Here is a 57,671-nt window from a genome sequence, read left to right on the forward strand (position 1 = left end):
TATATCACTACATAAAAGTTAAAATTCAAACTAGTAACTTCAAGTGTACACATATAATTATATTATTATAGGTAATTTTAGTAAGACATAATCATATTTATAACACTTAAAATTAAGGCGTAGCCCGCCGTTTGTCTAATATGTTTAGTTTAAAAAGTATTTGATTTCTATTTTAAAAAAATGCCTTAAAATGACTTATTATTTTTTGCAGGCTGTGCCATAAGACATTATTAAAATAGCTGAAATATATATAAACTAGATAATAATTATCATGAAATGGAATAATTTCCTTGACAAATTTTATGAATTGCTTTAATATTATTACGTGATCAAAATATTACGAAATAAGGAAAAAATACACCATGATAAATGATGAAGATGTTAAAATTGTTGATGCTGCTATACATGAACTTATATATAAAATGATGAGCAGCAATTTTATGAACGAGTACTCAGATAAAACTAAAGGAATATCAATGGTTGATTTTAGGGTTTTAAGAGTAGTAACAGAAAATCCAGGAAAACAGATAAAAGACTTATTAAATATATTAAAAATACCTAATAGTACATTGACAAGTGTTATAAATCGTCTTGAAAAGCGCGGGATTTTGAAAAGAGTTATAAGTCCAGAAGATAGACGTTCTTTTAATCTTGAAATTACTGATTTAGGGAAAGATATTCAGGATGAACATATGAAATTTGACTATGCTGTTGCTAGAAAATATTTAGAAGCAACAGAAAGTGAAGAAGAAAAAAATTTTCTTATTAAGTTTCTTAAAAAACTAGCAGGTTCTATATAAATAAGAATAGAAGATTTGGTATGAATTCAAATATTTAATTTTAATATATTTGAATTTGTCCAAATTTTTTTAATAAAATATTACGAAGTTCGTAAATTACTATGTTCAAAAATTATTACAATCGGAGGTTTTGAAATGAGAGTAAAAGTATATCGATTTGAATCAACATTAGAAAACAGTGAGCATTATGATTATTTTGATGTTCCAGTAGTCTTTAAAGAAAAATGGACTGTAATGAATGTTCTTGATTATATACAGGAACATTGTGACAGCAGTCTTAGTTATTACAAACACAGTACTTGCGGCCATGGAATTTGTGGAAGATGCACACTTATGATTAATGGTAAGCCTGCTCTTGCATGTACACACATAGTAGAGGATAGTAAAGAAATTGTTCTTGAACCTTTAAAAGGAAAAAAATTAATAAAAGATTTAGTTACTAAATAGCTATTAATTCTTCTTTTTTAACTATTGAATTTTAGCAATATGCTCATATTAAGCGAAAGTTGAGTTAACTAAAAATAAAGTGGAGGGAAATAAAATGAGTAATTTAAAAAGTAGTGAAAATCCTGAAGTGAGATATGCAAAGCTTATGGCTGAACTATATTATTTTATGGCACATGAAATGGTTGAAAGAATGGGGAAAGATAGTGGAGGTGAAGCAATTTCATCTGCAATAAATAAATTTGGTGAAGCAAGGGTAAAGGCTATGAAGGCTGAAGCAAATGAAAGAGGATTGGATGAAGATGATATAACAACATATGCTGCTGTAAGGGATATGCCTTCAACAGGTTGGAAGTATTCAAATAATAACCATTTAGAAATTACTTATTGTCCTATGGGGGATATATGGTCACAGTATGGAAAAGCTGGTATGGAGGTAGGGCATTTATATTGTGCTATAGACAATATTTTATTTGAAAGTTTTGGTATGAAGTTAGAAAGACCTTATTGTATTGCAAAGGGTGATAAAGTTTGCAAGTTTAATTTAGAAAAGTTATAAGAGTAAGGAGATAATTAAGATGAAAATAGATAAGATAATTAATACGGATATATTAGTTGTTGGTGGCTCTGGAGCAGGATCAATGGCAGCTGTAACAGCTGCTGAAAAAGGAGCAAAAGTACTTCTTGCAGTAAAAGGAAAGCTTGGAAAAAGTGGTAATGCTATTATGGCAGGAGCAGGATTTTCTATGGATGGAGAAACTGCATATTACAAATATGGAGTCAGGGAAGCAGATCCTAAAAGTACAAAAGAAGACTTATTTAAACAAATTGTGAAACAGTCTTTTTACCTAAGTGATCAAAACATGGTTGAGCAGTTTGTTAATGATTGTGGTGAATGCTGCTGGAAACTCAAACAGTGGATTGAAAAAGCAGGACATAAGGTTGTATTCTTTGGAGAAGAAGGATATATAACATCAGGAAAAGCTGTCGCAGATGGATGCCGATATGGAGTTTTTGAGGTAGGTAGCATTGATGTTATACAAGATTTTATAGTTGCAGATGTTTTAATGGAAGAGGGAAGAGCTGTAGGCGCAATTGGAATAGATATATATTCAGGAGAGATTATTGAAATTAGATCAAAGTCAGTTATTTTGGCAACTGGAGGATATCAACCCTATTCCTTTAAGTGTACTGTTTCTGATATGACTGGTGATGGCATGGCTATGGCATATCGTGCAGGAGCAAAGCTTGCAGATATGGAATTTTTATTATATATACCAGCAGTTGCCCTATCACCATCAGTATATAAAGGTTCAATTTATCCTTTCTTACATTCCAGTATGCTTATGCCAATTGTTAAAAATGGTAAAGGAGAATCAATTTTAGATAATATACCTGAAACTTTACTTAAAACGGCTAAGGAAAGTGAAATGGGAAAACTTATATTTACGTATTATTATGGAGATCAAATTGCAAGAGGAAAAGGAACTCCAAATGGAGGAGTATATTTTGATTATTCTAATATACCTTTTGATATTTATGAAAAAGCATTAAAAAAATCTGAGTCATTAATGAGTATGTGGTATAGAAAAGGATTTTATCAAGGAAACAATCTGAATACTTTTGTTGAAAATATTAGAACTGGTATTCCATGGGAAGTAGGTATTGGCTGTGAATACAGCATGGGTGGCATTGAAGTAGATGAAAACATGTATACTGGAGTACCAGGACTTTATGCAGCTGGTGAAACTACAAGTGGTGTGTTTGGAGCTATGAGGGTTGCAGATGGACTCATTGAAATGCTGGTACAGGGGTATAGATCAGCATTGTCTGCTTGTGAATATATACAAAATGTAAATAATTCAATTATGAAAAATACAAATATTGATAGTATAATTAAAGACATACTTTTACCTCTTGAAAGAAAAGAAGGAATAAGCCCTATAAAAATACACAAAAATATAGAAAAAACAGCTGATGTTGGCTTTAATTTTAGAAGAAATGAAGAAGGACTTACAAAAGCTTTAGATGAAGTTTTGCAAATGCAAGAGTATGCTATTGAGGAAATAAGTACTAAAAGTAAAAATAGGGTTTATAACTATGAGTGGATAGAAGCAATACAGGTTAGAAACCTTTCAACTTGTGTAGAAGCAGGTGTAAGAGCTGCTCTTATGAGAAAAGAAAGTAGGGGTACCCACATACGTGATGATTATGAATTTGTAGATAATGATAACTGGCTTTTAAGAATTATGAGTTCAAAAGGTGAAGATGGAAAAATGAAAATGTCTACTAGAAAGCCTAAGGTTACAACAATGGAGCTTATAAAAGGTAAAAATAAGAATATTCCTGATTATATGCTTTCAATTTTAAATAAAAAAATTGATTAATAGAACAAAAAATTACCACAAAATAGGAATTGATTTTCTTCTTTGTGGTAATTTAAATTAATTATGTATTAAAGTTATTATTTGAAACATGAATTATTATACTTCTGTATATTTATTTAGCTCACTTTTACCTATACGAAGATCGCCAAATTGAGGAACTATTCTTTTAAAGTGTTCAGTATTATTATGATTTTTAATTGCTTCTTCATCTCTCCAGTCTTCTACGAAGGTAAGTATTAAAGGATTATTTATATCTTCAAATAGATGATAAGCTATGCAGCCATCTTCTTTTCTAGTTTTTTCTATTAATTCTTTTGTTATTTTTAAGAACTCATCTCTTTTTCCGTCCTTTAATGTGTTTTTAGATATTATTCTTATCATAATTTGTCACCATCTCTTTCAATAAAATTTAATTTAATGATACTATATATTTTGTTAATTTTAAACTTAATTTTAAAATTAACAATCAATGCACAAATGAGAAGAATATAAATTAGTTTTTTGATATTTTATTAAGTAATTTCATATTTACTATTTTATATCCATTTGTTGTTTTCTTGAGTATGTCTGATTTGCAAAAATCAGCAATAACATATAATAAATGACGATAACTTACTCCTAAATATTCACACACTTCAGAATGTTTTTCAACATATAATCCATTATTATTTGTTAGTAGAATGAAAGAAGCTAATCTGTTTTTTAGAGGATATGCTTGATTTTGCGTATAATTTGTTGTATTTTCAATAGCTTTTTTACTAAGAAAATAACAAAGATACTTTAAGAAAACTTTATCATCTAAAAGTAATTTGCTGCACTTTGATATATCAAAGCAAAAGCAAATACATTTGCATAAAGCTTGCACTCCATTGGTGCATTGTTGAGCTTTGATTAATTCCATTTCACCAATAAAACAGGGTGCTTTTAAAAAATTTATAAGAGATACTTTACCATTTCTATGAGTTAGATAAAGTTTAGCATTTCCTTTTACCATATAAAATAAATAAGAGGGTAAACAACCTTCTTTGCAAATGAAATCTCCATCATCAAATTCTACTAAGCTTAAAAAAGGAAGTATATTTAAAGAAAAATACTGTTGTATAGGATATTTTTTAAGATATGATACTAACAAGTTTTTATTATAATATTTCATTTGTTTATACCTCCATAAAAAACAGTATGATATTTCTCATATTATTGTATCGAAATTGATGGTATACTTCAATTAATTTTCTAGAAGAATTAGGAGGAATAATGAAATGAAACAAGAATTATATTGGAATAATGTTGCGTATAAAAAAGAATTTACAACACCATTTCATTTTGAAGCTTTTGAAAAAGTAGTCGGAAAGGATGCCTTCATTTTAGATGTTGGTTGTGGTTATGGTAGAACATTACAACAATTATATAAGCATGGATATGGTAATTTAGTAGGTATTGATTTTTCTGAAAAAATGATTGAACGTGGAAAAAATCAATATCCATATTTAGATTTAAGGGTTAAAAATAGAAAAGAAATTGAATTTGAGAATAACAGTTGTGATGCTGTTATATTATTTGCAGTTTTAACTTGTATTATTGATGATAAAGAACAATTGGATTTGATAAAAGAAATAAAGAGAGTTTTAAAGCCAAATGGGGTTATTTATATAAATGATTTTTTACTTAATTCAGATGAACGTAATTTGAAAAGATATAAAGAATTTGAAAACAAGTACCGAAAATATGGAGTATTTGAATTGTCAGAAGGAGCTGTTGTTAGGCATCATAATATTAAATGGATTAAAGAATTATGTGATTTTTTTGAGTATATAGCTTTAGAACAAGTTACATATACAACTATGAATGGAAATAGATCTAATGGATTTTATTTTTTAGGACGAAAATAGTAATTTTGAAAAGTTATTTTATTCTATCAATAGATATATTAAGACGATAATTTCCAAAGTCTAAAATTTTATTTAACAAGCACATAAGATTTTCTTCATTAGTTACATTTGCCTTTAGTAAATAACAGCCATCTCCACTAATTCTGTGACATTCAACTATTACTTTATTACTTTTAACAAATTGTATAAAAGCAGGATGGTTAGAGGTTTTCATAAAAACAGTTATATATGCAGTTAGACTTTTACCAGGCTTGGAGTTATTTGAAATTATAGTATACTTTTCAATAACTCCACTTTGTTCCATTTTCTTAATTCTATTTGCTACTGCTTGGCCTGTTAAATGAACTAATTCTCCAATTTCACGCCATTGAAGCCTAGAGTTTTCCTTTAATAAGTTTAAAATTTTTATATCTGTTTGATCAAGCATAATTATAAACTTCCTTTCATGGTGTAACTGAAAACATACAACTACTTTCTCCGAGTAAAAGCAATATGACATATAATTAATATATCATATAAAAGGAGGAAAAACTATGAAAATTCAGCTTATACGTCATGCAACCATAAAGTTAACTATAAATAATAAGGTGATTTTAGTTGACCCGGTGCTTAGTAAAAAAGGAACAATGGATTGTATTCCTAATGTTTCAAATAAAAATAAAAACCCTTTGATAGAATTACCAATTAGTATTAATGATATTGTAGAGATTGATGCAGTTCTTTTAACTCATATGCATAATGATCATTTTGATGAAACTGCAGCAAGGTTAATATCTAAAGACATACCTATATTTTGTCAAGCCGAAGATGAGATGAAGGTGAAAGAAAAAGGATTTCGATGTGTTAATGCAATTAAAAAAGTATGTTCTTGGAATAATATAACTTTTAACAGAGTAGGTGGACAACATGGTAAAGGTGAAACTGCAAAAGAAATGGGAACAGTTTCAGGATATGTTATTAAGAATAAAAATGAACCTTCTTTATATATAACAGGTGATTCAGTATGGTGTTCAGAGGTAGAACAAGCATTGGAAGCTTATGTACCTGAAATAATTATTAGTTTTGCAGGGGCTGCACAGCTGACAGAGGGAGGTATTCCTATTACTATGGACAAAGAAGATATATTTAATATTTGTAATAAGGCACCAAATTCCAAAGTAATTGTTGTTCATATGGAAGCTTGGAATCACTGCATGCTTACGAGAAAAAAACTAAGAAACTTTTTAAAGGATAAATTACTTTTAACACAGGTGAACATTCCAGAAAATGGAGATTGTATAGAGTATTAATTTGTTGTGAAAAGTTTTAAATTAAATGTACAGGTAGTAAATTTAAAAATTATTTACAGCCTGTATATAATTTTATGTAGAAAGATATTATTATATTTTTGGGAGGTAACTAAATTGTTTTGACATAGAACTTATTTTTTCTGTGAATGCAATTCCTTCTTTTGCCGTGTCAACCTGTAATTGTTTTTTATTATAAATTGTGATATAATTTTTTTAAGATGACTGGTCAAAATAAATAATAGGAGGAATTGCATGCCTAAAGTTGGAATGGAGCCTATAAGAAAAAGTCAAATAATTAATTCAACATTAGAGTGTATTTGTATGGTAGGAATAGAAAAGATGTCATTAGACATGGTGGCAAAAGAGGCTGATTGCTCAAAGGGTGTTATCAGCTACTATTTTAAAAGCAAGGACAATCTTATTCTTGAAGCTTTTAAATCATTTTTAAGTTACTATAATACAAAGATAAATAGTGAGGTTAGAGAGAATATGAAACCTTTTGAGATTCTTCAAATAGTTCAAAAGAATGCTCTGCCGGAGTACTACAATATTGATAAGGAAGCTGAACTTAAAATAAATGTGTCTGAAATTCGTGGAGTAGAAGCAATGAATATACCTCCAGCTAAAAAAGCTAAATTGTTTGTAAGCTTCTTTTCAAGAGCAATGCTAGATACAAATTTACAATCAGTTTTGCAAGAGGTATATAAAGATGATTATAAGGGTATTTTATCAATTATTTCTTATGGAAATGAGATTGGTATTTTTAAAGAAACAGATGCAAGCAAATCTGCTTATGCAGTAATGGCATTGTACATAGGAATAAGTATGCTTAGGGTAGTTGGTTTTAAACCAGAGGAAATTAATGATGATATTGATGTATTTTGGAGTGTTGTAAATAGTATGTTTGGTAAATAATAAAGGAGGATTATTATTTATGTGTAAATATCTTATTCATTATTTTTCAGGAACAGGAAATACTTATCATATGGTTAAGACAATAGAAAGCCAATTAATAAGTATGGGCCTTGAAGTGGATTTATTAAATATTGAAAGAGATAAGATTAGAAAATTAAGTGATTATGAATTTCACATATTTTGTTTTCCTGTTTATGGTTTTGGAACCCCTTCAATTATGTTAAAATATATTTTAAAGCTTAAGGTTTCCAGTGAATGTAAGACGGCTATTTTGTGCACATCTGCTGGAGCTGAAGGACAATCCTTAAGTCATGTGAAATATATATTAGATAAAAGAGGATTTAGAGTATTTCTTACTGATATGGTTATTTATACTTATAATTTTACTCAAATTTTAAGTCCTCAAACTAAAGAAACAGAAGAAAAGGTGTTTAAAGCTGCAGAGATTAGAATAATGGAAATAACAAAAAGAATAATTGATAATGAAGAAAGTTTTAAGAAACTAAACACTATAGAATTAGCAGTGAGCTGGGCTGTTTTTATTATGTTTATTAATTTAGGAAGAAGGATTTTGGGAAAAACATTTATAGCAGATGACACATGTATTGGCTGTGGAAGATGCGAAAAAGTTTGTCCAGCAAAAGTAATAAGTATGTATAATGGAAAACCTAAGTGGAGCAGCAATTGTGAAAGCTGTCAAAGATGCATAAACACATGTCCACAAAAATCAATTCAATTGTCTGTAATAAAGTTAAGTATGTTTCTAATTCTAGAATTGGTACCAATCTTGATAATAATGGATATAAATAAATATATGTATCATTTATCTATATTAGTAAACATAATTTTATACTTTGGAATGTTTGTAGTAGGTACTTTTATAGCAAATCTACTAATTTCTATAATGGAAAGGTCACGTATATTTAAAAAAATACTTAATATTAATTATACTAAAGGTTATAGAAGAAATACAGCAAAAGGGTTTAATATTAAGTAATATTTTAGTATAAATAATTTAAAAATATAAGGGGATGTTTTTATGGTTGAAGAAAATATAAAAAAAATATTAAACAATTTTATGATTGACTATTATGGAGTTGCAGATATAAGTGAATATGAAAGTGAAATTGTTAAATATGGTGGAGAGTTTGTAGCTGGTTATCCAAGAGCTATTTCAATGGGAATTGTGTTTCCCTCTACTATTGTTGATCACTTAAATGAGTCTAATAATATTGTAAAAATAGAATATAATCATTGTTATGAAGTTATAAATAACAGGTTGGATAATGTAGCTTCAATAATAAGCTCATATATAAATAAGGAAGGATACAGAGCACTTCCAATATCTGCAGCAGAAAGAGTAAATAGTGATTATATAAACGCAGCATTTTCACATAAGCTTGCAGCAAGGTTAGCTGGACATGGATGGATAGGCAAAAATTGCCTGTTAATAACGCCTGATCATGGACCAAGGGTAAGATGGATAACTGTATTGACGGATGCACCTTTAAATGCTTCAGGAGAAAAAATGGAACAAAGATGTGGAAGCTGTATGGCTTGTGTAGAAATATGTCCCACTAAGTCACTGTGTGGTATAAATTACAAAGAAGGCGAAGAACGAGAAGAGAGATTTGATGTAAAAAAATGTGATAGATATTTTAATGAAATGAAAAATAATGAAGAAGTTCCTGTATGTGGTATGTGCTTGTATGTATGTCCCTATGGCAGAAAAAAGATTCATTCATAAAATGTTAAAAAAATATACATAAACAATCAACAAAAATTACACAAAGATGTAACAATTGAGATATATAATAATTATTATACTAGATGGACAAAACATAATAAAATTTAATATAATAAGTCCCCCTTATTATAAATAAATTTTGTTTAAGTAAGCACTGGTGAATAACACTGGTGCTCATTTAATTTTAGCGTAAAAATTAATCAGTCACCATTTCTACTTTCTTAGTACAAGTATCATATTAATACTAAATTATTCAACATTATTTTTGTTATAATCAGGTAATTATTTTAGAAAAATGATATAATCGCAGATAAAGATGTGAAAATATTGTGAAAAATGAAGAATTTCTAAAAAAGTATAGTATTATATATATTAAATATCATTAAATAGAGGATAAGATATTATTTATAATACAAGAATACAAAAGTTATGAGGAGTGATTAGCATGAAAATATTATATTATGATTGTTTTTGTGGAATAAGCGGCGATATGAATTTAGCAGCATTATTAGATTTAGGTGTTTCTAAAGAATATTTGATAGAGGAACTTTTAAAGCTTAATTTAGATTCAGAGTATGAAATAAAAATTAAGAAGGATGTAAAACTAGGAATAACGGGAACTAGGGTAGATGTCATAATGAATTCACAATCAATTAATAAAGTAGAAGATTTACATGAACATAATGATGATCATCATGTTCATAATCATATTCATCAAAGTAGTGAACACCATGCACATGAACATTGTAATCATGTGAATATTAGTGCTAATACTCACGACCATCATCACAGAAACTTAAAAGATATAGAGGACATAATAAATTCAAGTGATTTAAAAGATAATGTTAAGAAATTAAGCTTACATATGTTTATGAAGGTAGCAGAAGCAGAGGCTAAGGTTCATGGAAAAACTTTATACGAAGTGCATTTTCATGAAGTAGGAGCTATTGATTCTATTATAGATATAGTAGGAGCAGCTATTTGTTTAGATTATTTACAAGTTGATAAAATTATTGCATCTCCAGTTCAATTAGGAGGCGGTTTTGTTAAATGTGCTCATGGTATTATACCAATACCAGCACCAGCAACTGTTGAAATACTAAAAGATATACCAATTAATATTGGAAGAGTTCCATTTGAAACAACTACACCTACAGGAGCAGCTATACTGGCAGCTAATGTTGAAGAGTTTACTGAAAAAATAGGTTTTTCAATAAAAAAAGTAGCATACGGAATTGGTCATAGAGATTTAGAAATTCCAAATGTTTTAAGAGTTTATTTGGGAGAAAAGGAGAGCTTTCAAAAATAGATATGTTAGCTTCCTTTATAAAAATGAAATGAAAGGTGAGAAAGCATACATGATAAATAATGATAAGTATAAAGAACTAATAAAATATCTTAAAGGGCTAGGAAAAGTAGTTTTAGCATTTTCAGGTGGGGTGGATAGCACATTTTTGCTTAAAGTATCTAAAGAAGCATTAGGTGACAATGTAAAAGCAGTGACAATTTTATCTCCATATATTCCAAAATGGGAAATAGAAGAAGCAAAGGAACTGGTTAAAGAATTAGGTGTTAAGCATGAGATTATAGAAGCTCCAATCATTGATTCTATTAGATATAATCCAGAAGATAGATGCTATCTTTGTAAAACAGCAGTATTTAGTATGATATTAAATGCAGCTAAAGAACAAGGATATGATTATGTAATTGATGGAACAAATTTTGATGATATAAGTGATTATAGACCAGGTCTTAGAGCATTAAAGGAATTAGAAGTAAAAAGTCCACTTTTAGAATGTAAATTGACCAAAGCAGAAATAAGAGCTTTTTCTAAAGAATTAAAGCTTAACACTTGGGATAAGCCTCCATATGCATGTCTTTTAACAAGAATACCTTATGGTAATGAATTAAAAGAAGAAGATTTTGTAAAAATTGAAAATGCAGAAAAGTATATGATGAGCATAGGATTTAGAGCTATTAGAGTGAGATGTCACGGAGATTTAGCAAGAATTGAAGTAAGTAGAAATGATAGAAGTAAATTATTTGATGAAGAACTTTTAGATACTATTGCAAATAAAATAAAAGAATTTGGATTTAAATATGTAACATTGGATTTGCAAGGTTATAGAGTAGGAAGCTTTAATGAAACTATTGGAAAATAAACTTGTAGTAAAATAGTAAATTTCAAAAATGGGCAATTAAATGTAATTTAGTTGTCCATTCTTTTGTTGTTTTAAGGGTTAACTATTGTATATTAGGCAGGTAGGTTATTAAAGTTAGTTGATTTAAAAAAGAGGTGTACTATTTAGTAAATGTGTATTATACTTATATTTATACATAAAATTGCATAAATAAGGGGGCTAACTTTAGTGAAAACACAAAAAATTAAATCAAATTTATTACTTTTACTTACAGCTTGCATATGGGGGTTTGCATTTGTTGCTCAAAGAGTTGGAGGAAAATATATAGGAGCTTTTACTTTTAATGGTATAAGATTTGCACTTGGAAGTATATCTTTAATTCCACTTATTCTTTTTTATAATAATCAGGGTGAGAAACATGAACATGCTAAGGAGTTTAAAAATGCATTTTTACCAGGAATTGCTGCAGGAATTTTTATATTTTTAGGATCATCATTTCAACAAATTGGAATAATGCATACTACAGCAGGAAAAGCTGCTTTTATAACTGGTTTATATATTGTGGTTGTACCTATTTTTGGTATATTTTTAAAACAATATATTAGTATTAATACCTGGATTGGTGCTTTAATTGCTGTTGTGGGATTATATTTTTTATGTATAACAGATGAATTTTCAATAGCGTATGGTGATTTTCTAGAGCTTATATGTGCTTTTTTCTTTGCAGTTCAGATACTTTTGATAGATAATTTTGCTAAAAAAGTTGATAACTTAAAATTAGCATTCCTTCAATTTGCTACATGTTCAATACTTAGTTTAATATGTGCTTTATTTGTAGAAAAAATAGCTATAAGTTCAATTATTATGGCCATTGTACCTATTTTATATGGAGGTATTCTTTCATCTGGGGTTGCATATACGCTTCAAATTGTAGCTCAAAAAAATGCTGAACCATCCGAGGCGGCTATTATAATGAGTATGGAATCAGTATTTGGAAGTATAGGTGGTTTTCTAATTTTAAATGAAAACCTTGGAACCAGAGGAATCTTGGGATGTGTGCTTATGTTTACAGGTATGCTTTTAGCGCAAGTTCATATTGGGAAAATTAGCAATTTTATTTCTAATTTTACAAACAAAAAGTTTAAAAATAAAAATAGTATGTCATAAGTTCATATGAAAATATCCTATAGAGTGGGTTTTCTATTTACATACTCTATAGGATATTTTTGTTTATTTTAGAATATATTCGATAAAATTAATAAATTTCATAAATATCTATTGTAATTTTAATAATTTGGAAGTTATATATCTAACTTTATAACTAATACTAAAATATAAAGAATGCTTTATAAGTTTAAGTAAAAACTTTAATATTCATAGGAGGACAAAATAACATGACACATAATAAGTCTAGTCATTATTGGAAAAATAAATTAATTCATTTTATTTTTTTTGGAAGCATTTATCTAAATGTAGAAATAATAACAAGAGCTTTTGATGGGTCATTAGTAGGTTATAATGGAATATCAAAATGGAGTTTGTGTGGATGGACTTCCTTGTGGATGTCTTTAGTAGGAGGGTTTTGTGCAGTAATTGTAGGTTCTTTAAATGATAAACCTAGATATTATAATTTAAAAATGTGGCAGCAGGTAATTATTGGAGGTTCATTGATAACTGCAGTTGAACTTCTTACAGGAATATTTTTTAATTTATATTTACATTTAAATCTATGGGATTATTCATCAAATAAGTTTAATTTTCTGGGACAACTGTGTTTACATAATTGTATAGCATGGTATCTATTAAGTGTAGTAATCATATGGCTTGATGATGCGTTGTCACATTATTACTATGATGATGAAAAGCCAGGTAGTTTATTTAGCTATTTTGTAAGATTATTCAAGTTACAATAAATAATTAAGGTACTTTTCCATTTGATTTATGGACAAAATGTGATATAATGTGATGTATCATGCAAGAAACTCGTATATATTCGGAAATATGGTCCGAAGGTTTCTACCTGCTACCGTTAATTAGCAGACTACGAGGTATTGATTTTAGTTTTTAGGTATAATTATATCTATTTATCTGAAATAAAACACCTCAATGCAAATTGAGGTGTTTTTTGTAATGCTGAAAATTATAGTTTGCTAGGTTATATGTATGATAAATATTTTTTAAAGTACAGACAAAAACGTATGGGAAAATTAATCTCTAAGTCTGCAAGGTTAAACAAAAATGTATGAGGTGATAATATAGTGGAAATATTGTGCAAAAGAATTTTAGAAGAAGGACGTGCGTTGTCCTCAACTGTGTTAAAGGTAGATTCTTTTTTGAATCATCAAGTAGATCCAAAGTTAATGTATGAAATAGGAACTGATTTTAAAAACTATTTTAAAGACCGAGGCATTACTAAAATATTTACTATTGAAAGTTCAGGAATAGCTCCAACAGTTATGACAGCAATGCAAATGGATTTACCAATGATAATATTAAAGAAACAAAGAGGAAAAAATTTAGATGGAGATGTTTATCAAACTACTGTGCATTCTTTTACTAAAGGCAGCGATTATGAATTAACATTATCTAAAAAATATATTACAAAGGAAGATAATATATTAATTATTGATGACTTTCTAGCCAATGGAGAAGCAGCACTTGGAGCAGCTCATTTAATTGAGGAAGCAGGAGCAAAAGTTGAAGGAATAGGAATTGTAATTGAAAAATCTTTTCAACCTGGACATGATATGATAATGAGTAAAGGATATGATTTGTTTTCATTAGCTCGTATTTCTAAGTTAGAGGAAGGTTTAATTGAATTTGTAAGATAATTAATAATTAATATAGGATTGAAAACATAAATTATTAAAAAGTGGACATAGGTAGAAATGCCTATGTTTATTTTTGTAAAAAAATAATGTTATACAATAAGTAAGAAAAAAGTAAATATTCTAAAAAAACATACTATTTATGTAGAATTATATTTAATTGTATGTTAAATTAGTATTATATTACAGTAGTTTATATATTAAATAAAAATACAAACTTATTTTGGAATAATTATCAAATGTTTGCGGAAAGGCGGTGAAAACTGGTTTAGGCATATAATTAGAAAATGTAATATTGGGATAACTAAATATTATTATATGCTTTAGTTAGTAAAATTTTATTTTATATAAAGTGTTGTTAACTTGTTAACCAGATAAATGTATGAATATAATTGTAACAGGACCAAAGGGTAAAATGGGAAAACTTATTATAAAAATAGCTAATGAAATGAATGAGCTTAATATTGTAGGAGCGTTAGCACCAAAAGGAAGAGATTATATTGGAAAGGATGTCGGGGTTGTTTCTGCCATAGGGATTGAAGTAGGAGCAGTTGTGGTAGATAATCTTGAAAGTATCATAAATAAAACTGATGTGATAATTGATTATACTACACCAGAATGTTCTATGAGTATAATGGAAAAAGCACTTGAATATAAAAAAGCAGTGGTTTGCGGTACTACTGGATTTTCTAAAGAACAATATAATAGAATTGTAGAAATTTCAAAGAGCATTCCCGTGGTTTTTGCAGCCAATACATCTATGGTTGTAAATCTTATGTATAAGCTTTTAAAAATTTCAACAGAAACTATAGGTAACATGTCTGATATAGAAATAGTAGAAATGCACGATAGGTATAAAAAAGATGCTCCTAGTGGAACTTCTAAAGAAATGGGAGAAATTATAGCAGAAGCACTAGGTAAAAATTTAAGTGATATAGCTGTATTTGGAAGAGAAGGAGAAGGTGCTAGAAAAGAAGGCACGATAGGTTATCATTCTTTAAGAGCAGGAGATATATCCAGTAGTCATACAGTCATGTTTGGACTAATGGGAGAAAGATTGGAAATTACTCATCATGCGCATAATTGGGAGTGCTTCGCCAATGGTGCCTGTAAGGCTGCGTTATTTTTAAAAGAAAAGGCACCAGGGTTTTATACAGTTAAAGATGTATTAGGGTTATAGTGATTTTTATGAAGTTCAAAAATAATGGGATTAGTATTTAATATAAAATACTAATCCCTATTTTTATAAATACATAAAATGAATTGAGAAATATCTAAGTTTACAAATATGAGTTTAAGAAGGTTTTATTTACATAAAATTTCCTTATTTGCAAACAATATTATAGAAGTATATTTGGCATTACTTAATAAATAAAATTTTGTAAAATAAATAATTAAATAAGGTGTATATTGCTTATAACCTTATTTTAAATATGTACGATACAAAATCAATGTGATAAAATAAAGTTAAATTAAATGATGAATTCATTATTTCATAGCAAATACATTATAAAAAGGAGCAGTTCAATGAAAAAGGTAATTATAATATTTACTGGTGGAACAATATCCATGAAAAAAGATGAAAGTAATGCAGCAGTGCCATCTATGAGTGGTGGAGATATACTTGATTTAACTCCAGGTATAGAAAAAATTGCAAAAATAGATTTTTTAGATTTTGGCATGGTTCCAGGGCCTCACATGACTCCAGAAAAAATGCTAGAGTTATCTAAAATAATAAGAAAAAAAGTTGAAATTGAAGGTTATGATGGAGTAGTAATTACTCATGGTACAGATTCATTAGAGGAAACTGCATATCTTGTAGATTTGACTTATAATGGCTCAAAGCCTGTAGTATTTGTTGGTTCAATGAAAAATAGTTCTGAATTTGGATGGGATGGTCCTTCTAATTTAATGGATGCAGTAAATACTGTGATATCTGAAGATGCAGTTAATAAGGATGTAATGGTAGTTATGAATAAAGAAATACATTCTGCTTCTCAAGTAACTAAAACTAGCACATACTCATTAGATACTTTTAAAAGTATGGATTTTGGACCTATTGGAATTGTTGATAACAATAAGGCTAATTTTTATTACAGCTATAATAAAAAACAGTATATTCCTGCGGATAAAGTTGATGGAAATGTAGCACTTATAAAATGTGGTTGTGGTATGGATGATAGTATTTTAAGATTTTGTGTGGATTCTGGAAGTCATGGAATAGTAATAGAAGGTATGGGAAGAGGAAATATTCCTCCTAAAATGGTACCAGGTGTAGAATATGCTTTAAGCAAGAAAATACCTGTGGTTCTAGTTTCAAGATGTCTTAAGGGAAAAGTTTCAGCGGATTATGGATATGAAGGTGCAGGAAGAGAACTTACTGAGATAGGAGTAATACTTGGAGACAATTTACCTGGTCAGAAGGCTAGAATTAAGCTTATAACAGCATTAGGGGTTACAAGAGATTTAAATAAAATAAAAGAAATATTTGAGAAGAAGTTTTACTAAAAACATTTTTTTAGGAGGTGTGTTTATGGATATTACTGACTATAAAATAATTGAAATACTTCTTGAAGACGGAAGAATATCTATGAAGGAGCTGGCACAAAAGGTATCCTTAAGTGCACCAGCAGTAGCAGAAAGAATGAAAAGGCTTGAAGATGCAAATATTATATCTGGTTACAAGGCTATTATAAACTATGAGAAATTGGGAAAAAATATTAATGTACTTATAAATTTAGATATGAAAGTGCAAAATACTAAAAAGTTTATGGAATTTATAAGTACTGAAGATTCAATAGTAGAATGTCATCACGTTACTGGACCTTATTGCAAAATTCTTCGAGCAAGGTTAGGAAGTATTGAAGATTTGGAAAGATTAATTGAGAAAATACAGAGATTTGGAAATACAGAGACATTTATAATGCTTTCTTCGGTGGTGAAAGATAAAGTTGAAATTGATTTGGAAGATGATTAAGTATAGGAATAGAGGATATTAAAACTATATAGTAAAATTTTTTAAATAAAAGATGAATTAATCAGGAGGAAAATTATGAATAATTATAATCTTCAACGTGAAGAAATAGAGAGAGTTTATGGAAAAATTAGCCCTTTTGAACTTAAAGACAGATTAATAAGTTTAGCTGAAGAATGCAAAGAAAGTAGTGCACATTCACTATTAGATGCAGGTAGAGGAAATCCAAATTGGATTGCAGCAACACCAAGAGAAGCCTTCTTTACATTTGGCCAGTTTGCTGTGGAAGAAAGTAGAAGGGTATGGAGTGAGAATGATTTGGGCGGCATGCCACAAAAATCAGGAATTGCAGCTAGATTTTTAGAATTTTTAAATAAAAATGAAAATGCACCAGGAGTTCAGCTTTTAAGAAAAATGATTAACTATGGTGTAACAGTAAAAGGTTTTGATGCTGACGAGTGGATATATGAGTTAACAGATGGTATTATTGGAGACAACTATCCACAGCCAGATAGAATGCTTAAGCATGTAGAAGGTATAGTTCATGATTATTTAATTCAAGAACTATGTTATAACGAGCCTTTGGAAAGAAAATTTGATTTATTTGCAGTAGAAGGAGCTACTGCAGGAATGTGCTATATTTTTGACAGTTTAATTGCAAATAATATATTATCAAAGGGAGATAAAATAGCACTTATGGCTCCAATTTTTACTCCTTATTTAGAAATTCCACATTTACCAAGATATAATTTTGAAGTAGTTGAGCTTTTAGCTGAAGAAGTAGGTGACAATGGAACACATACAGGTCAATATTCTCATTCAGAACTTGAAAAACTTTGTGATCCAAGTATAAAAGCTTTATTTATAGTTAATCCAAGTAATCCTCTTTCTGTAGCAATGAAGCCTGAAATAGTAAAGGATTTGAAGAAAATTGTGGAAAATCATAATCCTGATCTTATGATTATTTCAGATGATGTATATGGTACTTTTGTGGATGATTTTCATTCATTAATGGCAGATTTGCCTTACAATACCCTTGGTGTATACTCATTTTCAAAATATTTTGGAGTAACAGGTTGGAGACTTGGAACTATTGCGTTATATGAAAATAATGTATTTGATAAGTTGCTTAGAGAACTTGATGAAGATAAAAAGGAGAGAGCAAGAATACGTTATTCTGGAATTTCAACTAATCCTGAAACAATTCCTTTTATTGATAGAATTGTGGCAGACAGTAGACAGGTAGCACTTAACCATACTGCAGGATTATCTACTCCTCAGCAGGTGCAAATGGCATTTTTCTCATTGTTTGCTTTAGTAGATAAGGAAAATAGATATAAAAAATTAACTAAAGATATTTGCCATCGTCGTCAGAAACTGTTGTTTAAAGGCTTAGGTTTAAAACTTACAAATGATCCATTTGATGCTGCGTATTATACTCAATTTGATTTATTAGAATGGGCTAAATATAATTATAGTGAAGAATTTGCTAATTATTTAAAAAATAATTATAGACCAATAGATGTTCTATTAAAACTTGCAGAAGAATCTTCAATTGTACTTTTAAGTGGCAGTGGCTTCCACGGACCTGAATGGTCTATAAGAATATCTCTTGCAAATTTAAGTGATGAATGTTATTCAAAAATTGGAGAAGTTATTCGCAAAATATTAGAAAATTATGCAGAGAATTGGAAACAAATAAAGGCTTAAAAATGAAATAAAGCATTCAATAAAATGAAAAAAAATAATATTCCGAAAATATATTTTTGTATTGACAATAAAAAATATGAATGTTAGAATGAAAAAAATTAAGAAAACAAAATAGTTTGAAAAATAAATTTTTAAAAAATATTAAAAAATGTATTGACAGAAATTAAAATCTAAGGTATACTCATATACAACATTAAAAACTGTGATAGGGATCAAGTAAATATGGTTAATATTTTAAAGAGAGTGAACATTTTGGTGGAAGTTCATAAATGTTACATATTGAAACTCACCCTGGAGTTGCAGGCTGAAATAGCAGTAAGCTGTGCCGGTGGAAGCCGTTATATAATTGAGTAATAAATTTGGGTGGTAACGCGACAGATCTTCGCCCCATAGCGGAGGTCTGTTTTTTTTATACAAATTATTTGGACTATATAAAATAATATAAAAGCTTAGATAGGGATCAAGTAAATATGACTAGTGTTTTACAGAGAGTGGAAGTAGGTGAAAATCCACAAATGCTGCATATTGAAACTCACCCTGGAGCTGCAGGCTGAAATAATAGTAAGCTGTGCCGGTTATGCCGTTATAAAATCAAGTGAAAAATTTGGGTGGTACCGCGAACAGACTTCTCGCCCCATGGTGGATGGCTGTTTTTTTTATACCTAAAATTAATTAGATATAAATTTCCAACTTATCATTGGAAACTTATTATATATCCTTTGTAAAATAATGTAAAATATGTAATTGAAAGGAGGAAAAATAATGTCAAAATTTCAAGGCAAATCACAATCAGTAAATTTTAAGGGGGTTAATTCAATGGTATCAGAATGGAATAGAAATAGTTCAGTAAATGATTCAGAAGTTTTAGTTTCTCAAAATAATAGTGCATACTATGAATACTTAAGAGAAATGAAAAATGGAGACTTCAATGACACTTGTGATTATGCAGCATCTTTTATGACATTTTAAAAGTTAAAATAATTATATTAAAAAGGAGGTTAAATCAATGTCTGAAGAATGGAATAAAAATAGTTCAGTAGATAATACAGAAGTTTTAGTTTCTCAAAATGGTGGGGCATATTATGAATATTTGAGAGACATGAAAAATGGAGATTTCAATGATACTTGTGATTATTCAACATCTTTTATGACATTTTAAAAGTTAAGAAAAATTGTATTAACAAAAGTATATTAAATAAAAAAACTCATGAATAAATTAGGGGGAAACGGAAATGGCAAAAATGTATTACGATAAGGACGCAAATTTAGAATTATTAGCAGGAAAAAAGGTAGCAATTATAGGTTACGGAAGTCAGGGACACGCTCATGCGCTTAATTTAAAAGACAGTGGAGTGGATGTTTGTGTAGGATTATATAAAGGCAGCAAATCTTGGGGCATTGCAGAAGAAGCAGGACTTAAAGTAATGGAAGCTTCAGAAGCAGCAAAAATAGCTGATTTTATAATGATATTAATACCTGATGAAAAACAAGCAGCACTTTACAAAGAAAGTATAGCACCAAATCTTACAGAAGGAAAAACTTTAATGTTTGCTCATGGTTTTAACATCCATTATGGACAAATAAAACCACCTGCTGATGTGGATGTATTGATGGTTGCTCCAAAGGGGCCGGGACATACTGTAAGAAGTCAGTATAAAGAAGGAAAAGGAGTACCTTGCTTAATTGCAATGCACCAGGATTATAGTGGAAAGGCAAAGGAATATGCTTTAGCTTACGCAAAGGGAATTGGTGGTTCTAGAGCAGGAGTTCTGGAAACTACATTCCAAGAAGAAACAGAAACAGATCTTTTCGGAGAACAAGCAGTACTATGTGGTGGAGTTTGCGAACTTATAAAAGCTGGATTCCAAACTTTAGTAGAAGCTGGTTATCAACCTGAAAGCGCATATTTTGAATGTTGTCATGAACTTAAATTGATTGTAGATCTTATAAATCAAGGTGGATTAGGATATATGAGATATTCAATAAGTGATACAGCTGAATATGGAGATTATGTAAGTGGAAAGAGAGTCATTACAGAAGAAAGTAAAGAAGGAATGAAGGGAATTTTGAAGGATATTCAAGATGGAGTTTTTGCTAGAAACTGGCTTCTTGAAAATCAAATAAATCGTCCAAATTTTAATGCTGTTAGAAGACAAGAAAAAGAACAGCAAATAGAAACTGTTGGTGAAGAACTTAGAAAAATGATGACTTGGAATAAAAAGTAGTAAATTTAGCACTATAGGGAGGTCTTTTTATGGATAAGAAAATATATATATTTGATACAACTTTGAGGGATGGGGAACAAACACCAGGAGTTAGTTTAAATCTTCAAGAGAAGTTAGAGATAGCAAAGCAGCTTGAAAAATTAGGTGTAGATGTCATTGAAGCAGGGTTCCCCCTTGCTTCAAAAGGAGATTTTGAAGCAGTTAAAGCAATTGCTAAGAATGTAAAGGGACCTGTTATTGTAGGCCTAGCTAGAACATCAAAGAAAGATATAGATCGTGCTTGGGAAGCTCTTAAATATGCTGAAAAACCTAGAATACACACATTTATAGCTACTTCAGATCTTCATATGGAGCATAAATTAAAAATGAAACCAGATGAAGTATTAAATACAGCTGTAGAAATGGTTAAGTATGCCAAAGCATTGTGCCCAAGTGTAGAATTTTCACCAGAGGATGGAACAAGAACAAGACCTGAATTTTTATACAAGGTATTAGAAGCTGTAATAGATGCTGGAGCCGATATACTTAATATACCTGATACTGTAGGATATTCAACACCAAATGAATATGGTGCATTTATTAAAGGAATTAAAGAAAATGTTCCTAATATTGAAAAAGCAATTATAAGTGTTCACTGTCATAATGATTTAGGTTTAGCTGTGGCAAATTCTTTGGCAGCTATTGAAAATGGAGCAACACAGATAGAATGTGCAGTAAATGGCTTAGGAGAAAGAGCTGGTAATGCAGCACTAGAAGAAATTGTGATGGCTATCAAAACACGATCAGATAATTTTAATTGTTATACGGATATAGTTACAGAACAAATAAATAAAACTAGTAATTTAGTAAGTCATATGACAGGTGTAGAAGTTCAACATAACAAGGCTATTGTGGGAGCTAATGCTTTTGCTCATGAATCAGGTATACATCAACATGGAGTATTAAATTGCAGGGAAACTTATGAAATAATGACTCCAGAATCCGTAGGCTTAAAGAAAAACTCTATAGTGCTTGGTAAACATTCAGGAAGACATGCTTTTGAAGAAAGATTGAAAGAATTGGGATATGCTAATTTAAGTAGTGATAAAATAAATGAAGCTTTTATAAAGTTTAAGGATTTAGCAGATAAGAAAAAATCTGTTTCAGATGAGGATATTGAAGCTTTAGTTATACAGGAAGCTTTTCAAATTCCAGAACTATTTAAGCTTGAGTATTTTCAAATTTCAAGTGGAAACAGTACTTTAGCTACATCTACAGTGAAGCTTGGTTTTGAAGATAAAAAGCTTGAAGAAGCTTCATTAGGTGATGGACCAGTGGATGCAACCTTTAAAGCTATTGAAAAAGCTATTGGAATTGATGTGATATTAAAGAATTATTTCTTAAAGGCCATTGGTAGTGGAAAGGATGCATTAGGAGAAGTGACTTTGAAGATTGAAAAAGATAATAGAATCTATTCTGGTAAAGGAATTAGCACAGATGTTATTGAATCCAGTGCAAAGGCTTTTATAAATGCTATTAATAAAATGCATTACGAAATGAATTATGATGCCAATGAAGTTAAGCAAGTACAATAAAAATGAACATATTTATATGAAAACTATAAATCATTTAGGATAACTTTCATTAACTATAATTTGTTAATAAAAATGGATTTTTACACCTATAAATAGGTTAAAGAATACAATAAAATAAGTTTTGTAATATTATTTAAAATACAAATGTTAACTTAAACACATAGATAGGGGGCAAATAATATGGCGATGACTATGACACAGAAAATTTTAGCTACTCATGCAGGACTTGAAAGTGTAAAACCTGGACAATTGATAAAGGTAAAATTGGATTTGGTATTAGGTAATGATATAACCACTCCTGTGGCTATTAAGGAATTTGACAAAATAGGAGTAAAAAAGGTGTTTGACAAGAAAAAAATAGCTATTGTTCCAGATCATTTTACACCTAATAAGGATATAAAATCTGCTGAGCAGTGTAAGTGTACAAGGGAATTTGCGTGTAAAATGGAAATTGAAAATTATTTTGAAGTTGGACAAATGGGAATAGAACATGCACTTATTCCTGAAAAAGGATTAGCTATTTGTGGAGATGTAATAATTGGTGCAGATTCTCATACTTGTACTTATGGTGCTTTAGGCGCATTTTCTACAGGTATTGGAAGTACTGATATGGGAGCAGGTATGGCTACAGGAGAAGCTTGGTTCAAGGTTCCAGAAGCTATAAAGTTTGTATTAAAGGGAAAGATGGCACTTTGGGTAAGTGGAAAAGATGTTATTCTTCATATTATAGGAATGATAGGAGTAGATGGTGCCCTTTATAAATCTATGGAGTTTACAGGAGAAGGTTTAAAAAATTTATCTATGGATGATCGTTTTACTATGGCTAACATGGCTATTGAAGCAGGTGCTAAAAATGGAATTTTTGAAGTAGATGATAAAACAATAGAATATGTAAAAGAACATTCAAATAGAGAATATACTGTTTACACTGCAGATGAAGATGCAGAGTACAGCAGAGTTATAGAAATAGATTTATCATCTATAAGACCTACAGTTGCATTCCCACATTTACCTGAAAATACAAGAACTATTGATGAAGTCGGAGAGGTTTTTATAGATCAAGTAGTTATAGGCTCCTGTACTAATGGAAGAATAGAAGATTTAAGAGCAGCAGCTAAGGTCTTTAAAGGAAACAAAGTTAATAAGAAAGTAAGAGCAATTATATTCCCTGCAACTCAGAAGATTTATCTTGAAGCTTTAAGAGAAGGACTTTTAGAAATATTTATAGAAGCTGGAGCAGTGGTTAGTACGCCTACTTGTGGACCTTGCCTTGGAGGGCATATGGGGATTTTAGCCAAAGGAGAAAGAGCTATTGCAACTACTAATAGAAATTTTGTAGGAAGAATGGGACATCCAGAAAGTGAAGTATATTTAGCAAGTCCAGCGGTAGCAGCAGCCTCAGCAATTACAGGGAAAATTTCATCTCCAGAGGAGGTAGCAAAATAATGATTAAGGGTAAAGCAATTAAATATGGAAATAATGTGGATACAGATGTTATTATACCAGCAAGATATTTAAGCACAAGTGATCCAAAAGAACTAGCAGCTCACTGTATGGAAGATTTAGATAAGGATTTTAGAAACAAAATATCAAATGGAGCTATTATGATAGCAGGAAAGAATTTTGGATGTGGCTCTTCAAGAGAACATGCACCTATTGCCATTAAAGCATCAGGTATAGGATGTATTATAGCAGAAACTTTTGCAAGAATATTTTTTAGAAATTCAATAAACATAGGACTTCCTATAATGGAATGTACTGAAGCAGCAAAAGATATTGAAGAAAATGATGAAGTAACTATAGATGTTTCTACAGGAATAATAAATAATATTACTAAGAATAAGACTTATACTGCAGTTCCTTTTCCAGAATTTATGCAGAAGATTATAGATGCAGATGGACTTATAAATTATATTAAGCAAGAGGTGAATGAATAATGAAAATAGCAGTAATGCCAGGAGACGGAATAGGTAAAGAGATAATTAAACAAGGAATAAAGGTAATAAAGGCAATTTCAAATAAATCTAAATGTGATTTTGAAATTAAAGAAGTGTTAATAGGTGGAGCTGCTATAGATGAAACAGGATCTCCACTGCCAGATGAAACCATAGAAATTTGTAAAAATAGTGATGCAGTGCTATTAGGCGCTGTAGGTGGACCTAAATGGGATAAACTTCCAGCAAGTTTAAGACCTGAAGCAGGTCTTTTGGGTATAAGAAAGTCTTTAGGAGTGTTTGCTAATTTAAGACCAGCTATTTTATTTCCTCAGCTTAAATCTGCTTCAAATTTAAAAGAAGAAGTATTAGGCAATGGTTTAAATATTATGATTGTTAGAGAACTAATCGGTGGTGCTTATTTTGGAGAAAAAAAGAGAGTAGATATAAAAGAAGGACAAAGAGCTTCAGACACTATTGTTTATTCTACTCCTGAAATAGAGAGAATTGTAAAAATGGCCTTTCAGGTTGCAAGAAAAAGAAACAAAAAGCTTACATTAATAGATAAAGCAAATGTACTTGAAAGTTCAAGGCTTTGGAGAGAAGTTACAAACAAGATATCAGAACAGAATAAAGATGTAGAGTTAAATTACATGTATGTTGACAATGCAGCTATGCAGCTTATTCGTGATCCTAAGCAGTTTGATACTATTGTCACTGAAAATATGTTTGGGGACATTTTAAGTGATGAGGCATCTATGCTTACTGGTTCTTTAGGAATGCTTCCTTCTGCAAGTTTGGGAGAAGGGAAAGTTGGTATGTATGAACCTATTCATGGATCAGCTCCAGATATTGCAGGATATGATAAAGCTAATCCTATTGGAACTATTATGAGTATTGCAATGATGTTTAGATACAGCTTTAATATGGAAGAAGCAGCAAGAGATGTAGAAAATGCAGTTTCAAGGGTTTTAGATAAAGAATATCGTACATCAGATATTATGGAACAAGGGAAGATATCAGTGGGAACAGAAAAAATGGGAGATCTTATAACACAAGAAATTCAATAGAGCGGGTAGATAATGGGATAAATGAAAAGGGGGCTTTTCATAATATATAATTTGGGGAATTCCTATTATACCTTAAATATATAAAATAAGGGGGCAAACTAATGAAAGCTGCAGAAGCTATTATTCAATGTTTAATAAAAGAAAATATAAAAACTGTATTTGGATATCCAGGTGCTACAGTAGTAGCTTTATATGAAGCTTTAAGAGAATCTGAAATTGAACATATATTAGTTAGACACGAACAAGCGGCAGGTCATAGTGCCAGTGGATTTGCAAGGGCTACAGGAACTATAGGGGTTTGCATTGTAACTTCTGGTCCTGGTGCTACTAATGTTATAACTTCAGTTGCTACAGCTTATATGGATTCTATACCAATGGTTATTATTACGGGGCAAGTTAAATCCAATTTAATTGGAAAAGATGTTTTTCAGGAAGCCGACATTACTGGGGCAGTGGAATCTTTCACAAAACATAATTATTTAGTAAAAAATGCTGAGGATATTCCACGTATTATAAAGGAAGCTTTTTATATAGCAGGAACGGGAAGACCAGGGCCTGTATTAATTGATATACCATCAGATATTCAAGAACAGGATATAGATTTTGAATATCCAGAAGAAGTGAACATTAGAGGTTACAAACCTACAGTTATTGGGCATAAGGGTCAAATAAAAAGAGCTTTAGATAAGATTAAAAGTAGTAAAAAACCTCTCATCTGTACTGGGGGCGGTATTGGATGTGCTAAAGCAGAAAAAGAATTAATGGAATTTGTTAAAAAATCTAAGATTCCAATTGTACATACTTTAATGGGGAAGGATTGTGTTCAGGGAGATAATACTTATTATGTAGGACTTATTGGATCTCATGGATTTGGTTATGCAAATAAGGCAGTATCTCAGGCTGATGTCTTAATACTTATTGGTACTAGAATTGCAGATAGAGCCACAGCAGGATCTAAATATTTTGGCAAAGATGCTGAAATTATTCACATTGACATTGATCCAGCAGAGATAGGGAAAAATTTAGGAACTAACATCCCTGTGGTTGGAGATTGTAAAAATATATTGGTGGAATTAATCAAAGGGATAGAACCTTTAAAAACAGAAGAGTGGATTGATGAAATAAAAAACTGGCAAAAAGAAGTGAAAATACAATATTGGGAAGATAAGGTTGATCCTAAATGCTGCTTAAAGATTTTATCAGAAACTATAGAAGATGATGCTATTATTACAGCAGATGTAGGTCAAAATCAAATTTGGTGTGCCAGAAACTTTAGTGTAAAAGGTGAAAGAAGGTTTTTAACTTCTGGAGGGCTTGGGACTATGGGGTATTCTCTTCCAGCAGCAGTAGGTGCAAAAATGGCTCAGCCTGATAGAAGAGTAGTTGCTGTTATGGGAGATGGATCATTCCAAATGAGTTTATTTGAGCTTGGTACTGCGGCTCAAAATAATGTAAATTTAATAATAATATTGTTTAACAATTCGGGGCTTGGAATGGTTAGAGAAATACAAAATAGAATTTATGAAGGAAATTATGGAGTTACATTAAATTCTAATCCAGACTTTATAAAAATAGCTGAAGCTTATGGTTTTTCAGGAAAAAAAGTTAATTCTAATGAAGCCTTTGAAAAAGCTCTTAAAGAGGCTATGGAATCTACTAAAACTTTCATTATAGAATGTGAAGTTGATCCACGAGAAAGTACTTTTTAAAGGGGGCGATTATTATAAAGAAGTATGTATTATCAGTACTTGTAGAAAATCATTCAGGAGTTTTAAGCAAAATTTCAGGGTTATTCAGTAGAAGAGGCTATAATATTCACAGTTTAACTGTAGGAGTTACAGAAGATCCTGAAATATCACGTATGACTATAGTTATTATAGGCGATGAATATATGCTAGAACAGATTAACAAGCAATTAAATAAACTTGTGGAAGTTATAAAAGTAGTAGAATTAGACACAAATAAATCTGTTTACAGAGAACTTGCATTAGTAAAAGTAACGGCTGATATGAATACTAAATCTTCTATTACGGAAACAGTTAATATATTTAGGGCTAATATTGTAGATTTGAATAATAAAAGTATGACTATTGAAATAACTGGAGATGAAGAGAAAATATCAGCTTTTATTAATCTTATGAAACCTTATGGTATTAAAGAAACTGTGAGAACAGGTGTAACTGCTCTTGAAAGAGGATTTAAGTCCATAGATATAGAAGGGATTGAGAGTAAATTTGCATAAAAGCAAATTTACTCTCAATCCTTTTAATTTTTGAAAAAACTGTTAACAAAATTGTAACTAATCTGATATTAAACTGACACAAAAAAATGCAAAAATGTGTACATACCTATAAGATAAAGATAATTAATTTGTTTTTTATAGACTTAAGAAAAGTATGTAGTACAAATAGTTTAATTGAGGAGGTAATGAATTTTGAATAAAAAATTTAAAATTACTAAGGAAAACTTAGCTATATCGATTATATTAATTTTTTCAGCAGTATTGAATTTGGCTAATATAGGTATAGAAGGTTATGCTAATACTTATTATGCTGCTGGTGTAAAAAGCATGATGATGAATTTAAAAAATTTTTTCTTTGTATCTTTTGATCCATCTGGTTTTGTAACTATAGACAAACCACCTTTAGGTTTTTGGATACAGACCATATTTGCAAAAATATTTGGATTTAGTGGATGGAGCATAATTTTACCTCAGGCACTTGCTGGAGTAATTTCAGTTTGGCTTATGTATTATTTAGTTAAAAGAACTTTTGGGAGTATACCAGCATTGATTGCAGCACTATGTTTGACAGTAACACCTATATTTGTAGCTGCAAGTAGAAATAATACTATAGACAACTTATTAGTTTTAGCTTTATTAGCTGCTTGTTTAGCTATTTCAAAAGCAGCTGAAGAAGGTAAATTTGGCTATCTGATTTTGAGTTTAGTATTTGTAGGTATAGGTTTTAATATTAAAATGGTAGAAGCTTACATGGTAGCACCAGCTCTATATATAACATATCTTCTTTCATCTAAATTATCTTTAAAGAAGAGAATACAGCATCTTATTTTAGGTAGTATAGTACTTTTGGCAGTATCATTTTCATGGGCCTTGGCAGTGGACTTAACACCTACAGTAAATAGACCTTTTGTAGGCAGCAGTACTAATAATTCAGTTATGGAACTTATAATTGGACATAATGGTTTAGAGAGAATTGGACTAGGAAAAAGTTTAAAAATAGGAGTTTTTGATAATTCAAAGAATAAAAATACAGCAGATAAAACATCCAGTGAATCAAAGAAATTACCAGAAAATTTTTCAAGAATGGAAGATAATAATAAACCTAATGATAATTCTAACTTGAAAAATAAAAAAATGCCAACAAATAATATGAATTTTGGTGGTATGGGAAATGGTTCAAAAGCTGGTATTGCGAGATTGTTTTCATATAATAATATATCCGATCAAATATCCTGGTTATTACCATTTGCTTTGATAGGTTTTTTGGCAGCAGCTATAAAAGAAAATTTAAAAGTACCTTTTGATAATAAAACAAAATTATCATTAATATTGTGGATAACATGGTTAATCCCTGAGTTTATATATTTTAGTTTCACAAAAGGATCTTTCCACACGTACTATTTAACTACCATGGCACCATCAATTGCTGCTTTAACTGGAATTGGACTTTGGTCTATGTGGGAATTGTATAAAGAGCACAGTAAAGCAGCATGTATTTTACCAATTTCACTTATAATAAACGGTTTTGTTCAAATAAAATTATTAAGTTATAATTATAAAGTAACAAGCTATAAGACAATAATTATAGTAGTAGGAGTTTTATGTATTTTAAGTTCATTAATTTTAGCAGTACTTCAAATAATTAAAAATAGGAATTTGATATTGAATAAAGTATTAGTTGCTATAGCTTTTATAGGTATTTTAGTAGCACCAACAGTTTGGTCCTTTACACCAATGTTCTACAAGATGAATGGAAGCAGTCCTTCAGCAGGATTAGAACTTTCACGTAATAAGCAGGTTGGAAACTTTAGTTCAAATACTAATTCAAAGCTGATAGAATTCTTAGAAAATAATAAAAGCAATGAAAAGTATTTGGTGGCAGTACCTAGTGCTATGAATTATGCTTCAGATATAATACTGAAAACTGGAGAACCTGTAATGACAATAGGTGGATTTAGTGGATCAGATAAAATAATTACTTTGGATCAATTTAAAAAATCAGTTAAAAATGGAGAAATAAGATATGTTATTGTAAATGGAACTATTGGTAGAATTGGTGCATCAAAGAATGGTTCCAATAGTGATATAATGAATTGGGTTAAAGAAAATGGAGAACTTGTTCCAAATACTCAATGGCAAAATAATGTTTCTTCAAAAAATCAAAAAAGTAATGGTAAATCCAATATGAATGGACAAAGAAACTCAATTGAATTATATGATTTGAGTAAAAAATAGAAAAAAAGGATAAAAGAATGTTATTTATCACATTCTTTTATCCTTTTCTAACTTATCCATTAAGTTAATTTCAAATGGTAAATAATATTTGAGAGTAAATAAATACAAACTTGTAATATTTCCCTTATTTAATAGCAAAGACAGAATGTTTTGTTGCAAATTATGTTATAATAAATAATAAAAAATTACAAATTAAAAAAATAATGCTTGAAGACTTATTTTGCTAGGAGGGTATTTTTGAAAAAAATTTTTAAAGAAAATAAAGAGTTAATAGTTATTTTTACAGAGACAGGATTTACAGTGGACTATGAAATATCTGATAAGAAAAAGTTATCTGAAGATAATCAAAAAAATCAAGAATATTGGTATGGAAAATTTATAGAAGATAAATATAAGGCACTATGGAACCTTGGATTTAGTAAGAAAGATGATTGGATGTCACAAACAATAAGTTTTTTATATTTTATAGCCAGTAAATTAACAACGAAACTTTCGAGACAGTCAGATATAGAGTTTACAAGGGAAGATGTAGAGCTGAATTTAGAAATTGAAGAATTTGAGCAAATCAAGAATAGAGTACCTTTTGCAATAGGTATGGAAATTGTAAATGAGAAATGGATTTCTAATACATGGAAAAAAATTTCTGATGTATATAAAAGAGAAATATCTAACTATAAAGGAACTGTTAAGGATTTTCTAGTAGAAAGAAATACCAATATTAATGTAGTTGGAAGAGTATTTTTTCACTTAGTTGAAAATAAAGAAGAAGATTATCCATTTGCATTTTTGGCTACATATTCCACAGAAAATAAAGATGCAGGTTTACATAAGGCAAAACACATGCCATTAAAAAATGCTCTTTTAGAATATAAAGATGATGAGGGAAAGCTTCTTCAATTAATGTCGACTATAAGTAAAGCATCAGATAAAAGTAATTTTATATCAGAGCTTATGGAAAGTGGAGAATTATTTTCACCATTAAAGTTAAAAAAAGATGAAGCCTATACTATTTTGAAGGAGATACCCATTTATGAAGAATCAGGAATAATGTGCAGAATTCCAAATTGGTGGAGAAAGAAGAGCAATTCTTTAAGACTTTCAGTATCTATTGGAGAAAAAGAACCTTCAAAGGTTGGAATGGATGCATTATTATCTTTTGAACCAGAAATATTCTTTGGAGAAGAAAAAATTTCTAAAGAAGAATTAAAGAAGCTTCTTTTGGAATCAGAAGGGTTAGCTTTAATTAAAGGAAAATGGGTAGAAATTGATAGGAATAAGTTAAAGGAGGTAATGGACGCATATGAAAAAGCTAATCGTTTATCTAAAAATGATGGATTAACAATAGCAGAAGCAATGCGTATGGAGTTAAATGCAGGAGAAAAATTGGGGATCAATGAATCTGTTGTGGATTTAGAAGTGTCAAATGGAGCTTGGCTTAAAAAAGTAAGGGAAACTATGGGTAATCCACAAATTATAAAAGAAAGCAAACCTATTGGAAGCTTTAGGGCTAATTTAAGACCATATCAACAAACAGGTTTTTCATGGCTTTCTTATATGCAAAAGCTTGGTTTTGGAGCCTGTCTTGCAGATGATATGGGATTAGGTAAAACTGTTCAAATTATTGCTTTTCTTGAAAAGATTAGAACAGAGCAAGGGGGAAAAGCACTTCTTGTAATTCCAGCTTCATTAATTGGAAACTGGAGGAAAGAAATAGAAAAATTTGCGCCTAAAATGACAATATCTATACTTCATGGAAAAGAAGCTGTTATAAATATAGAAGAAAAAGAAAGTACATTTTTATATATTACTACATATGGCATGGCAGTTCGCCTGGAAAGTATAAAAGATATTCGTTGGGATATATTAATTCTTGATGAAGCACAGGCAATTAAAAATCCAGGAACAAAGCAGACTAAAGTAATTAAACAAATTAAAGCCAAAACTAAGATAGCTATGACTGGTACACCTATTGAAAATAAACTTTCAGATCTTTGGTCTTTATTTGATTTTTTAGATGCAGGACTTCTTGGAAATGCCAAGGAATTTACAAATTTCACAAAGAGAATAAGAGAAAACAATAGTGATTATGCAAAACTTAGAAATATAGTAAGTCCATTTATATTAAGAAGATTAAAGACAGATAAAAGCGTTATATCAGACCTTCCAGAGAAGATTGAAATAAAAGAGTATGCTTCTTTAAGTAAGAAACAGATTGTTTTATATAATAAACTGGTAAAAGAACTTGAAACTAAATTAGAAAGTTCAGATGGAATAGAAAGAAAAGGTCTTGTTCTTGGAAATATAATTAAATTCAAACAAATATGTAATCATCCAGATCAATATCTTGGACTTGAAGAATATAAATGTGATTATAGTGGAAAATTTCAACAGCTTAAAAATATTTGTGAAAATATATATGAAAAAAGAGAAAGGGTTCTTGTTTTTACACAGTTTAAAGAAATGACAGAGCCTATATCTGAGTTTTTAGAAAAGATATTTAATAGAAAAGGACTAGTCCTTCATGGAGGAACCTCTGTTAAAAAAAGAAGTGAAATGGTTGATATTTTTAATGGTGAAGAATATATTCCATATATGGTACTTTCGCTTAAAGCAGGTGGTGTTGGATTAAATCTTACAGCTGCAAATCATGTCATTCACTTTGATAGATGGTGGAATCCAGCAGTTGAGAATCAAGCAACAGATAGAGTCTTCCGTATAGGCCAGACCAAAAATGTAATGGTACATAAATTTGTTACAACAGGAACAATTGAAGAAAAAATAGATTTAATGATAGAAGAAAAACAGAAATTAGCTGGAGACATAATAGCTTCATCAGGCGAAAATTGGATTACAGAACTTGATAATAAGGAACTTATGGAATTGTTTAAGTTAGGTGGTGAAAAGTAAATGGGGTACTATGGATTTTATGAGTATGTTTCAGTTGCTGAAAAAAAGGAAAAATCTAAAAAAAGTCTTGAAAAACTTAAAAAGAAAAATCCTGATATTTCACCAATTATTATTGAAGGAAGAACTATTGCAAGTAAATGGTGGGGTAAAGCTTGGAATAAAAATTTAGAAAGCTATGCTGATTTTAGTAATAGAATAGGAAGAGGCAGATCTTATGTAAAAAATGGAGCAGTATTAGATTTGAAAATTAAAGAGGGAAAGGTAGAAGCATTAGTTCAAGGCAGCAGTTCTAAGCCGTATAATGTTGTAATTTCAATTGATAAACTAGACAAAACTAAGTGGAAAATGGTTACAGAAATTTGCAACCATAAAATTGATACTATGGAAACACTTCTTGTAGGAAAATTTCCTAAGGAATTTGATGAAATGTTCAGTGCTTCAAAAAATGGACTGTTTCCAAGTCCAAAAGAAATTCATTTTCAGTGCAGTTGTCCTGATTCAGCAAGAATGTGTAAGCATATAGCAGCAGTATTATATGGAGTTGGTGCAAGGTTAGATGAAGACCCAATTTTATTTTTTAAACTTCGTGATATTGATTTTCAAGAATTGCTCAAAAAATCAATGGAAGAAAAAATGCAAAGTATGCTTAAGAATGCAAATAAGAAGAGTAAGCGTATTATTGATGATAGGGATGTTTTTGATTTGTTTGGAGTATAATTAGGAAATTTAATCAATGATTTGAAATGTTACTTACTTATCAGTATGGGGCTGTCGCATTAAGAATAAATACTACAATATGTTGTGCTAATTTTAAATTTGCAAATCAACATATTGTATCTAAATTACTTAGTGCGATAGCCCCTACTTTTTGTTAATAAAACTATCATTAACCCTAGTGGATAAAAAGGACTAAGTTTTGAGCGATAGAAACAAAAATAATTTAATAGAATATATTGACAAATAGAGACTACAAGTGTAGTATGAAATTATAAAATAAAGACTACGTTTGTAGTACGTAAAGGAGGGAAAAACGTTGAAGAAAATGCCTAAAATATCAGATTCAGAATGGGAGGTGATGAAGGTTTTATGGAAGAAGTCTCCAATTACCTCCAGTGAAATAATTGAAACTTTAAAAGAGTATATTTCATGGAGTCCTAAGACTATTCATACTCTTATTAGCAGATTGGTAAATAAAGATGCCATTGAAGTAAAAAAAACTGAACCTTTCTATTTATATTCTCCTAAGATATCTGAAGATGAATGTAAGAGAGTGGAAACGAAGTCTTTTATTAAAAAAGTTTATGATGGTTCAATACACTTATTGATTTCTAATTTCTTAAAGGATGAAAAATTGTCAGGAGAAGAGATAGAAGAATTAAAAAAAATATTAGATGGAAAAAATAAATAGAAGGAGGTGATTTTATATGGAACTTTCTTCTATATTTAAAATGGTGGTTTTATCATCAGCTACAGCTAGCGTAATTGCAATTGTAATTTTAATTGTAAAAAAATTATTTAAAACAAAACTTAATGTTACATGGCAGTATTACATCTGGTTTTTACTTATTATAAGATTGATTGTACCTAGTGGATTTGAAACTCCACTAAGTAAACTTAATATGGTTAAAGTAACTGAAAGAGTTGAAATATCTCAAAGCTTATCAAAAAATAATAATAATCAGGAATCTAATACTCAAAATAGCAACAAAGTTTCAAAAGTTAAAGTGGAAGCCAAAAGTGATTTAAAAAAAACAAAGGATAAAGATTTTAAATACTACTTTAATATAGCAAGTATGCTATGGATCATAGGAGTTGGTTTATCATCAGCTGTCATATTTTTAATAAATGTATTACTTTTTATAAAGGTAAATAGACAACCTATTTGTAAAGACCCAAATACAATGAAAGTATTTGAAAAATGTAAATCTATTATGAAAATTTCTAAATTTATACCAATTATTTATGATAGATATGCAGGTACACCAGCACTTTTTGGATTAATTAAACCTAAAGTTTTAATTAGCCCAGATTTAATAAATAAACTTTCTTTTGAAGAAAAAAAATTTATTTTTCTACATGAACTTTCACATTTTAAAAGAAAAGATGTATTTACAAGTTGGATAATGATATTTTGTGGTGTAGTTAATTGGTTTAACCCTATAATATGGTTTTCTTTTCATAAAATGTGGGAAGATTGTGAGTTAGCTTGTGATGCTTATGTACTATCTCATTTAGAAAATGAAGAACAAAAACAATATGGAAAAACAATTATAAGTTTAGCAAGCTTTGTTTCTCGTAATAAATGGATTCCTGGAACTACAGGAATAATAAATAGTGAGTCAAATATAAAGAGGAGGATAATTATGATAAAAAATTTTAAAAGAACATCATATAAATGGACAGCAATACCAATTTTCATTTTGGTAGCTTTGGGTATAATTGGCTTAACCAATTCACCTACTAAGGCTACCACATTGAAAAGTGAAGGGAATTTATTGCAAACTAAAGAAAGTAAAGAGAATTATGTTAATATAGTTAAAAAATTTTTGCCTAAAAATTCAAATATAGTAACTACAGAAACTACAAAAGAAGCTGATAATGTTTTTATAAAGGATTTGGATAATGATGGTAAAGATGAGATTGTAAGTGCCTACAAATTAGCTGGAGAAGGTGAGAAAATAAATATACTAGTTCTGAAAAAAGTTGGAGTAAATTGGACCAAGGCTTTAGATGAATCTGGAGAAGGTTTCAAACTAGATTCAATCTTGACGGAAGACATAGATGGAGATGGACAAAATGAGATATTTTTAAACAGAAGAATTGGGGGAACTGTAGCACAACTTTCAGTATATAGATGGAATAACAATCTATTAAATAAAATTTCAAATGAAGATATATATTATTCTAAGTTAGATATACTAAGTATTCCAGGAAAAAAGTTAAAAGCAATAGCTATATGGATGCATGATACTGGAGAAGCTTATAGGATAGATGTTTTAAAATGGGATGGAAAAACTTTTGTTCCAGCGCAAGAGCTTTATGATAATTATTTCAAACAATCAGTTGTACCTTACTATGAACAAAAGGTAAAAGAAATGCCTAAAGCAGGATTTTATTGGTACTATTTAGCAGATGCCCAAATAAAGGCCAAGGATAAAAAAGCTGCACTACAATCAATAGAGAAAGGATTAAGTTTAGATAAAGGATATCCTTCAACAAAAGAATTCAATAAACTTAAAGAAAAAGTTGTCCAATAGTAGTATAATAAATGTAGATTAATGAAATTAATATAATTTGATGGGATTTTACCGATAATTTACAGTAAAATTCCATCTAAATTGATTTTTAATTTGTAGGAGGATTTACAGTAATAAATGGTAGAAAGTATAGACAATAAGGAAAAAAGGACTAAAAAGCCAAAATTAAAGGTAAATAAAAAGAAAATGGCAAGATCTTTGTGTATACTTGCTATATTAATTTGTATTATACGTATATCATGGATACATTTTTGGGTTAATAAGTATGATAAACTTATATATCCAGGGGTTAAAGTAGAAGGCATAAAGTTAAGTGGAAAGACTAATGAAGAAGCTGTAGCTGCATTAAAACGTAACTATGTAAATGAAATATTTAAAAAAAATATAGTGATTAAAATTGAAGATAAAGTATATACAATAAACTATTCAAAGTTAAACATAAATTACAATATAGAGGATACTGTAAAAGATGCCTTTAAGTATGGAAAAGACAAGGGTAATACTAATGATAAATATAAGATTATAAGAAGTGCTAAGGAAAAGCAGTTTAGTTTAAAATATAGTTATGATAAAAATGAAATTGAAGATACTGTATCTAAAATTCAACAACAATTTGATAAAAAACCAGTAGATGCCAAGATAACTAAGAATAAAAATGATGAATTTAAAATTACACCAGAAAAAGATGGACAAGAACTCGACAAAGATAAACTCATTAAGGATATTGATGCAGGAATCAGCAACAAGGCTATTAAGGATGTAGTAGTTAATGCTTCACTTAAAAAAGTAGAACCTTCTGCAAAAAAATCAGATTTACAAAAAATTGATACTAAAATATCTAGCTTTAATACTAATTTTACTACTTCTTCAGATAGCAGGATTAATAATATTAATGTAGCTGCAAAAGCGTTAGATGGTATTACTATAATGCCAAAGAGTAAGTTTAGTTTTAATAATATAGTGGGAGAAAGAACAGAAAAAAAAGGATATAAAGCTGCAACAATCATTGTAGGTGATAAATTAGAGTCAGGTCTAGGTGGAGGAGTGTGCCAAGTATCAAGTACCCTTCATAATGCGGTGGTAAGAGCTGGCATAACACCAATAGAAAGAGATCACCATAATATACCTGTTAGTTATGTAGGCCTTGGAATGGATGCAACTGTGGATTATGGTAATATAGATTATAAGTTTAAAAACACACTAGATTATCCCATATATATAGAGTGTGTAGTGAAGGACAAGGATATAACATTTAATATTTTTTCTAATTCTGAATTAACTAAAAAAACCTATGATCTTATAAATAATATTAAAACCATAAGCAAGGGTGGAAAAACAATATGTACAGCGAAAGCTTATAAAGTCACTTACATAGATGGAAAAGAGGTTTCCAAACAGGAAATAAATAGTGATGATTATGTAAAATAAAATTCTATAATAATGAAATAGGGACTTTAAAAGAATTTTTTGTGGAAATTTTATCTTTTAAAAGTCCCTTGTTATATATCTATTATTAAAGCTTGATAATTATTTATTAAAATCCCATTAACCTTTTTACATTAGTACAATTTTCCTTAGAAGTAAGTAATTCTAAAAGCTTAAAGGCTACATTAAAAGCAGTGGAAGGGTTATAGGAAGTTATTATGTTTTTATCTATAACAATTGGCTTATCAGGAATGACATTTACTCCAAATTCAGATAATTGCTTTTGTCTTTTACCTAAATTATAGGTTGTGGCATTTCTACCATTTAAAACTCCACTTTTTCCAATAGGTAGTGCAGCAACACAAATGGAAGCTATTATTTTACCTGCTTTGTCAAATTCTCTTATTAAATTTAGAAAATCTTCACTAAAAGCATCTTCATAAAAGCCAGCTTCTTCAAATCCACCTGGAATAGCAAGAGCATCAAACTCTTCTACATTTACTTCACTTAATAGTATTTCAGGAATCACTGTGAAATTCCAGGTGCATTTTAATATTTCTCTCATTCCTGCAGTTACCAAAGTTGCAGTGCCATCACCTTCAAGTTTATTCCATCCAAGCACATCCGTAAAAACGCTAGCTTCTACTGCTTCAAATCCGTTGGCTAAAAGTAATAATATTTTTTTCATAATACAACATCTCCTTAATAACTTACTATATTATGTGAAGATCATGATCTAACATGCTTAGAGTATAACATTGAAATTCATCATCAGTAAAATTGAAATAATTGAAGTAAATAATCTAAATATATGATACTATAGTGTTGTAAAGTTATACTATATATGATAAGGAATGAGGATAGATGGAAATAAGACAATTACAAACATTTTTAACTATTGCTGAATTAGGTGGATTTACAAAGGCTGCTGAATATTTGGGATATGCTCAATCCACTATAACAGCTCATATTCAAATGTTGGAAAATGAATTGGGTATAGTAGTATTTGATCGTCTTGGAAAGAAAATTGTTTTAACTGATGCGGGTAAAAGATTGATACCCAAAGTAAGACAAATGTTAGAAATTTATAAAGATATTAAAAATATGTCAAAAAATAATAATTATATATCTGGGGATTTGGTTATAGGAGCAGGGGAATCCTTATCCATATATAGATTAGGGGAAATTTTAAAGGAATATAGGAGAACTTTTCCTAAAGTAAATATTATTTTAAAAAATTCAATTTGCAGTGATTTAAGGAAAAGGCTGCACAATGGTGAGCTAGATATTATTTTTACTATTGAACAGCAGATTTCAGATGAGTATTTAGTTATTAGAAATTTAAAAGATGAGAAGATGATGTTTATTTCAGCACCAGAGGTAGATTTGAATTTTTTATATTCCAATGCTAAAAACAATAGGGCAAAAGAGCCTATTATATTCAGTGAAAAGGGATGCAGTTTTAGGATATTTTTTGAGAATTATTTAAGGCAAAACAAAATTAAATATGCAAACCCATTAGAATTTTCAAGTATAGAAGCTACAAAGAAGTGTGTCATGAATGGTCTTGGAATATCATTTTTGCCATTTTATGCTGTTGAAAGTGAAATTGAGAATGGAAACCTTAAAGGATTTGAATTCCCGAGGTCCTATAATGATTTCCATACTCAACTTGCTTATCATAAAGATAAAAAAATATCCCAACCAATGAGTAAACTAATAGAAATTACATTGAAGCACTGTTGCAATTGGTAATTTTTTATCCAGCCCATCTACACAGAATTATTCCATTGAAATCACTAATGTAGTTTTCATTTCCCATAATTAAAATAACTCTAGGCTGCTCTATTTTAAATTTATGGGTATGAAGCAAATGAGCACAAATATCATAGTTGTAAGTTGTACAATCTATTGATATACTTTTGTAATTTATGCTTTTGGCATATTTGATACAGTGATATAATAGGGAATCTAAAGCATCTTTATAGTTAACATCAGAACTTATGCAAAGAAGGGTTATCTCTAAACAATCAGTGATATATTCTCTTATACTTTTATGATGGCATAAAGCAAAACCTTTAATTTGATCATTTTGCTTTAATACAAAAGCAGTTCCAAAATTATTATATTTTATTAAGTAAAGCTGGGAAGATAAATCCAAACCATTGGATATTTTATTGGAAAGAGCTTTTATATCTTCTTTTAACTTTAAATAAGTTTCTTCATTAGAAACGTCTATGTTTGTTATTTCATGTTTAGGGCAGTAAGAAGGGTTAGAACTATCATTAAGTTGTTTTTTCATGTTCAAAGAAAGCTTAAGAGGTTTAAATCCCATATTCATATATAATCCTACATTATAACTGGATTCTGGCATGGTGTAAAGGCCAATGTTTTCAACTTTTGCATCTTCTTTTAAAAATTTTATTGTATAATTAAGCAGTTCTTTACCAATACCCTGTCCGCCATATAAAGGATCAACTCCAAAGCTGCCAAACCATCCAAAGTTACCCCAGGTGTGTATGAAGTTATAGCCTACAACTTTGTCATTAAGCTCATATACAATGCTAGCATTATTACTTTTTTCTATATAAGCTTTAATTCCTTCAGCTCTTCTTGGAGCACTGGCTTTGAAACATATTTTATCTATTCTTTGTATTTCAGGAATATGATCAAAATTCATCTTTTTTATCATAGAATATACTCCTTTTATTAATTTATAAAACATTTAAATCTTTCATCATATTTAGTAGGTAAAAATTCAATTACTTCATAATGAGCAATTTTTTGTGAGTAAAAAGCGTCTTCTTTAATAATTTCATTTACTTCAGTGAGACTTTCAGCATTACATAGTATAACACCACCTGTTCGTGGATTTTGTCTTCCAGAACATATAAATTTTTTTAGAGAATAATATTTTTCTAAATAATTTATGTGAGAATTTAATGCTTTTTCAACTTCTTCAATAGGTTTTATATATTTTAAAAGTAAAATGTACATAAATTTAGTACCTCCCTTGATGTTGATTTTACCAATTTTCATAATGCACTATTTCTTCAAGTTTTTTTCTTGGGCGGGGTTTTGGTTCTTCGTCTGCATATCCAACAGTAAGAATACTAATTACATATTTATCAGAAGGTATATTTAGTATTGGTCTAATGTCCTCTTGAGTAAACCAAGCTACCCAGCAAGTACCTAAATTCAAATTGCTAGCTTGAAGTGCAATGTGTTCTATGGCAATAGAAGTATCCCTAATTATTTGTTTAACTTCTTCTTCAGTGCTATTTTCATCTAAATGCATATGTGTGCTTTCTTTTATTCTACAATTTATATCTGCAACGCATACAATAAAAACAGGAGCAGACATCATCCATTTTTGGTTATGGGACGCTTCAGCTAATTTTTTTCTCATAGATTCAGATTTTACTACAATGAAATGCCAAGGTTGAGTGTTACTGCCAGAAGGTGCAAGTCTTGCACTTTCAAGTAATTCAATAATTTTTTCATTTTCGACAGGTTTATCTAGATATTTTCTTATGCTTCTGCGAATTTTTATTTCATTAATCATTGTTACACCTCTCTATTTAAGAAATTTAATAGTTTTTATAAAATTATAGTTGGGTTTTATTCTCTACAAATACTCATATCATTTTCATAATGTGGTACAATTAAAGTGTAAAATATAATTAAATATAATACAATAGGAAAAAATGAATATTGTACTAGTACAATATGTAGAGGAATGTATAGATGATTAAATATAATGAAATTGTAAATTACATAATAAATGAAGTTGAAAATAAGAATTTTAAATACAAACAAAAGCTTCCTACAGTGAGAATATTATCCCAAAAATTTAATTGCAGTAAAGCAACAGTAGTTAGAGCTTATGATGAACTGGAAAAAGAACACATAGTATATTCAATACCACAAAGTGGATATTATTTAGTCGAAAATAATGATGAATTAGATAAAAATTTGCATACTGACATAATAAACTTTTCTTCAGCAGCTCCAGATAAAGGAATATTGCCTTATGAGGAATTTCAACATTGTTTAAACAAAGCAATAGATATGTATAAGCAAACTCTTTTTGATTACTCAGATTCCAAAGGTCTTCCCAATTTAATAAGTGTGCTTAAAGAGGAATTTCAAGAATATCAAGTATTTTCTAATGAAGAAAACATTTTTATAACTTCTGGTTCTCAACAAGCAATAAATATTTTATTTAACATGCCTTTTCCTAATGGAAAAAATAATGTACTTGTAGAACAACCTACCTATAATGGTGCATTAAAATCATTAGAATTTAGCAATGATCGTGTTATTGGTATTCAGAGGAATTTTAAAGGTATAAATTTAGATGAACTTGAAAGAAGGTTTGCAAATTGTAATATAAAATGCTTTTATACTATACCAAGATTTCATAATCCATTAGGAACAAGCTATTCTGCTGAAGAAAAAAAGCAAATTTTGAAGTTGGCAGAAAAATATGATGTATACATAATAGAAGATGATTACCTTGCTGATTTGGAAATTAAGAGCAATTCTTATCCTATGTACTATAATGATATTTCCTCAAGAGTAATATATTTAAAAAGTTTTTCGAAAATATTACTACCAGGACTTAGAATTGCAGCAGTGGTGCTGCCTAAAATTTTAACAAATGTGTTTAAAGAATATAAGAAGTGGGCAGATTTAAGTACTTCAGTATTATCTCAAGGAGCCTTGGAAATTTATATAAAAAGTGGTATGTTTAAAGCACATGTTAAAAAAATTAGAAAAACTTATTTTGAAAGAATGAATTTATTAAAAAGAGAATTAACACAGGCAAATATGCATTATTTAAAATGTCATGTTCCTGATACTGGTTTTTTTGCTTGTATTGAATTAATAGAGAAGGTAAATGTGAGTAATATTATTAAAGAGCTTAGATACAGTAATAATATATATTTAGAAGATGTAGAAAAAAATTATTTAAAGGACTATTTCAATGATAACATTCTAAAAATAAGTATAGCAAGAGCTAATATAGAAAATATAAAATGTGGAATTCCGATTATTTTAGATAAAATATCTAAAATAAAAGAAGAAAAAAGTTTTTATAACGATGTTTTTAATATTTAAAATTTAATTTGAGATAAAGTGTAAATTTGCTGTAAATCTTGTTGGATTTATATATAAGAATAAGGGTGTCACCAATGATAGTGAATGGATAAATTTTTTGCAGCATAGTCTGCAGTATAAGTGAGTAGGGGGATAAATATAATGATTTATGAAATTATAAAAAAAGAAAACCATAAAACCAGTGAATGGTCAGGAGGAACAACAACTCAGCTTTTAATTTACCCAAAGGAAGCTGTATATAGTGAGAGAAATTTTAAATGGCGTTTGAGTTCTGCAAAGGTTCAAATAGAAGAATCTACATTTACACATTTACAAGGAATATCTAGAATAATAATGATTTTAAAAGGAGAACTTGTTCTTAATCATGAAGATCATCATAATACTGTGTTAAAAAAATTTGATCAGGACAGTTTTAGCGGAGATTGGAATACCAAGAGCTATGGAAAAGTAACAGATTTCAATTTAATGATGGCTGAGGGCTGTAGTGGAAAAGTGGAAGCTATTGAGATTAGTAGAGAGGAAGTTAAAGAAATAATACTAGAAAAATTACAAAGTAAAGATTATTGTATGCTAACAGAAGTATTTTATTGTGTACGTGGACAAGTAGAAATTAATGAAAATAGTGGGAAAAGTTTTAATTTAAGTGAAGGTGATTTATTGGCAGTAACAAAAAACAATGAAGAATTACAGAATATACTTAAATTTACTAGTATAGGTGAAAAGAATAGCGAAATAGTTAGAACTATAGTGTATTACTAAAATTCAAACTTCCGCTGTACTTTGCAACGCATAATTTTTTATTTATAAAATACTAAATTAGGTTTTTTGAGGAATGTTTTTATTGAAATGTAATATAAATTATACTAAGGCAAAAATGAAATAAGGTGTGATAAAAGTGAATAATATCAAATTACCATGATTTATAGTAAAGCAAATAATTAAAATGGATATGTAAATATGATTTGGAAAGGTATGTTTAGCAAGGTAATGAAGGAGAGACTTATAAAATATGTCAAAAATGATTTTGTATATAGTCTCAAATCTTGGGCCATCTGAAATAACTAATCAACTATATAATATATTGAAAAATATTAATAGAAGAGAATTTAGACCTAAAATTATTACTTTATTGAAAGAACCTAAAGATAGTATATATGAAGATTTTGAAAGGCTAAAAATTGATATTTATTCTTTAGGTTTATCAAGAACAAAATTGTGGTTAAAAGGGAAAAGGATTTTGACTGTAACTTGTGAAGAGCTGCAGCCAGATATTATACACACCATAGGATATGATGCTGATATAGTTGCTGTAAAGTATTTAAGCAGATTCAAGCATTGCAGTACAATTTGGAATTTTCCATATGAAGAGTATAATACAATATTGGGTAAAATAATAGGGAAAATTAAAGATAAGAGATATGCTAAATATATATTTAAAACAAGTTGTCCTATTGTATCATCATATAGTTTGGGAAGGAAATTAAAAGAACGCTATGATGTTAATGCTTATACAATACCAAATGGAGTAGATGAGATATACTTTTCACCAGTAGATAAATCAGAAATAGCAAGACGTAGAAAAAAATTGGGATTAGATATTACAAAGAGAATTTTTATTTCAATTACATCAATGAGTAAAATTAAAGATCCTCTTACAACAATTAATGCATTTAAAAGAGCAAATATTTCAAGTTTTGCTACTCTTGTTTTACTTGGAAATGGTCCGCTTTTAAAAAGGTGTAGAAAGTATAATAGTGAGAGTATCGTAATAAAAGGCAAAGTTGAAAATTTAAGAGAATTTTTAAAGTGTGCAGATGTTTTTGTATCTTCATCTAAATCTGAAGAAGTATCAATATCTGTTTTAGAAGCATTAAATTGTGGGCTTCCAGTAATTTTATCAGATACTAAATGTCATAGAGAAATATTAAACAAAGATAATATGATTGGTAATAAATTTAGTATTGGCAGCATAAGTGAATTAAAAGAGTGTTTTAAATATTACGCAAGGTGTAGTTTGGAATATGAATCTAAGAAAGCTAGAATAGCTGGAGAAACTTTTTATGGTTCAAAAATCATGTGCGGCATTTATGAAAGAATGTATACACAAATAATATCATAAGGAATCATATGAAGACTAATAAAAAAATAAGTGTTGAATTAAGATAAATTAATTCAACACTTATTTTTTTATATAACATATTTCAAAACGCATATATAATGACTAAAGCTTCCAAGTAATACAAATATATGAAATATTTCATGAAATCCTAATAACTTTAAGTTTAATTTTGGCCATTTAGCAGCATATATAATACCACCAACAGTATAGAATATACCACCAAGTAATAGCCAAGCTACACCACTTATAGAAAGAACTTTTGAAATAGGGGATATAACAAAAATAGCAAGCCATCCCATACCTATATAAAATGAAGTAGATATCCAACGAGGTAGATTAAACCATATCATTTTAAATAGTATTCCAGCTATGGCCATTGACCATACAGTAATAAATAAAACCCATCTTAATGTGCCATTTAGGGCAATTAAGCATATAGGTGTATATGTTCCAGCAATAAGTATAAATATCATTGAGTGATCTAATCTTCTTAAAAATTTAATTACTTTTTCTGAAGAATTTACTAAATGATAAATAGAACTTGCTGTATATAAAAATATTAAGCTTAATCCAAATATTATAACGCCTGTAAGTTTAAGACCGCTTATGGATGGGGATGAAAATATGACTTTGACTATAAGCAAAATTAATCCTACCAGTGATACAACGGCTCCAAATACATGGGTAAAACCATTAACAGGTTCTCTAAAAATTTTCTTCATAACATTACCTCCATATAATAAGCTTGAAAGTATCCATTAAATTCACGCATAAATGCCATTTAAATTAAAATCTACTGCATTTAATTAAATTTAATTTATAACTTTATTATGTGTCATTATATATATTATATAACTAATACATAAAATTTCAATTTAAAATAGGTATGAAAATAAAAGATAATTAGTTATTTTTCAATAAATTTCTTAAAAATACTTAAAGATACTATAAATATCAACATAATCACACGTAGTTTTAAAAACTATGTGTAAGCATAAGGTAGAAGCAAATATTTCTATATTGTATAGATTTGAAATATAAAAAATTTATTTTTTAATTCTAAAAATATATGTGAAAACTCAGTAAATAGCTGGGTATTTTCATATGTTAAAAATAAAATAAAAGCATAAATATGCAAAAACATAAAAAAAGTAGTTGACTATATGAACATAATTTGTTAAACTCCTAAGTATACCACATGAAAATAAAAAACGAATATATAAACAATGTGACATAGAGGCCGCGGTTGTTATAAGTACTGAATTATTAGGAAAGGAGCACCCGCCGAAGTACATAAAACTTAGTTTTATGTGTTGGGATTATACTGAATAAGTATAGTACTGTCTTTGAAAAATTGCCCAATTTTTTAGAGGAGTGCTTGTCATATTGGGGCAAAAGGTTTGTTGTTATACACAGCAGTTGTGAGTGCCTTTTGCTCATAACTGTTTTTTATTTACAAAAAAACACTAAATTTAATATAAACAATATGGTACAGAGGTTGCGGTTGTCATAAGTAATGTATATTTAAGATACAAGAAAGGGTCATCCGCCGAAGTTTACAAGCTTTGATGTTTGTATACTGGGACTATGCTGAATAAGTATAGTACTGTCTTTAGGAAATTGCCCAATTTTTTAAAGAAGTGCTTATCATATTGGGGCAAAAGGTTTTGTATTGTATATGCAGTTGAGAGTACCTTTTGCTCACAGCTGCTTTTAATTTACACAAATTTAGTATATTAATAATTAAGAAGAGATTTATATATTTAAAATTAATGAAAAGAGGAAGATAAGATGAAATTATTTGGAACTATGAATGTAAATGATAAAGGACATTTAGAAATAGGAAAATGCGATACTACTGAACTAGTAAAAGAATTTGGTACTCCTCTATATGTAGTAGATGAAGATTTAGTTAGAAATACTTGCAGAGAGTTTAAAGATAATTTTGAAATAGAAGGTATTGAAAGTGAAGTTATATATGCATCTAAAGCCTTTTTAAATTTAGCAATTGCTAAAGTTATTTGTGAAGAAGGATTGAGTTTAGATGTGGTATCTGGTGGAGAACTTTATACAGCTTTAAAAGCAAATTTTCCTGTAAGTAGAATTTATATGCACGGGAATAATAAAACAGAAAGCGAATTAACCATGGCTATCGAAGAAGGAATAGGAAGAATAGTAGTAGATAATAGAAATGAGTTAGAAGTAATTGAATATTTATGTAAAAGCTTAAACAAAAAAATTGATGTTTTATTAAGAGTAAATCCAGGTATAGAAGCTCATACTCATGAATATATTCAAACTTCAAAAAATGATTCTAAATTTGGAGAATCGATATTTGATGAAGATATGTGCAAGATTATAAACAGGTTTAAAAATAGTGAAAGTGTAAATTTAAAGGGATTTCATTGTCACATAGGATCTCAAATTTTTGAGGAAAAATCATTTTACTCAGAAGTGTCTGATATGATTAAGTTTTTAGAAAAAATAAAAAATGAATGTGGATTTTGTGCTGAAGAATTAAATCTAGGAGGAGGATTTGGAGTATATTATTCTGAAGGAGATAAACCTGTTAATTTAAAGAGTTGTCTTAAAAATATGATTTCAATACTTAAAGAAGAAGCACAAAAATCAGGTTTAAATATTAAAAAAGTTATGATAGAACCAGGTAGATCAATAATTGCCAATGCAGGTACTACTCTCTACAAGGTAGGAGGTACTAAAAAAACTTATGGTGGTAAACAGTATGTTTTTATAGATGGAGGTATGGCAGATAATCCAAGGACAGCATTATATGATGCAAAATATGAAGCTTTAGTTGCAAATAAGGTTAATGTTGAAAATAATGAAAAGTATACTATTGGAGGAAAGTGCTGTGAATCTGGAGACATAATAATAAAAGAAATTGAACTTCCAAGGGTTGAAAGAGGAGATATTATGGCAGTGTTAACTACTGGAGCCTATAACTATAGTATGTCTAGTAATTATAATAGAATACCTAAGCCAGCAGTAGTATTTGTTAAAGAAGGTGAAGCAAAAATAGCAGTAAAAAGAGAAACTTATGAAGATATTATTAGAAACGATATATTATTTTAATAAAGGGGGTAATGAACTTGGCTACAATAGTACAAAAATATGGAGGAACATCTGTAGGAACTATAGATAAAATAAAGGCTGTTGCAAAGAAAGTAATAGAAAGAAAAAAGGAAGGTAATGACATTGTAGTGGTGGTTTCTGCTATGGGGAAGACCACAGATAAGCTTATAGATATGGCAAAACAGATTTCTGACAATCCTAATAAGAGAGAAATGGATATGCTAATATCAACTGGAGAGCAAGTGACAATTGCACTACTATCCATGGTGTTTCAAGAAAATGGATATGATTCAGTGTCATTAACAGGATTTCAAGCTGGAATAAAGACAGGAGGAGTTCATACTAAAAATAGAATATTTGATATAGAGATTCAAAATGTAGAGAATCATTTGAAAGCTGGAAAAATAGTTGTAGTAGCTGGATTTCAAGGTATAAATGAAAATGGAGATATAACAACTTTAGGAAGAGGTGGATCAGATACCACTGCTGTAGCACTAGCTGCAAAGCTCAATTGTACTTGTGAAATATACACAGATGTGGATGGAATATATGGTGTTGATCCAAGAGTTTGGCCTAATGCAAAGAAATTAGATTATATAAGCTATGAAGAAATGATGGAAATGGCAAGCCTAGGAGCTGGTGTCATGGAAACAAGAGCAGTAGAAATAGGATGTAAATACAAAATTCCTATTTATGTAGCATCAACGCATGGAAATCAAAAAGGAACTTATATAAAGGAGTATGATGAAACAATGGAAGAAAAAGTAATAACAGGACTTTCAATTAGTGATGATGTTCTTATGGTTACAGTTAATAATGTACCATATAATTCTAAAAATATATCAATAATATTTGATAAATTGGCTAAACATCATGTAAATATTGATATGATAAGTCAAACAGCACCATTTAATGGATATATAAATGTTTCCTTTACTGCATCAAAGGAAGATGTAAATACAATTAATGAGGTTCAAAAAGAGCTAAAGGCTGAGATACAAGGTATTAAGGTTTCTAAGGAATCAGATATTACAAAATTATCTGTAGTTGGAATAGGTATGATGAAGCAGTCTGGAGTTGCAGCTTCTATATTTACCATATTTGCAGAAAATGATATTGAATTTAAGCAAGTAACTACTTCAGAAATAAGTATATCTTATACTTTAGATTCAAAAGATAAACAAAAAGCAGTAACAGTTTTAGCACAAAAATTAAACTTGTAAAAGTTAATAATTATTAACTAAAAATATTTATGAGGTGATTGAAATGAGAAAAGCAAATATTGCTATCGTTGGAGCAACAGGAATGGTTGGGAGAACGTTTTTAAAAGTATTAGATGAAAGGAATTTTCCTATTGATAATTTATACCTTTTTGCATCAAAAAAATCTGCTGGAAGCAAAATGGAGTTTAAAGGTAAAGAATATATAATAGAAGAATTAAATGAAGATTCATTTAAAAAAGATATAGATATAGCATTATTTTCTGCTGGTGGAGATATTAGTAAAAAATTTGCTCCTATAGCAAAAGAAAATGGAGTAATAGTAGTAGATAACAGCAGTGCATGGAGAATGGATAAGGATATTCCTTTAGTAGTACCAGAAGTAAATCCAGAAGATGTAAATTGGAATACAGGAATTATTGCAAATCCTAATTGTTCTACTATTCAATGTGTAGTGCCACTTAAAGTATTGCATGATGCATTTAAAATAAAAAGAATAATTTATTCTACTTATCAGGCAGTTTCTGGATCAGGAGTTGGTGGAATAAAGGATTTAGAAAATGGTATAAAAGGAGAAGCACCTAATAAATATCCTTATCAAATAGCTTACAATTGTCTTCCTCATATAGATGTATTTATGGAAAATGGATACACGAAAGAAGAAATTAAAATGATAGAAGAAACTAAAAAGATATTAAATGATTATGATCTAAAGATAACAGCAACTACAGTTAGAGTTCCAGTAAGATATGGACATAGTGTTTCTATAAATTTGGAATTTGGAAAACCTTTTGAGCTAGATAAGGTATTTGAACTTTTAGGGAATGCTGATGGAATAATTTTACAAGATGATGTTAAAAATACGGTTTATCCAATGCCAATAAATGCTGAAGGAACTGATGAAGTTTATGTTGGAAGAATAAGAAGAGACTTTAGCATAGAAAATGGACTTAATTTATGGGTTGTAGCTGATAATATAAGAAAAGGTGCAGCTACAAACACAGTTCAAATAGCAGAAGTATTAGTTAAAAATCTTTAATTTATTTTAGGAGGGTTATTTATGTGTTTATTTGAAGGATCAGGAGTAGCTATTGTTACCCCATATACAGAAAGTGGTATAGACTATGAAAAATTAGGTGAATTAATAGACTGGCAAATAGAAAATAAAACAGATGCAATAATTATATGCGGAACTACTGGAGAAGCTGCAACTATGACAGATGCAGAAAGAAAAGAAACCATAGAATTTGCAGTTAAGAGAGTAAATAAGAGAATACCAGTTATAGCTGGTACAGGAAGTAATAACACAGCTTATTCTATAGAATTAAGCAAATATGCAGAAAAAGTAGGAGTAGATGGAGTATTGCTTGTAACTCCTTATTATAATAAAAGCACACAAAAAGGTGTTATAGAACATTTTAAAGCTATAACTAGCAGTATAAAAGTTCCTGCTATTTTATATAATGTTCCAGGAAGAACCGGAATGAATTTAAAAGCAGAAACAGTATATGAGCTATCAAAGGTTAAAAATATAGTAGCAATAAAAGAGGCTAGTGGGGATATAGTTTTAGCAGCTGATATTGTTAGATTATGTGGAGAAGATTTTTGTATCTACAGTGGAAATGATGATATGGTAGTTCCTATATTATCTCTTGGTGGAAAAGGTGTAATTTCAGTAGTTGCTAACATATTACCAGAGGATACTCATAACATGGTTATGGAATATTTAAATGGAAATGTTAAAGAAGCAAGAAAGCTACAGCTTAAAATGAATGGAGTTATACATGCATTATTTATAGAAACAAATCCTATTCCTGTTAAGACTGCTATGAATGTTATGGGAATGAATGTTGGAAAATTGAGAATGCCTTTAACTACTATGGAAGATAAAAATAAGAAGGTATTAATAGATAATATGGAAGAATACGGTATAGAAATAAAGGAGAAATAAGATGTTAAAGGTAATAATAAGTGGATGTAATGGAGCTATGGGACAAGTTTTGACTAAGACTATAGAATCAATGGAAGATGTTAAAACAGTTGCAGGTATAGATAAAAACACAGAGATATATAACAATAATTATGATGTGTATAGTGATATATCTAGTTATAAAGGAAATGCAGATGTCATTATTGATTTTTCTAATCCAGCTGGTTTAGAAGGTTTGCTAAATTACGGAATTGAAACAAAAACTCCAATAGTAATAGCAACAACAGGACTTTCTTCTGAAAATATAGATGATATAAAGAAAGCTTCTGAAAAAATAGCTGTATTTCAATCAGGAAATACATCACTTGGAATTAATGTATTAACTAGTTTGGTAAAAAAAGCAGCAGCTATTTTAAGTGAAAGTTTTGATATAGAAATTATAGAAAAACATCATAATAAAAAGGTTGATGCACCTAGTGGAACGGCCTATATGATTGCTAATGCAATAAATAATGAGTTAAATAATTCAAAAGAATTTGTATATGGCAGAGAAGGAATAAGCAAAAGAGAAAAAAATGAAATTGGTATACATGCAGTTCGTGGTGGCACTATAGCAGGTGAACATACTGTTATATTTGCAGGAATGGATGAAATAGTGGAAATAAAACATACTGCAATGTCAAAAAATATATTTGCTCAAGGAGCAGTGAAAGCTGCTAAATATCTTGTTAATCAAGATAAAGGATTATATAATATGGATGATTTATTAAGCTAAATTAAATCACATATATTTTAAAAATGAGGATGTTGTACTAATTTATTAATGCAACATTCTCATTTTTTTATACTTTTTTTAAAAACATTTTAATACTAAAGTATATTAATAAAAAACCAACAATTATATTTAAATTTTGTATTATACCCATAGATAGAAAGGTATTTGCAAAATTTCCTGCTAAAGAGATTAAAGTTAAAAAAAACATTGTAGATAACAGTGCTCCAAAACCAAATAGATAAATATCCATTTTTTTTATATTTTCTTCTGTTATTTTGGATAAAAATATACCAGACCAAAAGACTATAGTAAGTGGATTTGAAGCAGTAATTATAAGTGAATGGAAAAATGCATTATTTGTACTACTAGTATTTTGGATGGTTAAATTTGGCAAAAAATTTATATTAAACTGGTTCAGAATTGTGCTGAGTCCAAAAATAAATAAAACTACAGCACCAAATATTTTCAAAGTTAATTTTATATTTTGTTTTTCAATTATAGAGGATATACCAACAATAGCAGCAAAAATGAATATTCCATCAATTAAAGTAGCACCTAATACACCTGTTTCCGCAATATAAAAACCTTTTGATGATGCTATTTGGAATATAAAGATGCAAACAGGGCCTATGGCAAATTGTAACAACATACCAAATTTAAAACCTTTAAAAATCATTTTTGACACCTCTTAAATATTGATGTTTTCTTTTAAAGAAGAAAGTACAATTATTGTATTTGATTTAATTACACCTTTAATTTTCTTTAGGGTATTTGATAAAAAATACTCTAGAGACTTTGTATCCTCTACTAATACTTTCAAAACATAATCATATTCTCCAGCAACATGATGACATTCTAGTACAGAATTATATTGAACTATAGACTTTCTGAAATTTTCTATGTTTTCTGTTTTGTCAATGTTCACGAAAATGAAGGCTAAAAGTTTATAATTAATTTTTTCTCTATTTATTTTTATAGTGTATTTTTCAATTATATTTCCATCTTCTAGTTTTCTTATTCTTTCAGCTACAGCAGGAATAGAAAGGTTTACTTTTTTACTTATTTCTGAAGAAGTTGACCTACTGTTTTCCTTCAAGGTGTTGATGATTTTCAAATCTATGTCATCCATAAATGAACCTCCTTTTTATCATATTAATGTAATTTTACATATAGCGTTAAACTAAGTAAATAGTTTTTAAAAATACATTAAAATTTTAATAAATATACCTTTAAATATTAAAAAATTAAAGTTTAAAAATAAATATTAGTAGTAAACTTAAGAAACAAAAGTGCATATTTTAATATTGAAAGGAGTTATTTATATTGGGATTTTAAAATAATGTTAATTTTAGATAGCTTATATTATAAAAAATTAAGGTATAACATACAATTAAATTGTATAAATAATTTATAGGGGCTAATTTAATAATGAATTTTATACTTGATTTAATTCTTCTTGCTTTAGTTATGATTCCTATTATACTAGAATGTATTAAAACTAATAGAAAACGTAAACTTCTTCCAGTTCTTATTTATTTTAATCTTATAATAATATCCTTTTTTGAAAGACTAAGAGTAAATAGTCACTTAATAATAACAGCATTATGTGTTAATTTATTTTTTGCAATTAGATTTATATATGTTGAATATAATGATGAATATAAAAGAAAAAAGTAGATATAATAAGGTATTATATCTTTTGGAATGTACCTTGGTGTAAAAAATTCCTCGAATTATTTTAAAGATAATTTGAGGAATTTTTTATAATATATCTATTGACCACATGGTCGATAAGTATTACAATATATTTATCGACCATGTGGTCAATGAAATATTTTTTTGGAGAGTGATAAAATGTATGAGAATTTTGAAAAAATATCAGAAGAAAAAAAGAATAGAATTATTAAAGCAGCCTTAAAAGAGTTTGCTGTAAAAGGGTATGAAGAGGCATCTACTAACAATATTGTAAAAGAAGCAGGTATATCTAAAGGAATGATATTTCATTACTTTGAGAATAAGAAGAATTTATATTTATATATTTTAGACTACTGTGCTGAATTATATTTTCAAAAGACAAAAGAAATATGTGAAAAATCTCATAATAGTGCATTCGAAAAGTTTAATCAATTATTGGAAGAGAGAACAGAATGGCTTAAAGGTGAGATGTATTTAGGAATTATTATCTCAAATGCACTTTTGTGTAATTTACCAAATGAGCTACAAGCCATAGCAACTGAGAAGACTCAAAGTTTAATAGAAAGAATGAAAAAAGTTATGCTTAATAATATAGATACATCAGATTTTAATAAAAATGTTGATTTAAATAAGGTATTTGATATGTTTTCATTTATATTTCAAGCACTTACAATGAGATATTTAAAAAAATACTCTTTTATTCAAAGTGAATTAAAGGAAGAACAAGTGATAAAAGAATTAGAAATGATGAATAAAGAACTTACATGTTTTATGGAAATAATAAAATATGGTGTTTGTAAGCAAAAGTAAATATAGTTTAGATATTTAAATGAATTTTAAAGAGGAGGGATAAAATGAAGAGTCATATAAAAAGAATAATTCCAATATTATTCATAATTCCAATATTATTAAATGGATGCAGTTATTTTAAGTCAAATGATAAAGAAATTATTAGTACAGCATCAGCTCAAAGGGAAGTTTTTATTTTTGCTGGAAAAATTGAAGCTGATAATTTTGTAAATTTGTCTTCTAAAATTTCACCATCTAAGGTTACTAAAGTTAATGTACAAGTGGGAAGTAAAGTTAATGCTGGAGATCCCATTGTGTACCTAGATACCACAGATTTAAAGAATCAACAAAATCAAGCAGAAGCAAAAGTAAATACAGCTAAGGCTGCTTTGAATAAGGTTCAAAGTAAAGCAAGGCCTGAAGATATATCCATAGCAGAAGCAGCTATAGATAATGATAATAAAATTTACGAAAATGCTCTTAATAATTATAATCGAATAAAAAAGTTGTATGATACTGGGAATGAAACAAAACAAAATTTAGAACAGATGGAAGCAACTTTAAATACTGCCAAGGATAAGTTGACTTCAGATAAAGCTACTTTAGATAAACTTAATAATGGTGCGGAAAAAGAGGATATAGCTTCTTCAGAGGCTTTGGTGAATGAAGCGCAAGTTGCAGTGAATTCAGCTGTAAGTCAAATAAATAATGGAATTATAACTTCACCAATATCTGGAACAGTAAGTGAATGTAACATACATGTAGGAGAAATTGCAGGAACAGGTGTTACTTTAGTTAAAATTGTAGGCAATAATCAGCTTTATATAGATGGATATGTACCTGAAAATGTGTTTGGAAAAATTAAAGTTGGCAAACAGGTAGTTGTTAAAGCAGATGATATACCAGACAAAAGGTTTAAGGGTGAAATATCTATAATAAATCCTATACTTAGTTCTAGTGGTAAAAATTTAGTTAGAGTTACTTTAAAAGAAGGAAATGATATGTTAAAACCAGGAATGATTACAGAAATAGGACTTAAAGAGTAGAGGAGATGAAAAAGCATATGAAATCAAAAAAGAAAGTAATAATGAGCAGTATATTAGTAATTATGATAGTAACTATGATAGGAATAGTAGGATATTACTGGTATAATAGTACTCATTTTGTTTCTACAGAAGATGCTAAGCTTAATGCAGATTTATTAAAAGTAACGCCTCAAGTATCTGGTAAACTTTTAGAATTTAGTGTTGAAGAAGGAGATAAGGTAAATAAGGGTCAAATAATTGGAAGACAGGATATGGTTGGACAGGCTAGTGATACCTTAGAAAATGCTATTATTCGTTCTCCTATAGATGGAATAATCATAAAAAAACAAGCAAGTGAAGGAGAAATGTGTACAGCAGGTCAGACACTTGCTTATGTAATAAATCAGGATGACATATACGTTACAGCTAATATAGAAGAAACGAAATTAACTAAATTGAGGTCAGGTGAAAAAGTTGATATTACTATAGATAAATATAAAAGCAAAAAGTTCACTGGGAAAATAGATTCTGTTGGTGAAGCATCTACTGCTACATTTTCTTTACTTCCAACATCAACCAGCGCTAACTTTACAAAAATTGTGCAAAAGGTACCGGTTAAAATCAAATTAGATAAATATAGTAATGTTAAACTTTTACCAGGTATTAATGTAGCAGTTAATATACACATAAGATAAAAGAAAAGATTATAAAGGCAGGTGAAGAGAGTGGAACAAAAAGAATCTCCTTCTTATAAATGGTTATGTTTAGGAATAGTAATTATAGGAACCTTCATGGCGTTTCTTGATACTAGTATTGTAAATATAGCTGTAACAAAAATAATGTCTTCTTTCGGATCAACACTAGATAGAACTCAATGGGTTTTAACTGGATATATGTTAGCATCAGGAGCAGTGATACCTCTCACTGGATATTTAGAGGATACTTTTGGAATGAAAAAAGTATATGTATTCTCTCTAATTGTTTTTACGGTTGGATCATTTATGTGTGGAATTTCATGGAACATAAATGTTTTGATATTTTCAAGAGTAGTACAGGCAATAGGTGGGGGAATGATTATGCCTGTTAGTATGTCTATGGTGTATAAAATAATGCCTAAAGATAAAATTGGAATAGCTACAGCAATTTATGGAATAGCAGCAATGGCAGCACCAGCTATTGGACCAACTTTAGGTGGATATATAGTTGAATATTTGACTTGGAATTTAATTTTTACAGTCAACGTTCCTATTGGGATTATGGGAACCTTCTTAGCTATAGTAATTATAAAGGATAGTAAAGGAATAAAAGGACAAAAGTTGGATTATATTGGAGTGTTAACTTCAACTTTAGGGTTAGTAAGTATTCTTTATGTTATAGGTGAATGGTCTAATATAGATTGGGGAGAAATAAAATATCCATTATTAATTATATTTGGAAGCGCTAATTTTATACTATTTGTTGTACAAGAACTCACCACAGATAATCCTTTGTTAGATTTAAGAATATTAAAAATATATAAGTATACTTTAAGTTTAATAATAACAAGTATTATAATGTTTGGTATATATGGGTTATTACTCTTGATGCCATTATTCTTACAAAATTTAGTAGGATTAAGTGCTGTGAAAACTGGTATTATGATGATGGCTTATGCATTTGGATCAGCCTTATTTATGATGATAAGTGGAAAAATTTCAAGCAAAATTGGAAGTTTACCTTTAATCGCTTTAGGCATGATTTTAATGTCAGTTTCAACTTATAAATTGTATTTCTTAAATTTGGATACAAGTAACAGTATTTTTACTTTATTAGTATTTTTAAGAGGAGCTTCAGTAGGAATGTGCATTATACTGATTCAAAATGAGGGGATGAATGCCTTGCCTAAGGAATTAGTAGGAAGAGGATCTT

The 57,671-nt window shown here is 29.1% G+C and carries 56 protein-coding genes, 1 pseudogene, 3 riboswitches and 2 other annotated features (1 of these 62 running past the window's edge); of the genes and pseudogenes, 47 read left to right on the forward strand and 10 right to left on the reverse strand.

The features are described 5' to 3' along the window. The first annotated feature begins 362 nt into the window (after nucleotides 1-362). The 4 genes from EG57_RS0205715 to EG57_RS0205730 all read left to right on the forward strand — a co-directional run bounded on the left by EG57_RS0205715 (nucleotide 363) and on the right by EG57_RS0205730 (nucleotide 3,631). The gene (locus EG57_RS0205715) at nucleotides 363-800 is read left to right on the forward strand and encodes a MarR family winged helix-turn-helix transcriptional regulator (protein ID WP_032076315.1); all 438 of its coding nucleotides are present in this window, start codon (nucleotides 363-365) and stop codon (nucleotides 798-800) included. Between the two features lie 135 nt (nucleotides 801-935). Continuing rightward, nucleotides 936-1,247: a 2Fe-2S iron-sulfur cluster-binding protein gene (locus EG57_RS0205720; RefSeq protein ID WP_032076316.1), complete on the forward strand. Its 312-nt coding sequence runs from the start codon at nucleotides 936-938 to the stop codon at nucleotides 1,245-1,247. A gap of 94 nt (nucleotides 1,248-1,341) precedes the next feature. After that, nucleotides 1,342-1,803, forward strand: a complete 462-nt coding sequence (locus EG57_RS0205725) for an L-2-amino-thiazoline-4-carboxylic acid hydrolase (RefSeq protein WP_032076317.1) — start codon at nucleotides 1,342-1,344, stop codon at nucleotides 1,801-1,803. A gap of 19 nt (nucleotides 1,804-1,822) precedes the next feature. Beyond that, a complete protein-coding gene (locus EG57_RS0205730) occupies nucleotides 1,823-3,631 on the forward strand; it encodes an FAD-dependent oxidoreductase (protein ID WP_032076318.1) in 1,809 nt (602 codons plus the stop codon). Nucleotides 3,632-3,727: 96 nt separating this feature from the next. Here EG57_RS0205730 and EG57_RS0205735 read toward each other — a convergent pair whose 3' ends face one another. Together EG57_RS0205735 and yeiL are read right to left on the reverse strand one after the other, a co-directional pair. After that, complete coding sequence (locus tag EG57_RS0205735) at nucleotides 3,728-4,012, reverse strand: putative quinol monooxygenase (protein ID WP_029161952.1); 285 nt, start codon at nucleotides 4,010-4,012, stop codon at nucleotides 3,728-3,730. Nucleotides 4,013-4,124: 112 nt separating this feature from the next. Next, nucleotides 4,125-4,784, reverse strand: coding sequence for a transcriptional regulator YeiL (gene yeiL, locus EG57_RS0205740; RefSeq protein WP_032076319.1), 660 nt, complete (start codon nucleotides 4,782-4,784; stop codon nucleotides 4,125-4,127). Between the two features lie 106 nt (nucleotides 4,785-4,890). Between yeiL and EG57_RS0205745 the strand changes: the two genes are divergently transcribed. Further along, the gene (locus EG57_RS0205745; RefSeq protein WP_032076320.1) at nucleotides 4,891-5,520 is read left to right on the forward strand and encodes a class I SAM-dependent methyltransferase; all 630 of its coding nucleotides are present in this window, start codon (nucleotides 4,891-4,893) and stop codon (nucleotides 5,518-5,520) included. 13 nt (nucleotides 5,521-5,533) lie between these two features. Here EG57_RS0205745 and EG57_RS0205750 read toward each other — a convergent pair whose 3' ends face one another. Then, the gene (locus tag EG57_RS0205750; protein WP_029161956.1) at nucleotides 5,534-5,947 is read right to left on the reverse strand and encodes an Lrp/AsnC family transcriptional regulator; all 414 of its coding nucleotides are present in this window, start codon (nucleotides 5,945-5,947) and stop codon (nucleotides 5,534-5,536) included. Between the two features lie 106 nt (nucleotides 5,948-6,053). Between EG57_RS0205750 and EG57_RS0205755 the strand changes: the two genes are divergently transcribed. The 28 genes and pseudogenes from EG57_RS0205755 to EG57_RS0205885 all read left to right on the forward strand — a co-directional run bounded on the left by EG57_RS0205755 (nucleotide 6,054) and on the right by EG57_RS0205885 (nucleotide 37,996). After that, on the forward strand, nucleotides 6,054-6,809 hold the full coding sequence (locus EG57_RS0205755; protein WP_032076321.1) for an MBL fold metallo-hydrolase: 756 nt from the start codon (nucleotides 6,054-6,056) through the stop codon (nucleotides 6,807-6,809). A 252-nt stretch (nucleotides 6,810-7,061) separates the two neighbouring features. Then, entirely contained in the window at nucleotides 7,062-7,724 is a 663-nt protein-coding gene (locus EG57_RS0205760) for a TetR family transcriptional regulator (RefSeq protein WP_032076322.1), read from the forward strand. 19 nt (nucleotides 7,725-7,743) lie between these two features. After that, a complete protein-coding gene (locus EG57_RS0205765) occupies nucleotides 7,744-8,721 on the forward strand; it encodes an EFR1 family ferrodoxin (RefSeq protein ID WP_032076323.1) in 978 nt (325 codons plus the stop codon). A gap of 42 nt (nucleotides 8,722-8,763) precedes the next feature. Beyond that, complete coding sequence (locus EG57_RS0205770) at nucleotides 8,764-9,471, forward strand: 4Fe-4S double cluster binding domain-containing protein (protein ID WP_032076324.1); 708 nt, start codon at nucleotides 8,764-8,766, stop codon at nucleotides 9,469-9,471. Between the two features lie 445 nt (nucleotides 9,472-9,916). Further along, a pseudogene (gene larC / locus EG57_RS25135) lies at nucleotides 9,917-10,774 on the forward strand (nickel pincer cofactor biosynthesis protein LarC); the annotation flags it as partial. A gap of 55 nt (nucleotides 10,775-10,829) precedes the next feature. Further along, complete coding sequence (larE, locus tag EG57_RS0205780) at nucleotides 10,830-11,633, forward strand: ATP-dependent sacrificial sulfur transferase LarE (protein WP_032076561.1); 804 nt, start codon at nucleotides 10,830-10,832, stop codon at nucleotides 11,631-11,633. A gap of 207 nt (nucleotides 11,634-11,840) precedes the next feature. Next, the gene (locus EG57_RS0205785; RefSeq protein WP_032076325.1) at nucleotides 11,841-12,779 is read left to right on the forward strand and encodes a DMT family transporter; all 939 of its coding nucleotides are present in this window, start codon (nucleotides 11,841-11,843) and stop codon (nucleotides 12,777-12,779) included. Between the two features lie 227 nt (nucleotides 12,780-13,006). After that, on the forward strand, nucleotides 13,007-13,525 hold the full coding sequence (locus EG57_RS0205790) for a putative ABC transporter permease (RefSeq protein ID WP_032076326.1): 519 nt from the start codon (nucleotides 13,007-13,009) through the stop codon (nucleotides 13,523-13,525). A 50-nt stretch (nucleotides 13,526-13,575) separates the two neighbouring features. Continuing rightward, nucleotides 13,576-13,676, forward strand: a riboswitch (purine riboswitch). Nucleotides 13,677-13,870: 194 nt separating this feature from the next. Next, nucleotides 13,871-14,443, forward strand: coding sequence for a xanthine phosphoribosyltransferase (locus EG57_RS0205795; protein WP_032076327.1), 573 nt, complete (start codon nucleotides 13,871-13,873; stop codon nucleotides 14,441-14,443). Nucleotides 14,444-14,822: 379 nt separating this feature from the next. Continuing rightward, entirely contained in the window at nucleotides 14,823-15,620 is a 798-nt protein-coding gene (dapB, locus tag EG57_RS0205800) for a 4-hydroxy-tetrahydrodipicolinate reductase (RefSeq protein WP_032076328.1), read from the forward strand. Nucleotides 15,621-15,967: 347 nt separating this feature from the next. Then, nucleotides 15,968-16,948, forward strand: a complete 981-nt coding sequence (locus EG57_RS0205805; protein WP_032076329.1) for an asparaginase — start codon at nucleotides 15,968-15,970, stop codon at nucleotides 16,946-16,948. Nucleotides 16,949-16,973: 25 nt separating this feature from the next. Continuing rightward, on the forward strand, nucleotides 16,974-17,417 hold the full coding sequence (locus EG57_RS0205810; RefSeq protein WP_032076330.1) for an Lrp/AsnC family transcriptional regulator: 444 nt from the start codon (nucleotides 16,974-16,976) through the stop codon (nucleotides 17,415-17,417). A 75-nt stretch (nucleotides 17,418-17,492) separates the two neighbouring features. After that, complete coding sequence (gene aspD / locus EG57_RS0205815) at nucleotides 17,493-19,124, forward strand: aspartate 4-decarboxylase (RefSeq protein WP_032076331.1); 1,632 nt, start codon at nucleotides 17,493-17,495, stop codon at nucleotides 19,122-19,124. 193 nt (nucleotides 19,125-19,317) lie between these two features. Next, nucleotides 19,318-19,517, forward strand: a binding site (T-box leader). Nucleotides 19,518-19,565: 48 nt separating this feature from the next. After that, nucleotides 19,566-19,764: a binding site (T-box leader), on the forward strand. 122 nt (nucleotides 19,765-19,886) lie between these two features. Next, a complete protein-coding gene (locus EG57_RS0205820; RefSeq protein ID WP_029161968.1) occupies nucleotides 19,887-20,093 on the forward strand; it encodes a hypothetical protein in 207 nt (68 codons plus the stop codon). 37 nt (nucleotides 20,094-20,130) lie between these two features. Beyond that, nucleotides 20,131-20,283, forward strand: coding sequence for a hypothetical protein (locus tag EG57_RS26700; protein ID WP_007059937.1), 153 nt, complete (start codon nucleotides 20,131-20,133; stop codon nucleotides 20,281-20,283). Nucleotides 20,284-20,356: 73 nt separating this feature from the next. After that, nucleotides 20,357-21,349, forward strand: coding sequence for a ketol-acid reductoisomerase (gene ilvC, locus EG57_RS0205825; RefSeq protein WP_032076332.1), 993 nt, complete (start codon nucleotides 20,357-20,359; stop codon nucleotides 21,347-21,349). A 29-nt stretch (nucleotides 21,350-21,378) separates the two neighbouring features. Further along, nucleotides 21,379-22,923, forward strand: coding sequence for a 2-isopropylmalate synthase (locus EG57_RS0205830; protein WP_032076333.1), 1,545 nt, complete (start codon nucleotides 21,379-21,381; stop codon nucleotides 22,921-22,923). Nucleotides 22,924-23,103: 180 nt separating this feature from the next. Continuing rightward, the gene (gene leuC, locus EG57_RS0205835) at nucleotides 23,104-24,369 is read left to right on the forward strand and encodes a 3-isopropylmalate dehydratase large subunit (RefSeq protein WP_032076334.1); all 1,266 of its coding nucleotides are present in this window, start codon (nucleotides 23,104-23,106) and stop codon (nucleotides 24,367-24,369) included. Continuing rightward, nucleotides 24,369-24,860 carry a 3-isopropylmalate dehydratase small subunit gene (gene leuD / locus EG57_RS0205840; protein WP_032076335.1) on the forward strand — a complete coding sequence of 164 codons (492 nt, stop codon included), beginning with the start codon at nucleotides 24,369-24,371 and terminating at the stop codon, nucleotides 24,858-24,860. Before leuC ends, leuD begins: the two co-directional genes overlap by 1 nt. Then, nucleotides 24,860-25,927, forward strand: a complete 1,068-nt coding sequence (leuB, locus tag EG57_RS0205845; RefSeq protein WP_032076336.1) for a 3-isopropylmalate dehydrogenase — start codon at nucleotides 24,860-24,862, stop codon at nucleotides 25,925-25,927. The genes leuD and leuB overlap by 1 nt, the downstream gene beginning before the upstream one ends. Nucleotides 25,928-26,028: 101 nt before the next feature. Beyond that, complete coding sequence (gene ilvB, locus EG57_RS0205850) at nucleotides 26,029-27,636, forward strand: biosynthetic-type acetolactate synthase large subunit (protein WP_032076337.1); 1,608 nt, start codon at nucleotides 26,029-26,031, stop codon at nucleotides 27,634-27,636. A 14-nt stretch (nucleotides 27,637-27,650) separates the two neighbouring features. After that, entirely contained in the window at nucleotides 27,651-28,169 is a 519-nt protein-coding gene (ilvN, locus tag EG57_RS0205855; RefSeq protein WP_032076338.1) for an acetolactate synthase small subunit, read from the forward strand. Between the two features lie 192 nt (nucleotides 28,170-28,361). Next, nucleotides 28,362-30,404, forward strand: coding sequence for a glycosyltransferase family 39 protein (locus EG57_RS0205860; RefSeq protein WP_032076339.1), 2,043 nt, complete (start codon nucleotides 28,362-28,364; stop codon nucleotides 30,402-30,404). A 237-nt stretch (nucleotides 30,405-30,641) separates the two neighbouring features. Further along, the gene (locus EG57_RS0205865; protein WP_242859816.1) at nucleotides 30,642-33,311 is read left to right on the forward strand and encodes a DEAD/DEAH box helicase; all 2,670 of its coding nucleotides are present in this window, start codon (nucleotides 30,642-30,644) and stop codon (nucleotides 33,309-33,311) included. Then, nucleotides 33,312-34,028, forward strand: a complete 717-nt coding sequence (locus EG57_RS0205870; RefSeq protein ID WP_032076340.1) for an SWIM zinc finger family protein — start codon at nucleotides 33,312-33,314, stop codon at nucleotides 34,026-34,028. Nucleotides 34,029-34,344: 316 nt separating this feature from the next. Next, nucleotides 34,345-34,719: a BlaI/MecI/CopY family transcriptional regulator gene (locus tag EG57_RS0205875; RefSeq protein ID WP_032076341.1), complete on the forward strand. Its 375-nt coding sequence runs from the start codon at nucleotides 34,345-34,347 to the stop codon at nucleotides 34,717-34,719. A gap of 16 nt (nucleotides 34,720-34,735) precedes the next feature. Then, entirely contained in the window at nucleotides 34,736-36,568 is a 1,833-nt protein-coding gene (locus EG57_RS0205880; RefSeq protein ID WP_032076342.1) for a M56 family metallopeptidase, read from the forward strand. Between the two features lie 117 nt (nucleotides 36,569-36,685). Beyond that, a complete protein-coding gene (locus EG57_RS0205885; protein WP_032076343.1) occupies nucleotides 36,686-37,996 on the forward strand; it encodes a VanW family protein in 1,311 nt (436 codons plus the stop codon). A 106-nt stretch (nucleotides 37,997-38,102) separates the two neighbouring features. On the opposite strand, the gene EG57_RS0205890 is transcribed toward EG57_RS0205885, so the two are convergent. Continuing rightward, entirely contained in the window at nucleotides 38,103-38,681 is a 579-nt protein-coding gene (locus EG57_RS0205890; protein WP_032076344.1) for a DJ-1/PfpI family protein, read from the reverse strand. Nucleotides 38,682-38,857: 176 nt separating this feature from the next. Between EG57_RS0205890 and EG57_RS0205895 the strand changes: the two genes are divergently transcribed. Continuing rightward, nucleotides 38,858-39,748, forward strand: a complete 891-nt coding sequence (locus EG57_RS0205895) for a LysR family transcriptional regulator (protein WP_032076345.1) — start codon at nucleotides 38,858-38,860, stop codon at nucleotides 39,746-39,748. A gap of 4 nt (nucleotides 39,749-39,752) precedes the next feature. Here the strand turns inward: EG57_RS0205895 and EG57_RS0205900 are convergent, their stop codons facing one another. Genes EG57_RS0205900 through EG57_RS0205910 form a run of 3 tightly spaced genes read right to left on the reverse strand, consistent with a single transcriptional unit; the run spans nucleotide 39,753 to nucleotide 41,558 of the window. After that, nucleotides 39,753-40,685, reverse strand: a complete 933-nt coding sequence (locus EG57_RS0205900) for a GNAT family N-acetyltransferase (RefSeq protein ID WP_032076563.1) — start codon at nucleotides 40,683-40,685, stop codon at nucleotides 39,753-39,755. Between the two features lie 17 nt (nucleotides 40,686-40,702). Beyond that, nucleotides 40,703-40,990 (reverse strand): YciI family protein, encoded by a 288-nt coding sequence (locus EG57_RS0205905; RefSeq protein WP_032076346.1) that lies wholly within the window; start codon nucleotides 40,988-40,990, stop codon nucleotides 40,703-40,705. A gap of 28 nt (nucleotides 40,991-41,018) precedes the next feature. Continuing rightward, nucleotides 41,019-41,558, reverse strand: coding sequence for a nitroreductase family protein (locus EG57_RS0205910; protein WP_032076347.1), 540 nt, complete (start codon nucleotides 41,556-41,558; stop codon nucleotides 41,019-41,021). A 182-nt stretch (nucleotides 41,559-41,740) separates the two neighbouring features. On the opposite strand from EG57_RS0205910, the gene EG57_RS0205915 reads away from it, so the two are divergent. The 3 genes from EG57_RS0205915 to EG57_RS0205925 all read left to right on the forward strand — a co-directional run bounded on the left by EG57_RS0205915 (nucleotide 41,741) and on the right by EG57_RS0205925 (nucleotide 45,236). Beyond that, entirely contained in the window at nucleotides 41,741-43,117 is a 1,377-nt protein-coding gene (locus tag EG57_RS0205915; RefSeq protein ID WP_032076348.1) for an aminotransferase-like domain-containing protein, read from the forward strand. Nucleotides 43,118-43,258: 141 nt separating this feature from the next. Beyond that, on the forward strand, nucleotides 43,259-43,876 hold the full coding sequence (locus EG57_RS0205920) for a HutD/Ves family protein (RefSeq protein ID WP_032076349.1): 618 nt from the start codon (nucleotides 43,259-43,261) through the stop codon (nucleotides 43,874-43,876). Between the two features lie 250 nt (nucleotides 43,877-44,126). Then, nucleotides 44,127-45,236: a glycosyltransferase family 4 protein gene (locus EG57_RS0205925; protein WP_032076350.1), complete on the forward strand. Its 1,110-nt coding sequence runs from the start codon at nucleotides 44,127-44,129 to the stop codon at nucleotides 45,234-45,236. 68 nt (nucleotides 45,237-45,304) lie between these two features. Here EG57_RS0205925 and trhA read toward each other — a convergent pair whose 3' ends face one another. After that, nucleotides 45,305-45,958 (reverse strand): PAQR family membrane homeostasis protein TrhA, encoded by a 654-nt coding sequence (trhA, locus tag EG57_RS0205930; protein WP_032076351.1) that lies wholly within the window; start codon nucleotides 45,956-45,958, stop codon nucleotides 45,305-45,307. Between the two features lie 504 nt (nucleotides 45,959-46,462). After that, nucleotides 46,463-46,623: riboswitch (Lysine riboswitch) on the forward strand. Nucleotides 46,624-46,718: 95 nt separating this feature from the next. After that, nucleotides 46,719-46,891, forward strand: a riboswitch (Lysine riboswitch). Between the two features lie 136 nt (nucleotides 46,892-47,027). On the opposite strand from trhA, the gene lysA reads away from it, so the two are divergent. The 5 genes from lysA to dapB (EG57_RS0205955) are packed head-to-tail and all read left to right on the forward strand — an operon-like array spanning nucleotide 47,028 to nucleotide 52,254. Beyond that, nucleotides 47,028-48,329: a diaminopimelate decarboxylase gene (gene lysA, locus EG57_RS0205935; RefSeq protein ID WP_032076352.1), complete on the forward strand. Its 1,302-nt coding sequence runs from the start codon at nucleotides 47,028-47,030 to the stop codon at nucleotides 48,327-48,329. 17 nt (nucleotides 48,330-48,346) lie between these two features. Continuing rightward, nucleotides 48,347-49,552, forward strand: coding sequence for an aspartate kinase (locus EG57_RS0205940; protein ID WP_108849473.1), 1,206 nt, complete (start codon nucleotides 48,347-48,349; stop codon nucleotides 49,550-49,552). A gap of 43 nt (nucleotides 49,553-49,595) precedes the next feature. Further along, nucleotides 49,596-50,588, forward strand: coding sequence for an aspartate-semialdehyde dehydrogenase (locus EG57_RS0205945; RefSeq protein ID WP_032076354.1), 993 nt, complete (start codon nucleotides 49,596-49,598; stop codon nucleotides 50,586-50,588). Between the two features lie 21 nt (nucleotides 50,589-50,609). Continuing rightward, nucleotides 50,610-51,500 (forward strand): 4-hydroxy-tetrahydrodipicolinate synthase, encoded by an 891-nt coding sequence (gene dapA / locus EG57_RS0205950; protein ID WP_032076355.1) that lies wholly within the window; start codon nucleotides 50,610-50,612, stop codon nucleotides 51,498-51,500. A 1-nt stretch (nucleotide 51,501) separates the two neighbouring features. After that, entirely contained in the window at nucleotides 51,502-52,254 is a 753-nt protein-coding gene (dapB, locus tag EG57_RS0205955) for a 4-hydroxy-tetrahydrodipicolinate reductase (protein ID WP_032076356.1), read from the forward strand. Between the two features lie 67 nt (nucleotides 52,255-52,321). Here dapB (EG57_RS0205955) and EG57_RS0205960 read toward each other — a convergent pair whose 3' ends face one another. Continuing rightward, complete coding sequence (locus tag EG57_RS0205960) at nucleotides 52,322-52,930, reverse strand: LysE family translocator (protein WP_032076357.1); 609 nt, start codon at nucleotides 52,928-52,930, stop codon at nucleotides 52,322-52,324. A gap of 12 nt (nucleotides 52,931-52,942) precedes the next feature. After that, the gene (locus EG57_RS0205965; protein WP_032076358.1) at nucleotides 52,943-53,383 is read right to left on the reverse strand and encodes an Lrp/AsnC family transcriptional regulator; all 441 of its coding nucleotides are present in this window, start codon (nucleotides 53,381-53,383) and stop codon (nucleotides 52,943-52,945) included. A 299-nt stretch (nucleotides 53,384-53,682) separates the two neighbouring features. Here EG57_RS0205965 and EG57_RS0205970 point away from each other — a divergent pair, with 299 nt between their 5' ends. The 5 genes from EG57_RS0205970 to EG57_RS0205990 form a co-directional block, all read left to right on the forward strand. Next, the gene (locus EG57_RS0205970) at nucleotides 53,683-53,931 is read left to right on the forward strand and encodes a hypothetical protein (RefSeq protein WP_032076359.1); all 249 of its coding nucleotides are present in this window, start codon (nucleotides 53,683-53,685) and stop codon (nucleotides 53,929-53,931) included. A gap of 177 nt (nucleotides 53,932-54,108) precedes the next feature. Then, entirely contained in the window at nucleotides 54,109-54,759 is a 651-nt protein-coding gene (locus EG57_RS0205975) for a TetR/AcrR family transcriptional regulator (protein WP_032076360.1), read from the forward strand. Between the two features lie 44 nt (nucleotides 54,760-54,803). Beyond that, a complete protein-coding gene (locus EG57_RS0205980) occupies nucleotides 54,804-55,784 on the forward strand; it encodes an HlyD family secretion protein (protein ID WP_032076361.1) in 981 nt (326 codons plus the stop codon). Between the two features lie 17 nt (nucleotides 55,785-55,801). Beyond that, the gene (locus EG57_RS0205985; RefSeq protein ID WP_032076362.1) at nucleotides 55,802-56,458 is read left to right on the forward strand and encodes an HlyD family secretion protein; all 657 of its coding nucleotides are present in this window, start codon (nucleotides 55,802-55,804) and stop codon (nucleotides 56,456-56,458) included. A 30-nt stretch (nucleotides 56,459-56,488) separates the two neighbouring features. Next, a protein-coding gene (locus EG57_RS0205990) for a DHA2 family efflux MFS transporter permease subunit (protein WP_032076363.1) crosses the window boundary here: on the forward strand, nucleotides 56,489-57,671 show its 5' portion. It continues 353 nt past the right edge of the window; the window shows 1,183 of its 1,536 coding nt (coding positions 1-1,183); it begins with the start codon at nucleotides 56,489-56,491; the stop codon falls past the right edge of the window.

Source organism: Clostridium drakei (genome assembly GCF_000633595.2).
Lineage (GTDB): Bacteria > Bacillota > Clostridia > Clostridiales > Clostridiaceae > Clostridium_AM > Clostridium_AM drakei.

Excerpts from the sequence above, each read along its gene's own strand:
- EG57_RS0205715 (WP_032076315.1), top strand. The coding sequence starts at position 363 with ATGATAAATGATGAAGATGTTAAAATTGTTGATGCTGCTATACATGAA.
- EG57_RS0205720 (WP_032076316.1), top strand. The coding sequence starts at position 936 with ATGAGAGTAAAAGTATATCGATTTGAATCAACATTAGAAAACAGTGAG.
- EG57_RS0205725 (WP_032076317.1), top strand. The coding sequence starts at position 1,342 with ATGAGTAATTTAAAAAGTAGTGAAAATCCTGAAGTGAGATATGCAAAG.
- EG57_RS0205730 (WP_032076318.1), top strand. The coding sequence starts at position 1,823 with ATGAAAATAGATAAGATAATTAATACGGATATATTAGTTGTTGGTGGC.
- EG57_RS0205735 (WP_029161952.1), bottom strand. The coding sequence starts at position 4,012 with ATGATAAGAATAATATCTAAAAACACATTAAAGGACGGAAAAAGAGAT.
- yeiL (WP_032076319.1), bottom strand. The coding sequence starts at position 4,784 with ATGAAATATTATAATAAAAACTTGTTAGTATCATATCTTAAAAAATAT.
- EG57_RS0205745 (WP_032076320.1), top strand. The coding sequence starts at position 4,891 with ATGAAACAAGAATTATATTGGAATAATGTTGCGTATAAAAAAGAATTT.
- EG57_RS0205750 (WP_029161956.1), bottom strand. The coding sequence starts at position 5,947 with ATGCTTGATCAAACAGATATAAAAATTTTAAACTTATTAAAGGAAAAC.
- EG57_RS0205755 (WP_032076321.1), top strand. The coding sequence starts at position 6,054 with ATGAAAATTCAGCTTATACGTCATGCAACCATAAAGTTAACTATAAAT.
- EG57_RS0205760 (WP_032076322.1), top strand. The coding sequence starts at position 7,062 with ATGCCTAAAGTTGGAATGGAGCCTATAAGAAAAAGTCAAATAATTAAT.
- EG57_RS0205765 (WP_032076323.1), top strand. The coding sequence starts at position 7,744 with ATGTGTAAATATCTTATTCATTATTTTTCAGGAACAGGAAATACTTAT.
- EG57_RS0205770 (WP_032076324.1), top strand. The coding sequence starts at position 8,764 with ATGGTTGAAGAAAATATAAAAAAAATATTAAACAATTTTATGATTGAC.
- larE (WP_032076561.1), top strand. The coding sequence starts at position 10,830 with ATGATAAATAATGATAAGTATAAAGAACTAATAAAATATCTTAAAGGG.
- EG57_RS0205790 (WP_032076326.1), top strand. The coding sequence starts at position 13,007 with ATGACACATAATAAGTCTAGTCATTATTGGAAAAATAAATTAATTCAT.
- dapB (WP_032076328.1), top strand. The coding sequence starts at position 14,823 with ATGAATATAATTGTAACAGGACCAAAGGGTAAAATGGGAAAACTTATT.
- EG57_RS0205805 (WP_032076329.1), top strand. The coding sequence starts at position 15,968 with ATGAAAAAGGTAATTATAATATTTACTGGTGGAACAATATCCATGAAA.
- EG57_RS0205810 (WP_032076330.1), top strand. The coding sequence starts at position 16,974 with ATGGATATTACTGACTATAAAATAATTGAAATACTTCTTGAAGACGGA.
- aspD (WP_032076331.1), top strand. The coding sequence starts at position 17,493 with ATGAATAATTATAATCTTCAACGTGAAGAAATAGAGAGAGTTTATGGA.
- EG57_RS0205820 (WP_029161968.1), top strand. The coding sequence starts at position 19,887 with ATGTCAAAATTTCAAGGCAAATCACAATCAGTAAATTTTAAGGGGGTT.
- EG57_RS26700 (WP_007059937.1), top strand. The coding sequence starts at position 20,131 with ATGTCTGAAGAATGGAATAAAAATAGTTCAGTAGATAATACAGAAGTT.
- ilvC (WP_032076332.1), top strand. The coding sequence starts at position 20,357 with ATGGCAAAAATGTATTACGATAAGGACGCAAATTTAGAATTATTAGCA.
- EG57_RS0205830 (WP_032076333.1), top strand. The coding sequence starts at position 21,379 with ATGGATAAGAAAATATATATATTTGATACAACTTTGAGGGATGGGGAA.
- leuC (WP_032076334.1), top strand. The coding sequence starts at position 23,104 with ATGGCGATGACTATGACACAGAAAATTTTAGCTACTCATGCAGGACTT.
- leuD (WP_032076335.1), top strand. The coding sequence starts at position 24,369 with ATGATTAAGGGTAAAGCAATTAAATATGGAAATAATGTGGATACAGAT.
- leuB (WP_032076336.1), top strand. The coding sequence starts at position 24,860 with ATGAAAATAGCAGTAATGCCAGGAGACGGAATAGGTAAAGAGATAATT.
- ilvB (WP_032076337.1), top strand. The coding sequence starts at position 26,029 with ATGAAAGCTGCAGAAGCTATTATTCAATGTTTAATAAAAGAAAATATA.
- EG57_RS0205870 (WP_032076340.1), top strand. The coding sequence starts at position 33,312 with ATGGGGTACTATGGATTTTATGAGTATGTTTCAGTTGCTGAAAAAAAG.
- EG57_RS0205880 (WP_032076342.1), top strand. The coding sequence starts at position 34,736 with ATGGAACTTTCTTCTATATTTAAAATGGTGGTTTTATCATCAGCTACA.
- EG57_RS0205885 (WP_032076343.1), top strand. The coding sequence starts at position 36,686 with ATGGTAGAAAGTATAGACAATAAGGAAAAAAGGACTAAAAAGCCAAAA.
- EG57_RS0205890 (WP_032076344.1), bottom strand. The coding sequence starts at position 38,681 with ATGAAAAAAATATTATTACTTTTAGCCAACGGATTTGAAGCAGTAGAA.
- EG57_RS0205895 (WP_032076345.1), top strand. The coding sequence starts at position 38,858 with ATGGAAATAAGACAATTACAAACATTTTTAACTATTGCTGAATTAGGT.
- EG57_RS0205900 (WP_032076563.1), bottom strand. The coding sequence starts at position 40,685 with ATGATAAAAAAGATGAATTTTGATCATATTCCTGAAATACAAAGAATA.
- EG57_RS0205905 (WP_032076346.1), bottom strand. The coding sequence starts at position 40,990 with ATGTACATTTTACTTTTAAAATATATAAAACCTATTGAAGAAGTTGAA.
- EG57_RS0205910 (WP_032076347.1), bottom strand. The coding sequence starts at position 41,558 with ATGATTAATGAAATAAAAATTCGCAGAAGCATAAGAAAATATCTAGAT.
- EG57_RS0205915 (WP_032076348.1), top strand. The coding sequence starts at position 41,741 with ATGATTAAATATAATGAAATTGTAAATTACATAATAAATGAAGTTGAA.
- EG57_RS0205920 (WP_032076349.1), top strand. The coding sequence starts at position 43,259 with ATGATTTATGAAATTATAAAAAAAGAAAACCATAAAACCAGTGAATGG.
- EG57_RS0205925 (WP_032076350.1), top strand. The coding sequence starts at position 44,127 with ATGTCAAAAATGATTTTGTATATAGTCTCAAATCTTGGGCCATCTGAA.
- trhA (WP_032076351.1), bottom strand. The coding sequence starts at position 45,958 with ATGAAGAAAATTTTTAGAGAACCTGTTAATGGTTTTACCCATGTATTT.
- lysA (WP_032076352.1), top strand. The coding sequence starts at position 47,028 with ATGAAATTATTTGGAACTATGAATGTAAATGATAAAGGACATTTAGAA.
- EG57_RS0205945 (WP_032076354.1), top strand. The coding sequence starts at position 49,596 with ATGAGAAAAGCAAATATTGCTATCGTTGGAGCAACAGGAATGGTTGGG.
- dapA (WP_032076355.1), top strand. The coding sequence starts at position 50,610 with ATGTGTTTATTTGAAGGATCAGGAGTAGCTATTGTTACCCCATATACA.
- dapB (WP_032076356.1), top strand. The coding sequence starts at position 51,502 with ATGTTAAAGGTAATAATAAGTGGATGTAATGGAGCTATGGGACAAGTT.
- EG57_RS0205960 (WP_032076357.1), bottom strand. The coding sequence starts at position 52,930 with ATGATTTTTAAAGGTTTTAAATTTGGTATGTTGTTACAATTTGCCATA.
- EG57_RS0205965 (WP_032076358.1), bottom strand. The coding sequence starts at position 53,383 with ATGGATGACATAGATTTGAAAATCATCAACACCTTGAAGGAAAACAGT.
- EG57_RS0205970 (WP_032076359.1), top strand. The coding sequence starts at position 53,683 with ATGAATTTTATACTTGATTTAATTCTTCTTGCTTTAGTTATGATTCCT.
- EG57_RS0205975 (WP_032076360.1), top strand. The coding sequence starts at position 54,109 with ATGTATGAGAATTTTGAAAAAATATCAGAAGAAAAAAAGAATAGAATT.
- EG57_RS0205980 (WP_032076361.1), top strand. The coding sequence starts at position 54,804 with ATGAAGAGTCATATAAAAAGAATAATTCCAATATTATTCATAATTCCA.
- EG57_RS0205985 (WP_032076362.1), top strand. The coding sequence starts at position 55,802 with ATGAAATCAAAAAAGAAAGTAATAATGAGCAGTATATTAGTAATTATG.